The sequence below is a fragment of the Streptomyces sp. NPDC059256 genome (genome assembly GCF_042753785.1).
Taxonomy (GTDB): Bacteria; Actinomycetota; Actinomycetes; order Streptomycetales; family Streptomycetaceae; genus Streptomyces.
Genome location: NZ_JBHYZO010000013.1, coordinates 105482 through 162736, shown reverse-complemented (window position 1 = coordinate 162736; position 57255 = coordinate 105482). Strand labels below are relative to the sequence as shown.

50 protein-coding genes and 1 riboswitch are annotated in these 57255 nt (G+C 68.2%); of the genes, 26 read left to right on the top strand and 24 right to left on the bottom strand.

The window, feature by feature from the left end:
• Positions 1-258 precede the first annotated feature (258 nt).
• The 8 genes from ACFXJL_RS25135 (at position 259) to ACFXJL_RS25100 (ending at position 7226) form a co-directional block, all read left to right on the top strand.
• Complete coding sequence (locus tag ACFXJL_RS25135; RefSeq protein ID WP_384695844.1) at positions 259-1890, top strand: ABC transporter substrate-binding protein; 1632 nt, start codon at positions 259-261, stop codon at positions 1888-1890.
• Between the two features lie 62 nt (positions 1891-1952).
• Positions 1953-2918 (top strand): ABC transporter permease, encoded by a 966-nt coding sequence (locus ACFXJL_RS25130; RefSeq protein WP_384695885.1) that lies wholly within the window; start codon positions 1953-1955, stop codon positions 2916-2918.
• Positions 2911-3789, top strand: a complete 879-nt coding sequence (locus ACFXJL_RS25125) for an ABC transporter permease (protein ID WP_358879916.1) — start codon at positions 2911-2913, stop codon at positions 3787-3789. Before ACFXJL_RS25130 ends, ACFXJL_RS25125 begins: the two co-directional genes overlap by 8 nt.
• A 41-nt stretch (positions 3790-3830) precedes the next feature.
• Positions 3831-4748: an ABC transporter ATP-binding protein gene (locus ACFXJL_RS25120; protein WP_358879986.1), complete on the top strand. Its 918-nt coding sequence runs from the start codon at positions 3831-3833 to the stop codon at positions 4746-4748.
• Complete coding sequence (locus ACFXJL_RS25115; RefSeq protein WP_384695841.1) at positions 4741-5001, top strand: hypothetical protein; 261 nt, start codon at positions 4741-4743, stop codon at positions 4999-5001. The genes ACFXJL_RS25120 and ACFXJL_RS25115 overlap by 8 nt, the downstream gene beginning before the upstream one ends.
• Positions 4994-5656: an ABC transporter ATP-binding protein gene (locus tag ACFXJL_RS25110; protein WP_384695838.1), complete on the top strand. Its 663-nt coding sequence runs from the start codon at positions 4994-4996 to the stop codon at positions 5654-5656. Before ACFXJL_RS25115 ends, ACFXJL_RS25110 begins: the two co-directional genes overlap by 8 nt.
• Before the next feature lie 287 nt (positions 5657-5943).
• Positions 5944-6687 carry a class I SAM-dependent DNA methyltransferase gene (locus ACFXJL_RS25105; protein ID WP_384642187.1) on the top strand — a complete coding sequence of 248 codons (744 nt, stop codon included), beginning with the start codon at positions 5944-5946 and terminating at the stop codon, positions 6685-6687.
• Positions 6688-7031: 344 nt separating this feature from the next.
• Positions 7032-7226 carry a hypothetical protein gene (locus tag ACFXJL_RS25100; RefSeq protein ID WP_329026797.1) on the top strand — a complete coding sequence of 65 codons (195 nt, stop codon included), beginning with the start codon at positions 7032-7034 and terminating at the stop codon, positions 7224-7226.
• Between the two features lie 72 nt (positions 7227-7298).
• On the opposite strand, the gene ACFXJL_RS25095 is transcribed toward ACFXJL_RS25100, so the two are convergent.
• Entirely contained in the window at positions 7299-7664 is a 366-nt protein-coding gene (locus tag ACFXJL_RS25095; RefSeq protein WP_384695835.1) for a DUF779 domain-containing protein, read from the bottom strand.
• 306 nt (positions 7665-7970) lie between these two features.
• On the opposite strand from ACFXJL_RS25095, the gene ACFXJL_RS25090 reads away from it, so the two are divergent.
• Positions 7971-8417, top strand: a complete 447-nt coding sequence (locus ACFXJL_RS25090) for a nitroreductase family deazaflavin-dependent oxidoreductase (RefSeq protein WP_358879987.1) — start codon at positions 7971-7973, stop codon at positions 8415-8417.
• 446 nt (positions 8418-8863) lie between these two features.
• Here the strand turns inward: ACFXJL_RS25090 and ACFXJL_RS25085 are convergent, their stop codons facing one another.
• Both ACFXJL_RS25085 and ACFXJL_RS25080 read right to left on the bottom strand, forming a co-directional pair.
• A complete protein-coding gene (locus tag ACFXJL_RS25085) occupies positions 8864-10240 on the bottom strand; it encodes a PAS domain-containing protein (RefSeq protein ID WP_384695832.1) in 1377 nt (458 codons plus the stop codon).
• Between the two features lie 220 nt (positions 10241-10460).
• The gene (locus ACFXJL_RS25080; protein ID WP_384695829.1) at positions 10461-11090 is read right to left on the bottom strand and encodes a class I SAM-dependent methyltransferase; all 630 of its coding nucleotides are present in this window, start codon (positions 11088-11090) and stop codon (positions 10461-10463) included.
• Positions 11091-11400: 310 nt separating this feature from the next.
• On the opposite strand from ACFXJL_RS25080, the gene ACFXJL_RS25075 reads away from it, so the two are divergent.
• Together ACFXJL_RS25075 and ACFXJL_RS25070 are read left to right on the top strand one after the other, a co-directional pair.
• Positions 11401-12030, top strand: a complete 630-nt coding sequence (locus ACFXJL_RS25075) for an ATP-binding protein (protein ID WP_384642198.1) — start codon at positions 11401-11403, stop codon at positions 12028-12030.
• A 161-nt stretch (positions 12031-12191) separates the two neighbouring features.
• Complete coding sequence (locus ACFXJL_RS25070) at positions 12192-12560, top strand: hypothetical protein (protein ID WP_358879922.1); 369 nt, start codon at positions 12192-12194, stop codon at positions 12558-12560.
• Between the two features lie 43 nt (positions 12561-12603).
• On the opposite strand, the gene ACFXJL_RS25065 is transcribed toward ACFXJL_RS25070, so the two are convergent.
• Complete coding sequence (locus ACFXJL_RS25065) at positions 12604-13845, bottom strand: cytochrome P450 (protein WP_384695826.1); 1242 nt, start codon at positions 13843-13845, stop codon at positions 12604-12606.
• A 747-nt stretch (positions 13846-14592) separates the two neighbouring features.
• Here ACFXJL_RS25065 and ACFXJL_RS25060 point away from each other — a divergent pair.
• The 4 genes from ACFXJL_RS25060 to ACFXJL_RS25045 all read left to right on the top strand — a co-directional run bounded on the left by ACFXJL_RS25060 (position 14593) and on the right by ACFXJL_RS25045 (position 20276).
• Entirely contained in the window at positions 14593-15798 is a 1206-nt protein-coding gene (locus ACFXJL_RS25060) for a hypothetical protein (protein ID WP_384695823.1), read from the top strand.
• A 141-nt stretch (positions 15799-15939) separates the two neighbouring features.
• A complete protein-coding gene (locus tag ACFXJL_RS25055; RefSeq protein ID WP_384695820.1) occupies positions 15940-16776 on the top strand; it encodes a hypothetical protein in 837 nt (278 codons plus the stop codon).
• The gene (locus ACFXJL_RS25050; protein WP_358879926.1) at positions 16773-17846 is read left to right on the top strand and encodes a P-loop NTPase fold protein; all 1074 of its coding nucleotides are present in this window, start codon (positions 16773-16775) and stop codon (positions 17844-17846) included. The genes ACFXJL_RS25055 and ACFXJL_RS25050 overlap by 4 nt, the downstream gene beginning before the upstream one ends.
• Before the next feature lie 36 nt (positions 17847-17882).
• Positions 17883-20276, top strand: a complete 2394-nt coding sequence (locus ACFXJL_RS25045) for a hypothetical protein (RefSeq protein ID WP_358879927.1) — start codon at positions 17883-17885, stop codon at positions 20274-20276.
• On the opposite strand, the gene ACFXJL_RS25040 is transcribed toward ACFXJL_RS25045, so the two are convergent.
• The 3 genes from ACFXJL_RS25040 to ACFXJL_RS25030 all read right to left on the bottom strand — a co-directional run bounded on the left by ACFXJL_RS25040 (position 20233) and on the right by ACFXJL_RS25030 (position 25258).
• A complete protein-coding gene (locus ACFXJL_RS25040; protein WP_384695817.1) occupies positions 20233-21237 on the bottom strand; it encodes a hypothetical protein in 1005 nt (334 codons plus the stop codon). The two genes, ACFXJL_RS25045 and ACFXJL_RS25040, sit on opposite strands and share 44 nt — an antisense overlap.
• A gap of 47 nt (positions 21238-21284) precedes the next feature.
• Complete coding sequence (gene fxsT / locus ACFXJL_RS25035) at positions 21285-25013, bottom strand: FxSxx-COOH system tetratricopeptide repeat protein (protein ID WP_384695814.1); 3729 nt, start codon at positions 25011-25013, stop codon at positions 21285-21287.
• A gap of 62 nt (positions 25014-25075) precedes the next feature.
• On the bottom strand, positions 25076-25258 hold the full coding sequence (locus ACFXJL_RS25030; RefSeq protein ID WP_329026820.1) for a hypothetical protein: 183 nt from the start codon (positions 25256-25258) through the stop codon (positions 25076-25078).
• Between the two features lie 357 nt (positions 25259-25615).
• On the opposite strand from ACFXJL_RS25030, the gene ACFXJL_RS25025 reads away from it, so the two are divergent.
• Together ACFXJL_RS25025 and ACFXJL_RS25020 are read left to right on the top strand one after the other, a co-directional pair.
• Positions 25616-26716: an FxsB family cyclophane-forming radical SAM/SPASM peptide maturase gene (locus tag ACFXJL_RS25025; protein ID WP_384642217.1), complete on the top strand. Its 1101-nt coding sequence runs from the start codon at positions 25616-25618 to the stop codon at positions 26714-26716.
• The gene (locus ACFXJL_RS25020; protein ID WP_384695809.1) at positions 26713-28089 is read left to right on the top strand and encodes an HEXXH motif domain-containing protein; all 1377 of its coding nucleotides are present in this window, start codon (positions 26713-26715) and stop codon (positions 28087-28089) included. The genes ACFXJL_RS25025 and ACFXJL_RS25020 overlap by 4 nt, the downstream gene beginning before the upstream one ends.
• A 183-nt stretch (positions 28090-28272) precedes the next feature.
• On the opposite strand, the gene ACFXJL_RS25015 is transcribed toward ACFXJL_RS25020, so the two are convergent.
• On the bottom strand, positions 28273-29037 hold the full coding sequence (locus ACFXJL_RS25015) for a transglycosylase SLT domain-containing protein (protein WP_384695806.1): 765 nt from the start codon (positions 29035-29037) through the stop codon (positions 28273-28275).
• A 3-nt stretch (positions 29038-29040) separates the two neighbouring features.
• A riboswitch (cyclic di-AMP (ydaO/yuaA leader) is annotated at positions 29041-29197 on the bottom strand.
• Between the two features lie 632 nt (positions 29198-29829).
• On the bottom strand, positions 29830-30321 hold the full coding sequence (locus ACFXJL_RS25010) for a MarR family transcriptional regulator (RefSeq protein WP_358879932.1): 492 nt from the start codon (positions 30319-30321) through the stop codon (positions 29830-29832).
• A gap of 110 nt (positions 30322-30431) precedes the next feature.
• Here ACFXJL_RS25010 and ACFXJL_RS25005 point away from each other — a divergent pair, with 110 nt between their 5' ends.
• A complete protein-coding gene (locus ACFXJL_RS25005) occupies positions 30432-32045 on the top strand; it encodes a DHA2 family efflux MFS transporter permease subunit (RefSeq protein WP_384642226.1) in 1614 nt (537 codons plus the stop codon).
• A gap of 72 nt (positions 32046-32117) precedes the next feature.
• Here the strand turns inward: ACFXJL_RS25005 and ACFXJL_RS25000 are convergent, their stop codons facing one another.
• Together ACFXJL_RS25000 and ACFXJL_RS24995 are read right to left on the bottom strand one after the other, a co-directional pair.
• Entirely contained in the window at positions 32118-32798 is a 681-nt protein-coding gene (locus ACFXJL_RS25000) for a pyridoxamine 5'-phosphate oxidase family protein (protein ID WP_384695803.1), read from the bottom strand.
• A gap of 251 nt (positions 32799-33049) precedes the next feature.
• Positions 33050-35200, bottom strand: a complete 2151-nt coding sequence (locus ACFXJL_RS24995; RefSeq protein WP_384695800.1) for a M4 family metallopeptidase — start codon at positions 35198-35200, stop codon at positions 33050-33052.
• A 767-nt stretch (positions 35201-35967) separates the two neighbouring features.
• Between ACFXJL_RS24995 and ACFXJL_RS24990 the strand changes: the two genes are divergently transcribed.
• Positions 35968-37401, top strand: a complete 1434-nt coding sequence (locus ACFXJL_RS24990; protein ID WP_384695881.1) for a S41 family peptidase — start codon at positions 35968-35970, stop codon at positions 37399-37401.
• 470 nt (positions 37402-37871) lie between these two features.
• Here the strand turns inward: ACFXJL_RS24990 and ACFXJL_RS24985 are convergent, their stop codons facing one another.
• From ACFXJL_RS24985 to ACFXJL_RS24950, 8 genes are all read right to left on the bottom strand, one after another.
• Positions 37872-39272 (bottom strand): FAD-dependent oxidoreductase, encoded by a 1401-nt coding sequence (locus ACFXJL_RS24985; RefSeq protein ID WP_358879936.1) that lies wholly within the window; start codon positions 39270-39272, stop codon positions 37872-37874.
• 103 nt (positions 39273-39375) lie between these two features.
• The gene (locus ACFXJL_RS24980; protein ID WP_358879937.1) at positions 39376-40527 is read right to left on the bottom strand and encodes a Xaa-Pro peptidase family protein; all 1152 of its coding nucleotides are present in this window, start codon (positions 40525-40527) and stop codon (positions 39376-39378) included.
• Positions 40528-40565: 38 nt separating this feature from the next.
• Positions 40566-41681, bottom strand: a complete 1116-nt coding sequence (locus ACFXJL_RS24975; RefSeq protein ID WP_358879938.1) for a hypothetical protein — start codon at positions 41679-41681, stop codon at positions 40566-40568.
• Between the two features lie 4 nt (positions 41682-41685).
• On the bottom strand, positions 41686-42114 hold the full coding sequence (locus ACFXJL_RS24970) for a cupin domain-containing protein (protein WP_358879939.1): 429 nt from the start codon (positions 42112-42114) through the stop codon (positions 41686-41688).
• Between the two features lie 25 nt (positions 42115-42139).
• Complete coding sequence (locus ACFXJL_RS24965; RefSeq protein WP_358879940.1) at positions 42140-43309, bottom strand: ABC transporter ATP-binding protein; 1170 nt, start codon at positions 43307-43309, stop codon at positions 42140-42142.
• A gap of 1 nt (position 43310) precedes the next feature.
• On the bottom strand, positions 43311-44111 hold the full coding sequence (locus ACFXJL_RS24960; protein WP_358879941.1) for an ABC transporter permease: 801 nt from the start codon (positions 44109-44111) through the stop codon (positions 43311-43313).
• A 3-nt stretch (positions 44112-44114) separates the two neighbouring features.
• Positions 44115-45041 carry an ABC transporter permease gene (locus ACFXJL_RS24955; protein ID WP_358879942.1) on the bottom strand — a complete coding sequence of 309 codons (927 nt, stop codon included), beginning with the start codon at positions 45039-45041 and terminating at the stop codon, positions 44115-44117.
• Between the two features lie 3 nt (positions 45042-45044).
• Positions 45045-46097, bottom strand: coding sequence for an ABC transporter substrate-binding protein (locus tag ACFXJL_RS24950; protein WP_384642242.1), 1053 nt, complete (start codon positions 46095-46097; stop codon positions 45045-45047).
• Between the two features lie 102 nt (positions 46098-46199).
• Between ACFXJL_RS24950 and ACFXJL_RS24945 the strand changes: the two genes are divergently transcribed.
• Positions 46200-46979 carry a TetR/AcrR family transcriptional regulator gene (locus tag ACFXJL_RS24945; RefSeq protein ID WP_358879944.1) on the top strand — a complete coding sequence of 260 codons (780 nt, stop codon included), beginning with the start codon at positions 46200-46202 and terminating at the stop codon, positions 46977-46979.
• A 209-nt stretch (positions 46980-47188) separates the two neighbouring features.
• Positions 47189-48154 (top strand): serine hydrolase domain-containing protein, encoded by a 966-nt coding sequence (locus tag ACFXJL_RS24940; protein WP_384695792.1) that lies wholly within the window; start codon positions 47189-47191, stop codon positions 48152-48154.
• Positions 48155-48158: 4 nt separating this feature from the next.
• Here the strand turns inward: ACFXJL_RS24940 and ACFXJL_RS24935 are convergent, their stop codons facing one another.
• A complete protein-coding gene (locus ACFXJL_RS24935) occupies positions 48159-48527 on the bottom strand; it encodes an STAS domain-containing protein (RefSeq protein ID WP_384695878.1) in 369 nt (122 codons plus the stop codon).
• A gap of 200 nt (positions 48528-48727) precedes the next feature.
• Positions 48728-49246, bottom strand: a complete 519-nt coding sequence (locus ACFXJL_RS24930; RefSeq protein ID WP_358879947.1) for a MarR family transcriptional regulator — start codon at positions 49244-49246, stop codon at positions 48728-48730.
• 80 nt (positions 49247-49326) lie between these two features.
• Here ACFXJL_RS24930 and ACFXJL_RS24925 point away from each other — a divergent pair, with 80 nt between their 5' ends.
• Positions 49327-50514: a PP2C family protein-serine/threonine phosphatase gene (locus ACFXJL_RS24925; protein ID WP_358879948.1), complete on the top strand. Its 1188-nt coding sequence runs from the start codon at positions 49327-49329 to the stop codon at positions 50512-50514.
• Between the two features lie 155 nt (positions 50515-50669).
• Here the strand turns inward: ACFXJL_RS24925 and ACFXJL_RS24920 are convergent, their stop codons facing one another.
• Both ACFXJL_RS24920 and ACFXJL_RS24915 read right to left on the bottom strand, forming a co-directional pair.
• The gene (locus tag ACFXJL_RS24920) at positions 50670-51284 is read right to left on the bottom strand and encodes a hypothetical protein (RefSeq protein WP_384695789.1); all 615 of its coding nucleotides are present in this window, start codon (positions 51282-51284) and stop codon (positions 50670-50672) included.
• Between the two features lie 215 nt (positions 51285-51499).
• Positions 51500-51823, bottom strand: coding sequence for a hypothetical protein (locus ACFXJL_RS24915; RefSeq protein ID WP_384642256.1), 324 nt, complete (start codon positions 51821-51823; stop codon positions 51500-51502).
• A 310-nt stretch (positions 51824-52133) separates the two neighbouring features.
• Between ACFXJL_RS24915 and ACFXJL_RS24910 the strand changes: the two genes are divergently transcribed.
• From ACFXJL_RS24910 to ACFXJL_RS24895, 4 genes are read left to right on the top strand one after another with little or no spacing between them, the layout of a single operon-like run.
• Positions 52134-52421 (top strand): chaplin family protein, encoded by a 288-nt coding sequence (locus ACFXJL_RS24910; RefSeq protein WP_384695786.1) that lies wholly within the window; start codon positions 52134-52136, stop codon positions 52419-52421.
• A 10-nt stretch (positions 52422-52431) separates the two neighbouring features.
• Complete coding sequence (locus ACFXJL_RS24905) at positions 52432-53688, top strand: hypothetical protein (protein WP_384695783.1); 1257 nt, start codon at positions 52432-52434, stop codon at positions 53686-53688.
• Positions 53689-53747: 59 nt separating this feature from the next.
• Positions 53748-54812, top strand: a complete 1065-nt coding sequence (locus ACFXJL_RS24900) for a hypothetical protein (protein WP_384642265.1) — start codon at positions 53748-53750, stop codon at positions 54810-54812.
• Positions 54813-54868: 56 nt separating this feature from the next.
• A complete protein-coding gene (locus tag ACFXJL_RS24895; protein ID WP_384695780.1) occupies positions 54869-56080 on the top strand; it encodes an MFS transporter in 1212 nt (403 codons plus the stop codon).
• Between the two features lie 75 nt (positions 56081-56155).
• Here the strand turns inward: ACFXJL_RS24895 and ACFXJL_RS24890 are convergent, their stop codons facing one another.
• Positions 56156-56809 (bottom strand): formylglycine-generating enzyme family protein, encoded by a 654-nt coding sequence (locus ACFXJL_RS24890; RefSeq protein WP_384695777.1) that lies wholly within the window; start codon positions 56807-56809, stop codon positions 56156-56158.
• Between the last annotated feature and the right edge of the window lie 446 nt (positions 56810-57255).

Here is a 57255-nt window from a genome sequence, read left to right as displayed (position 1 = left end):
CCCGCTCGGCGCTGCGGCCCCGCTCGGCGCGGCGACACCGGGCGGAACGGCAGTCAGGATCGGGCTGTGGGTGACTGGATTCCGGCTCTGTGGCACCCCGAGGACGGCGTCTTCCCGCTGCGGTGCTGGTCCATGGGAAGCCCTCGACCAGCCCTTGAGCAGCCTCCGACCGGATCCGATGTACCTGCCACACTTTTGTGTGCTGTTTAATTGCGAGCGCTTTGTAATAACAGCTGATCTTCAGTAGGGGTGGGAGTCATGTTCGCCCGACCGACGCGAGCGACCGGTCCAGTCAGGTCGACCCGACCGATACGCGGCCTGGCGGCCGTAGCCGCCGCCACCGCACTGACCGCCGTCGCAGCCTGCTCCAACCCGAGCAGCGGCACCGCAGGAGCCAAGGGAGCCGGAGAGTCGGCGGTCGTCGGCATCGCTTACGAACCCGAGAGCCTCAGCCCCCTCCTCGGCTTCGGCAAGGACGGCAACTCCAAGATCTTCGACGGGTTGCTCAGCTTCGACGCGGAGATGAAGCTCAAGCCGGCGCTGGCCTCGGCCCTCCCCACGATCAGCGCGGACGGACTGACCTACACCTACCCCCTGCGCAAGGGCGTGAAGTTCAGCGACGGCAAGCCCTTCACCGCCAAGGACGTCGTCTTCACCTACCGCACGATCCTCGACGCCAAGACCAACAACGCCTCCCGTTCGGAACTGGACGCGATCAAGGACGTCAAGGCGGTCGGCGACGACACCGTGGTCTTCACCCTGAAGTACCCCTATGCGCCGTTCGCCCAGCGCACCGTGCTCCCCATCGCACCCGAGCACATAGCCGGCCGTCAGGACGTCAACACCGGCCCCTTCACCACCAGGCCGATCGGAACCGGACCCTATGTCCTGACCAACTGGTCCAAGGGCGAGAAGATCCAGTTCAAGGCCAACCCCGGCTACTGGGGCGGCGCACCCAAGGTGAAGAAGTTCACCATGGCGATCATCAAGGACGACGACGTCCGCGCCACCCGACTCCGTGCCGGAGACCTCGACGGAGCCATCCTGCCGCCCAACCTCGCGGCCGGCTTCAAGGGCGACAAGGCGAAGAAGACCCACGCGGCCACCACGTACGACTACCGGACCGTCACCCTCCCCACGGGTAACAAGGTCGCCGGTGACACCGCGGTCCGACAGGCACTCGACATCGCTGTCGACCGTCAGACCATGGTCGACAAGATTCTCGAAGGCGCAGGAAAGCCCGCCTACGGCCCGGTGCCGACCGGTAGCGAGTGGTTCGCCCAGGGCACCGAACGCACCCATGACCTGACCCGTGCGAAGAAGATCCTCGACGACGCGGGCTGGAAGCCGGGCGGCGACGGCGTCCGCGTCAAGAACGGGGTACGGGCGGAGTTCCCGCTCTGGTACGTCTCCGGTGACAAGCTCCGCCAGGACCACGCCCTCGCCTACGCCTCCGACGCCAAGAAGGCAGGCATCTCGATCAAGACCCAGGCAGGCACCTGGGAGGTGATCGAGCCGAGGATGAAGCAGGACGCCGTGCTCGCGGGCGGTGGAGCCCCCGGTGACCCCGACTTCGACCAGTACCTGCTGCTCACCTCGTCACTCGCCGGCGATGGCTTCAACAACATGGCCTGGTACGACAACCCCGTCGTCGACAAGGCCCTCCAGGACGGCCGCAAGAGCGCGGACAAGTCCGTTCGGAAGGCCGCGTACGACACGGTCCAGCGGGAACTGGTGAAGAACCCCGGCTACACCTTCCTCACCCACATCGACCACCTCTACGTCGTCGACGACCAGTGGGAGGGGCTGACCAACCAGATCGAGCCCCACGACCACGGCCTCGCCTCCGGCCCCTGGTGGAACGTCGAGGACTGGACCCCGAAGAAGTGAAGTCCGCGCTCGTCGAGCAGGAGGCGGTGCCCGCGTCGGGACGCCGCCTCCCGTGGCTGGCGATGGCTCGGATGGCAGGGCGGCGCGCGCTCTTCGCCCTGCCCATCCTGATGGCGGTGACCTTCGGTGTGTTCGCGGTGGCCGCGGCCTCCCCGTTCGACCCGGTCAAGGCGTACACCGGCACCGCCGGACTCACCGCGAGCGAGCAGACGCTCGCCGAGATCCGGGCGAACCTCGGCGCGGACGAGCCCTTCGTCAACCGCTGGTGGAACTGGCTCATCAACGCGCTCCAAGGTGAGCTCGGAGACTCCAGCGTGATGCGTCAACCCGTCGTCGACGTCATCAGCGAACGCATCGGCTGGTCCGTGCTGCTGGCCGTCACCGCCTTCGCGATCGCCATCCTGCTCGGGACCACGCTCGGTGTCCTGGCCGGACGTCGCCCGGGAGGCTGGCTCGACCGCGGCGTCAGCTCGGCCGCCTACACCCTCGAAGCCGCGCCCGCCTTCTGGCTCGGGCTGCTGGCCATCTGGTTCTTCGCCCTCGAACTCGGCGTGCTACCGGCCGGCGGGCTCACCGACACCGCCAGCGACGTCGTCACCTTCGACCAGGTCGCCACCCATCTGGTGCTGCCGTCGGCCGTCCTCGGCGTGTCCCAGATGCCCTGGTTCTACCTCTACGTACGCCAAGGAGTCTCGGACGCGCTGGACGAGGACCCCGTCCGCGGCGCCCGCGCCCGTGGACTGAGCGAACGGACCGTGCTCCTCGGCCATGCCCTGCGCTCCGGCATGCTGCCCATGCTCACCCTCATCGGGTCCCGAGTGCCGGAGCTGATCACCGGGGCACTCCTGGTCGAGACGGTATTCAGCTGGCCCGGCATCGCCGCGGCCACCGTCACCGCCGCCACCTCCGTGGACTTCCCCCTGTTGGCCGCACTCACCGTACTGGCGACCACCGCGGTGCTCCTCGGCAACCTCCTGTCCGATCTGCTCTACGGACTAGCCGACCCGAGAGTGGGCTTCGATGGCTGACACCCTGCCCACCACCGCGTGGCGCTCACACGGTCGCACCCGCCGCTCCACCCGAACCGTTCGGCTCTGGTCCTCCGCGGTGATCGTCGCGCTGGTGACCCTCGCCGTGCTCCTGGTGCCGCCCATCGTCCAGCTCGACGAACAAGCGGTCGATTTGTCGATGAAGCTTCAGCCGCCATCCTGGGAGCATCCCTTCGGCACCGATGACGTGGGCCGCGACCTGCTCCTCCGCTGTATCTACGGACTGCGGATCTCCCTCCTCGTGGGTCTCGTCGCCGCCCTCGTCGCCACGGTCATCGGCACCCTCGTCGGCGCGGCGGCAGCAGCCTTCGGCGGTTGGACCGACCGTGTGGTGATGCGCCTGGTCGACACGTTCGCATCCGTACCGCACCTGCTCCTCGGCATCTTCATCGTGGCGATGTTCCGCCCCGGGGTGTGGCCAGTCGTCATCTCCGTCGCCCTCACCCACTGGCTCTCCACCGCCCGGATCGTGCGTTCCGAAGTGCTCTCACTGCGCTCCCGACCCCACATCGACGCGGCGATCTCCGGCGGCGCATCCCGACGCCGGGTGACCGTCCGCCATCTGCTCCCCAGCGTGCTGCCCCAAGCCGGACTCGCGGCCGTGCTGATGGTGCCCCACGCCATGTGGCACGAATCCGCGCTCTCCTTCCTCGGGCTCGGCCTCCCCACCCACCAAGCCAGCCTCGGCAATCTGGTGCAAACCGCGCGCAGTTCACTGCTGGCCGGCGACTGGTGGCCCACGCTCTTCCCCGGACTCTTCCTGATCGTTCCCACCCTCGCCATCGCCGGGCTCGCCGGCATCTGGCGGGACCGCATCAACCCACGTCGCCGATCGGAGCTGATGCTGTGAGCGCCGTACTGTCGGTACGTGACCTCTCCGTACGCTTCCGGATGCGCGGCGGCCGTCACATAGCCGCCGTCACCTCCGCCTCCTTCGACCTGGCACCGGGACAGTGTCTGGTCCTCGTCGGAGAGAGCGGCTGCGGAAAGTCCGTCCTGGCGTCCGCACTGCTCGGCCTGCTGCCCGGCAACGCCCAGACCGCAGGCACCGCGACCGTCGGTGGCATCGAACTGCTGGGCGCGGACGAACGAACCCTCGCCCGACGAGTACGCGGACGGCTCATCGGTCTCGTGCCGCAGAGCCCGGCCGCCCATCTCACCCCCGTACGGACCGTCGGCGCGCAGCTCGAAGAAACCCTGCGCGCCCTCACTGACACCCCTCGACGCGACCTGCGCTCCGCCGCCGTCACAGCCGCCGGACGCGCCGCTTTTCCGGTGAGCCACCTCGACCGGTACCCGCACGAACTCTCCGGAGGGCTGGCGCAACGCGCCGCCACCGCGCTCGCCCTCATCGGCGACGCGCCGCTCCTGCTCGCCGACGAACCGACGACCGGACTCGACCGGGACCTGGTGAACCGCACGGCGGACGAGCTGCGTCGCCACACCGACGACGGCCGCGCCCTCCTCATGATCACGCACGACCTTGCGGCGGCCGAACGCATCGCCGACCGGATCGCCGTCATGTACGCCGGAAGGATCGTCGAACTCGCCGACGCCACGACGTTCTTCGGGGCCCCGGGACCTCGTCACCCCTATGCGCGCGGGCTGCTCGCAGCCCTCCCGGAGCGGGACTTCACCGCGATCCCCGGAATGCCACCGGAACTCGGGGACCTCCCGGACGGCTGCGCATTCGCGGCACGCTGCGACCGTGCAACGGAACTCTGCGGAACACGCCCTGCGCTGACCGAACAGGTGGCCTGCCATCACCCCGTGATGTCGACGACGGAGCAGGAGTCGGCACATGCCTAGGGCGGTCGGTGGAAGTGGCGCTGTCCACCTGGTGGGCGGGGAGCAATTCTGGCGTGTCGTCGGCGTGACGCCCAACGGAGATGTGCGGCGTGTTGGCGGTCCGGCCCTGTCCCTGTCGAGCGTTCCTCGGGCGCGCCGTCCCGCCGAGGGAGCCGAACACGCCCTGCCCCAGGGCATCGGCCGCAGGGCCGCACACGACCCGGCCGCCCATGTACACCTCTCGTTCGCCGGTCAGGAGCCCCGCCGTGCTTGAACTCCACGAGATCACCGCTGGGTACGACCGCCGGGCACCCGCGGTACGGGGTGCGTCCCTCACCCTCGATCAGGGCGAGTCCATCGGACTGCTCGGTCCGAGCGGGTGCGGCAAATCGACCCTGGCGAAGGTCGCCGCGCTCCTTCACCGCCCGTACCAGGGCCACGTCCGCATCGACGGTCGACCGGTCCACGGCTGGCGACACTCCGCGCCTCAGGCGCAGCGCACCGCAATCGGCGTCGTGTTCCAACAACCGAGGCTCTCCGCAGACCCCCGACTCGCGCTCAAGGACCTCATGGCGGAACCCCTGCGGGCAACCGGCCGGCGCGCTGAGATCGTGCCGCGCATCAAGGAACTGTCCGCAGCGGTCGGGCTTACCGAGGAACTGCTCAACCGGCGCCCCCATGAGGTGAGCGACGGCCAACTGCAACGCGCCTGCCTCGCCCGCGCCCTGGTCCTGCGGCCACGATGGCTGGTGTGTGACGAGATGACCGCGATGCTGGATGCCTCGACCACGGCCGCGCTGGTCGCCGTTGTCGAGGAGTTCCGTCGCGAGAGCGGCGCCGGACTTCTCGCCGTCGGCCACGACCGGGTGTTGTTGGAACGCTGGTGTGATCGAACGATCCAATGGCCCGACATCGTCGACGGCGGCTGAACCGCTCCCGAGCAGTGGTGGATCCGGGCGGTCCAGTGGGTGCCACCGGCGGTGATTGCCGTGTTCCGGAAGATGACACCCCACCGGCAGTCCCGGTCGGTCGGTCCCTCTCGCGGCAGCCGTTCGTTCCACCGGCCTCGCAGGTGGGCGGCACGGGCCGTGGATCCGGGGGGACGACCTTGCTCACGGTACTGGTGTCCGACGGTGTGCTCTCGGCGGTGAAGCGGACCATCCGCCCCACGAAAATCCAGAGGCCGCACGACGACCGCAATCGATAGCTTCGTCCCATGCATGAAGACGACGGATACTTCGGAGAGTCGATCGCCGCCACCTACGACGATGCGCATACAAGCATGTTCGATTCGGTTGCCGTGGGCCCGACGGTCGACCTATTGGCCGAACTCGCCGGCGAAGGCCCGGCCCTGGAGTTCGGCATCGGTACCGGTCGGGTCGCACTTCCCTTGGCCGCCCGCGGGGTGACGGTCCATGGCATCGACCTTTCCCGGGCGATGGTCGACAGATTGAGTGCCAAACCGGGCGGGGACGCCATCGACATCACGCTGGGGGACTTCGCGACGACGCGGGTGGCGGGCGACTTCACCCTCGCCTACCTCGTCTTCAACACGATCAACAATCTGACCACCCAGGAAGCACAGGTGGCCTGCTTCCGCAATGCCGCCGCCCATCTGCGGCCGGGTGGCCGGTTCGTCATCGAAGTGGGGGTGCCGGCCCTACGCCTCCTACCGCCAGGACAGAGCGCCGTGCCGTTCCACATCAGCGCCACACGGTGGGCGTTCGACACGTACGACGTCGCCACCCAGGCGATGAGCTCCAACTACGTCACCGTGGGCGAGGGAGGGCAGGCCAAGCACACGTCCATCCCGTTCCGCTATGTATGGCCGGCAGAGTTGGACCTCATGGCCCAACTCGCCGGGCTGCGGCTGTGCGGCCGATGGGAGGGATGGTCACGGGAGCCGTTCACGAACGAGAGCCACCAGCACATCTCCGTCTGGGAGAAGCCGTCCATCTGAACAGGACGAGCGAGCGACCCCCATGGGCGAAAATCTGACGGATCATCGGATGAGTGTGAGAGGTGGGCCACGGCCGTGGCGGGGTGGTCCACCTCTGCGGCGATCCGACTCTCCGCCGTCGCCCGCACGACTCGGTCCGTCTCTCTGCTGCACCAGGGGCCGTCTTCCCAACACCTCGCAGGGCGTGGGTCGATCGCTTTCCCGGTACCCCGCCGTCCATCAGTTACCCGAGCGCGTTTGCCAACCACCCGTACGGCCGACACGCCACGGCCGCCCCAAGGCCACCTGCTACGCCAGACTGACGGCCGAATGCCGCAATTCCGGCACGGTACAGGAGGTTGGCGATGGCCATTTCGATCTCGGTAGTGCTGCTCTTGGTGGTGCTCGCGGCGGTCTTTCTCCGCAGCGGCGGGCTGAAGTTCTCCCACGCACTGGTCTGCGCGCTGCTCGGCTTCTTCCTCGCCAGCACCAGCATGGCCCCGACCATCTACGAAGGTGTCGCGGCCACCGCCGAGGTCGTGAGCAGCCTGCACCCTTAGGTCGTGCCTTCGAAGTGGCGTCGTACCGTGATGTAGTCCGTGCGCCAGGGCCGGGTGTCGCCCTGGAGGCCGTCAGGCTTCGTCGGTGTTGACCAGACGGGAGCGGATCAAGAACCTCACTCCCTCAGGTGCCTCCAGCGAGAACCCACTACCGCGACCTTCCACCACGTCGACGATGAGTCGAGTGTGGCTCCACAACTCGTACTGACTGCGTGACATCCAGAAGGGGACCGTTTCCGCCAATCCTTCTACCCGGAGGTCCTCCAGAAGGATGTCAGAGGCGCCGGTACGAAACTCTCCGCGCGGGAAGCACATGGGAGCGCTTCCGTCACAGCAGCCACCTGACTGATGGAACATCAAAGGACCGTGCGTCAGACTCAGCCGTCGCAGCAACGAGGCGGCGGACCCGGTCAGCTCCACGCGTGGACGTTTCGTCATCCCTCCAGCAGACCACTGCGGCGGTTGCAACACCGTTGCCGATCGCATCGATTGCCCACGGATCCCCATGCCTGGCCGGCGCGTCCGGGGCGGGCAAGACCAGCCCCTTCGTCTCCCGCTCCGGACCCTCGGGGCGGTCGGCTCATCGGACCTGATGATGATCGGCCGAACTCGGCCATCGGTGGGATTCCGCAGGGGAGGTGGAGCCGGGCGCACCTCGGCGCCGCGGAACCAACGCACCTCTCTGGCACGTTGGTTCCTTGACCGAGGCCCCCGGGCCGAGCACACGAGGACGGGATGGAAGACATGCCACTGGAGGGCGAGTACGAGCCGAGCCCGGAGAAGTGGGTCCGCGACCAGGTCGAGTTGTACGAGAGCTCCGGAGGCACCAAGGGGACGTCGATCCAGGGCATGGCGGTGGTCGTGCTCACTCATCGCGGAGCCAAGAGCGGAAAGCTCCGCAAGTCACCCGTGATGAGGGTCGAGCACGACGGCCGGTATGCGGCGGTCGCCTCCATCGGTGGCGCCCCCAAGAATCCGCTCTGGTACCACAATCTGCGCGTGAATCCGTTCCTGGAGCTCCAGGACGGACCGGTGCGACGGGACATGGTCGCTCGGGAGGTCACCGGTGCGGAAAAGGCCGAGTGGTGGGATCGCGCGGTGGCGGTGTTCCCGCACTACGCCCAGTATCAGGAGAAGACGGACCGGGAGATCCCCGTCTTCGTTCTGGAAGCGGTCTCGACGAGCGAATGATGTGGGTGGGCGCCGCTCGACGGCCGGCCTGGTGCGGGCCGGGACCCCGGAGCGGCGCCGACTCCGCTCCGAGGTCCTGGTCCGCCCACCCATGGGCATCCAGCCATCCACTGCCCATCGGTGGTCCCACCACTGTTCTCTGTGGTGGGTGGTTCACCTCAGCCGAACGCGCCGCACCTTAGGCCGTGATCACCCCCGCCATGCTGCTGACCGGCCAGGATGAGACGACAGCCCCTACGGTGGCGACGCTGTCCGACTGCTTGTGGATCATGATCGGCACACTACCGACGCAGGAATTCAGTCAACACCGCGGCACGTTGCGAGGAGGTTGCAAGGTCATTGGGGACGGCGGGGGACACGCTGATTTCGGCCCTCTTGCCCATGGTGGCGTCGACCCGGGAGTGCGCAGTCCGTGTTCGGGGCCGTTCACGTCCGTTCAGGTCCGTTCAGGTCTCTGTGGTTGTGAGGACACCGGTCTGATAGGCGCGTGCAACGAGGTGTGCCCGGTTTCTGGCATCGAGTCGGCGTTTGAGGGCCCCGAGCCGCAGTCGTACCGTCGACTCGCCCATGGCCAACTCCCGTGCCACCTGGGCGTCGGAGGCTCCGGCCGCCACCAGTTGGAGGATGGTCACCTCGTCTTCCGGCCAGCGTGAGGCATCGGCGGACTGGGAGGCGGGGCGTCGGGAGATCATCGCGATGAACTCCTGAGGATCTCCTGCGGAATCATGGGCCAGCGTGAGCAGGAGGGACACCGGCACGGGTGAGCCGTCCTGGGGGCGGATGAGTTCGGTGTCGACACGGTGCTGGGCGCGTCTACCGTCCAGCAGTTCCTGCAACACGGGCCGCACCCATGAGTCCGGCCCGTCCGCCGCGATGTCGATCAGGGTCATGCGTTGGAGTTCGGCCGCACCGGATTCCAGGAGGGCCGCGAACGCCGGATTGACCTCCGCCAGTGCACCCTCCAGGTCGATGACGGCGATGCCGACGGGCGAGCGCTCGAAGAGGGTCGCGAGTCGGGTCTCACGCTCCACCATCCGGTCCCGGACCGCCATCTCCTCCGTGAGGTCGACGAAGACGCCACCGACGGTGTCATCGCCCTGCTCCGACAGGGGGAACCGATAGCCGAACGCATGGCCGAGCGTTCCGTCGGCCCGGGTGAACCTGGCGCGGAAGGAACGGGGTCGGCCATCCGCGATGACGGCCGTTTCCTCGCCCTCCTCGTCGCTCTGAGGTGGTCCGGCGGACCGGAAGTCCTCGGTCCGACGTCCGATGATCTCGGAGAGTTCCCTGCCGGCGGCACGGAGGAAAGCGGGGTTGGCCCAGGTGTAACGGAGTTGGGAGTCCTTGGTGTAGGCCAGGGCGGGCAGGAGTTGCATAAAGGTGCGGAAGCGTTCCTCGGCTTCGGTCCAGGCGCGCTCGGCCTTCACCCGGGCTGTCATGTCGACGAACGTGCCGCCCACCAGGACGGTGCCGTCCGGTTGCGGTACGGGGAACTTGTGGCCGACGAGGAACATGGTGGAACCGTCGGCGAGCCGAACCGTCTGTTCCATGCTCAGCGCCTCGCCGGTGGCGATGACCTGCTCGGTGGAGGGGGAGAACTGCTCGGCCGTACCCGGGCCGTGCAGTTCGTCGGGATGGACGCCGAGCACCTCTTCGCGGGGTCGGTCCAGCCAGCGCAGGAAGGTCTCGTTGACCCACACGAGCCGGTCCTCGCGGTCCGCGAGGAAGGAGAAGGCGGGGCTGTAGTCCATGAAGAGGACGAACCGGCCGTCCGCGGCGGGTGCCTCGCCCCCGGCATGAGCACCGCCCTTGGATTCGTCCATGCGTGCCTTCCCGCGCCAGTCGGTCGCCGGGCGGCCAGACGTCCCGGTCTGGAGTGCGAAGCTTCACTCCATGGCGTTCATACACGTGGATTCTACTGCGAAGCTGTTGAAATCAGCCGAAACAGCCATTTCGCAGCGATAGGCGAACGCGTCCGAGTGGGGCCAGGTCTCGGTGGTGCGGGTGGCAACGGGCGCGATCAGACGGCTCCGGTCGCCGCGCTCACCGCCGCCTTGCGTACACGAAGACCTGCGGCTCGGTGATCGCTCCATCCGTCTCCGGAGTGAAGTCCAACTCTTCGGTGCGCAGGACCTGAAGGTCGGCAGCCTTCAGTAGTGCGGTGAATGCCTCCGCGGCGAAGCTCGTCACCTCGACCTCGTGTCCCATCCACTGCCCGGCAACGCCCTCCACGTCCAGGGGCACGGTCGCGGCCAGCAGATGACCGCCCGGGCGAAGCCAGCGGGCGATCTTGCGGATGAGGTCCTTCTGGTCGGACCGGGGCATCTGCAGGAACGGGTAGAAGGCGCAGACGGCATCCACGCTCGCGTCCGGCAGCTCCAGGGTTCGGGCGTCCTGGTGGCGGAAGGATGCATTCGGCACCTGTCGGCGGGCGATCTCCACCATGCCGGGGGAGATGTCCACGCCGAGGACGCGATGGCCCGCGTCGGCGAGTGTCTGTGCGGTGGGTCGCCCGGTTCCGCTCCCGATGTCGAGCACCTCGCTGGCCGGAGCGAGCTGCTCGGTCAGCCAGGTCAGCGCCGTTCGATGCGCTGGAGCGTTACCGAACGCCTGTTCGTACTTCAGTCCCAGTGCATCGAAGAGTTCTGCCGCGGGAGTCGGTCGCTGGGTCATCTCTACCTCCGGTGTTGATCGCCGCTGGGGTCCTTTCCCTGATTCGCCCCCGGAATGCCTGTCGACGGGGAACGGCTACCCGGGTGCCCTGCCGAGTGGACCACTGATGACCCCGCTGAGGCACCTAAAAATCCGGCAATGGGCCTTTTTGGTTCTTGTCAAGAGGAATCGCACTCTTTGCTTGGCGGATGCGCCATGAAGAGCGCTCCCGCGCCCTGTGATCGGCGTCGCTCTCCGGGGAGCCTGGCAGAAGCGGACCTCTCAGGTTCGTACCGACCCGGCCGACGGCCCCGGAGGGAGAGGAACCACCATGCTCGACGCCCACTTGGATCTCACTCCCCTCGACCGGGCTCCGCGCCACTCGAAGGGTGAGGCCGGTACGGCCCCGGGTGCCGTGATGACCTGCTTCCGTCGGAGGCCCTCACCCACCGTGCACATCGATGCACTGTGGGAGCCGAGCCCCGCCCGTCGGGCCGCCGTCGGTGCGGTCGACGTGCCGACGCCCCCCTCCGCCGTGGCCGTGTTCTCCTGGCACCTCGCCCCGGACCTCACGGCCGTCGCAACGGCCCGTCGACTCGTGCGGCTCCAGTTGACCAGCTGGAACCTGGACGACATGGACGAGGACGCCTGCCTGATCACCTCGGAACTGGTGACCAACGCCCTGTTGCACGCCCAGGGAACCGTCGTCCTCACCGTCAGGCTCGTCCAGGGGCACGGCCCCGAGGGAGCCGTCGTGCGGATCGAGGTCCAGGACCAGGGGCCGTGCGACGAGGCGAAGCAGAGCATGCCGTTGCCTCCCGCAACGCCGTCCGCCGACATGGACACGGGCGGCCGGGGACTGCATCTGGTGGCCCATCTGGCCGAGATCTGGGGGGAGTCCGGTACCCCGGAGGGCCATGTCGTCTGGGCCGACCTCCGTGGTTCCGGGCAGACCTGCTAGGACACGGCCGCCCGGAGTTCCCTTGGCGCCCTGCCGCTCATTCCTGAGACGAGATGAGACTCGATGAACGCAGCAGCCCCCTGTGCCCTGAGCCACAGGGGGCCGGTGCCCATGTCCTCGCTGCCGAGGGCGAGTCGCCGGGCGCCACGTAGGATCGCTGCGTGTTCGAAGCCCCACGGAAACCCACCAGTGCGATCCGAGCCTTCGTGGTCCTCGCCCTGATCGCGATCCTGCCCTTCGTCCTCGCCATCACCTCTCAGTCGTCGACCGTCGTCAACGGTGAACTGACCGACTACAGCTACCTCAATCTGACCGCACTGCTCGGCGGTGTCGCGGCTCTCTGGTACGCGATCAAGACCTTTGCCGCGGCGCGAACGGCCTCGACCCTGACCGTGACGCTCTCGGTGGCACTGGTTCTCGTCACCGTGGTGGCCCTGTTCCAGGTGGTGCGTGGCAGTGGGATGGTCCCGCGTGCCACCGAGTGCACGGCCTCACCCAGCTTCGACCTCTGTCGACCGAAGGCTTCCTGAGCGCCACTCGTCCTGGACTTCCGCGGGGCTCGCCTTCGTCGGGCTATGCGGCACGCGCTGAACGGCCGAGGAGGACCGGCAGGGTGGTGATGTCGTTGCCGATGAAGGAGTGGAGGTGCTCCAACTCCCGGGGAGGCGTCGCGAGCGTCAGTCCGGGGAACCGGGCGAAGAGCGCCGGGAGGGCCACGGAGGCTTCGAGGCGTGCCAACGGCGCGCCCAGACAGTAGTGAATGCCATGGCCGAAGGCGAGATGGGACTTCTCCTTCCGGCGGATGTCGAAGGTTTCGGGGTCGTCGTGGACCGAAGGGTCGCGACCATGGGCACCGAACCCGATGATCATGGGGTCCCCGGCCCGTATCACGACCCCTTCGCCCAGATCGATGTCCTCGGTCGCCCAGCGCATCGGCATGTGCATCACGGAGGGATGCAGTCGCAGGGTCTCTTCGATGACATCGGCCCAGGCGGACGCGTCGTTCAGCGCGATATCGAGCTGGCCCCGGTGGAGGAGGAGTTCCGTGACCGCGTGCCCGATGAGCGCGATGGCCGTGCCGCTGCCCGCCCCCAGCATCAGGATCAGCATGTCGATGAGTTCCTGCTCGCTCAGTCGGTCACCGCTCTCCTCGTGTGTGGCCAGGAGCAGACTCGTCATGTCCTCCCCGGGATGCCTGCGCTTGGTCTCGATGAGTTCGCGGATCGCGACTTCCAGAGCGCTGCTGACGGCGGCGGCTTCCTCCGCGGCCACCCCGGTGGACAGGACCGCGTTGAACAACTCCAACATCGCCGGGCGTTGGGGGCCGGGTACACCGAAGAGGTCGCATATCACCCGGGTGGGCAGGGCGTAGGCGAACGCGGCCCGCAGATCCACTGGCTCGTCACCGTCGTACGCCGCCAGGGCGTCGAGGAGATCGTGGACGACGGCCTCCACCCGAGGGCGCATCGCGTCGATGCGCCGGGGGGCGAAAACAGGCCCGACGAGCCGTCTGAGCCTGGTGTGGTCCCGGCCCTCGGCATTGAACATGCTCTCGGCGTCCACCCAGGGCACCAGCCAGGCCACGGCGCCCGGTTGATATCCGGGCTTGGACTGCTGCGCGTCCCGGGAGACCGCCGGGTGGGAGAGCAGCTTCTTGATCACGTCGCCACGGGTCACCGACCAGGCCACCACGTCCTCGGGCAGTCTGACGGGCACGGCGGGGCCGGCCTGGCGCAGAATTTCCGCCTGCTCGTGTAATGGGGGCCCGCCAGCGCTTTCCAAGGTGATGCCGGGACAGGGGTCGAGGTCGGTCATGGGGTGGTACCTCCCGGGCTGCGAAGAGAGACCTGCGGGGTCATGGCGCACCGGGGCATTGCCTCGCCCCGATGTGTACCGCTTTCCATCAAAGGGGACCGGCTGAGCTGGCGCCAGACCGCGCGAGTCCATGAGGCGGGACACCGCCGCCTCTCCCTTCTCACCTGTCCATCCCGCGCCAAGGAACCAGCCCTCCGACCGGCCGACGGGAACCGCGCTCCCACCTTCCTTGCGCCGTGCCGCGACGCCCTGCGCCCCGTCCCCCGTCTCGCGGGCGAATCTGTCGGGCCCGGTCATCCCGGTGTTCGGCCCAGGGGCTGACTCCGGAGCGGAGGTCGGCGGGCACCGGTCCTTTTGAGGCGCTGGTCGTACGCCCGAACCCCCCCTCAGCGCCACCCGACGGCCGATTGATCCCCGGACGCAAGGGAATGAATCAGGAAGGCTGAGGATTTCCGATGTCAGCCGTCTATTGGAGCCGGGGGTTCCGATAGAAAGGGGGGTGGCAACGGTGGATATTTCGGGGAAGCCGAGTGGCTCTGTTGCCTGTTGCGGCATGATGGGCGGGACTGGCAGAAGGTGGTCAAGTCCTTCTGGCCAATGGTTGCTATTTTCTGTGCTGTTCTGCGGTTTCTGGTGCGGGAATGAAACCGCTCACTCATATTCGATCACTGATCCTGTGCGGGGAGATCGAGGTACGGGAACGGAGGGTCGCCGGTGAGTGTGCGTGTGTTACGCCAGGCCAGGGGAGTGGCTGGAGGGATTGCCCTGCCCAGAGTCGTCCTGGCTGCTCTGGGTGCCGTCGTGGTCGGAGTCGCCGTTGGCCAGGGGCTCAGCGCGGAACGACTGGTCGAAGCCCCCTGGTATTTGTATCTGGCCGGCTTCCTGCTCGCGGTGGGGTTGTACGGAAGCACGCACGACATCGCTCTCGGGGAAATGCGCCGTGATCTTCGTGTCCTCGTTCTGGCGGTAACCCTGGGGGTCCTTCTCAAGGCCCTCTTGATCGCCGGAGTGATGGTCCTGGTCTTCGGGAAACCGGAGTATCTCGTTCTTGGTATTGCGGTCGCCCAGATCGACCCATTGTCCGTGGCGGCGATGAATAAGAGCCGGCGGATGTCTCCTCGGGCCAAGTCCCTGCTGGCAGCCTGGGCTTCATTCGACGATCCGATGACCGTGCTCCTCACGTTGTACTTCTCCGTGCTCGCCTTCCAGTTGTCGGACCGCTCGGGAGGACCGGCAGCCGGCACGGTCGGCGAAGGCTCCTCGGCCTTTCTGGCCGGCCTGGGCTGGAACCTCGTCCTGCTCCTCGCCGTCGCGGTGCTGTGGGGCGTACCCCGCTGGTGGCTGCGCAGGTCACGGCTCCGCCCGGGACCGCGGCCGACCGCTCGTACGGGGTCCGCACTGGCGGACGGCCTCAGCCTGGTGCTGGCCCTGGTGCTGATCGCCGTTGCGGCGGGTTGGATGTTGATGGCTGCGGTGGCCGTTGCCGGGCTCTTCCTCCGGGTGGGCCGGTACGGCCCCCTCGTCCAACGAGCCGTGTCCGTCGCCTTTGTGCTGGCTGCCGCGATCCTCGGCTTGCTACTCGCAGAGGGGATCGCTCCCTGGCGGGGCTTCGTGCTGGGTCTTGCTGCGTTCGGTGCTCAAGTGGTCATCGGCTTGTGGGTTGCGCCACGGCTGATCTCGGGCCTTGGGCGGAGCGATCGGGTCCAGTTGGGTCTCGGTCAGCAGAACGGCATCACGGCCATCATCTTGGCGCTCGCCCTGGAGCCCGACTTCCCCGGCACGGTGGCCATCGTCGGACCCGCGATCCTCACGGTCAACGCGCTGTACTACTTCACCAACGGAGCCTGGGCGGCATGGGAGGACCGTACTGGAGGTCGATACCACCAGGATCAGGAAGGCCCTTGCGGGCTGCTGCAGGAGCCGATGGAGAGTGCCGATACAGCCAAGCCCTAGGGCGAACGGGGGATACGGGTGAGATGCGGCATGTGGTTAAGGGGTTGGGCGCTTCTGTGGTGCCTCGGCGTACTTCTGTTGCTGTCGGCCTCCCGTTCGGTGGGGGACACCCTCGCGGTAGGGGAACGGGATGTCACGGCCGTGCCCGGTCCGACGGCTGCCACCCCCGCGGGGAACGCGGATACGGGCAAGGGAGCCGGTGTCGACGATGTCCACACGGTGTACTGCCTGGCCAAGGAGCGGCGCAAGGCCGTTGTGGACGCCGCGGTTCGACTCGGAGTCGCCACTGAGGCGAAGGGGAAGCCCGAACGGCTCCTTCCATCGCCACCGGGCCCCTCCCCGAAGGCCAGCGGGTCAAGGACGGTTCAGGAGTGGGCCGAGGACCGTCGGGATTCCTTTCGGCGGGTGTGCGCCGCGGTGATGGAGGCCGATGCCAACGCCTCGTCCGAACCGGGCTCATCGGGGCCGAGCCTGCTGGAGACGCTGGTGGCAGGTGCGCTGTTGGCCGTGCTCGGCGCGGGGCTCACCCTCCTGGGCGGAGCCAGCGAACGCTCCTCCGCTCGGCGCAGGGCACAGGCCGACGAGTTGGACGGGGCGACGATCCGTTTCGCGCTCGCAGCTGAAGGCTATCTGTCCGTGTGGGAGGGGGAGCGCGATGCCTCCTATACCGAACTCGACTCCACGCGGGGTGAGTTGGTGGTGGCCCTGCGGAGATTCGGAGTCGTGGGCTCCCGGCGTGTTGAGGCCCTCGCCCTCGCCGGTTCCCTTCCGTTCGGCGAGCCGCTGTCGGACCAGACCGCGGGCGGGCCGCAGGGAAACCGGCTCCTCAAGGAACACGAGAAGCAGGCGGAGGCGAATCGACAGCGGACCCTCCTCCAGTCCACGTTGTCGGATGTTGAACGACTCGTCTCGACCTCCCTGCTGAGGCATGTGCGGCGGGTGCTCCCGGGCCGGGCCCCGAGGGGCGGGCGCGTATGACCCCGGATGAGCCCGTCAACCCGTTCGGAATCCCGGCCCCCTTCGATGTCTTCGGATCCGGCGAGATCGTCAAGCCGATGGAGGACTGCCCGCTGGCCCCCTGGCGCATTCCCGGGCATCTCAACCTCTGGGTTCCGGTGGATCACACGGACGAATTGATCAGCTCATTCGCAGCCCGGGGCCCTCAGCCCATGAGAATCGTCTCCAGCGATCCGGGCACGGGATACGTCGTCGTCGTGAGCGGGTCGACCGGTTCCGGGAAGACGTCTCTGATCAATTGGTGTATTGACGATCTATCGCGCCGGGTTAATGACTACCTGGGGCGCTCCAGCGTGTTGGAGGGCGGACTGTGGGAGCCGCACAGTGGATATGAGGGGGTCCACGTCGTCACCATGCGAGGATTCCGCAACCAGGACAACGGATTCAGCCATGAGGACGGCATCACCCTCAGCGTCTCGGATCTGAACCGCAAGATCGCCCAAGAGGTGCTCCGCAAGTTGGTGCGGGCGAAGGTGCTGACGAAGGAGACGGAGAAGACCGCGCTGAGCTTTCGGTTCGTGTCCGACATATATGCCTTGATCAGCGAGGAACTCGGCATCAGGGACCATGTCCTCATGATCGTGGTGCCGCATGTGAACTGGCGAAACCCAAAAGCCAGTCAACAATTCCTGGGTAGCTGTCACAGTCATGCTAAAGCCGGTATCGTCTTCTTTTTGGAGAGTTCTGGAAGCAGCATCGGTCAGGATGTCGAAGTGGCCTTTCATCAGTATCAGTCGACGCATCTGATGCATCTGGAGATGGGGCAGATCAAGGCCGATGACTGGGCCAGCTTCATACGCCAACGGACGGCAGACGGCGGCCTTCCCGGTAAGGCCGTGAAAATTGCCGACGAAGTCATCTCCACTAGTCCAGAAGAGCATTTGTACAGCAATGTCAGAGAACTTCAGACATTTCTCTATGCGATCTCCCAGGAGGTCATCGCAGACGGACAAGAGGAGATCGACATGGACCGACTCAGCGCGTTCGCCCTCAACTTCGGTCCGCCTGACCTCGGCGACCTTGGATACTGACCGGCTCGACCTGCAACGCGAGGAGGGATCACCTCAGTGAGTCGTACGGATGACATCTTCCAGGCAGGCAATCCCTTTCCGTTCAGCCCCGTGGTGCAGCTGGGCGCGTTCACCGACGACGTACGGACCGGCTCGGAACCTGCGACCCGGCCCGAAACCGTGGCCACCGCGGCGCTCACCCGTGTGCAGGAACAGCTCGCCGATTACTTCGCCAGGCGCGAACTGGGAGGTGGGCGCGGGCGAGCGATAGCACTTGTCGGTGAGCTAGGGATGGGCAAGAGCCATCTGGCGCGTGAGGTCGCGGCGGAAGTCCGCTCCCGCAGTACGGTCGAGCCGTTCCCGCCGCCGCTCTGGGTGATCAATGAACCGAGCATCGCCATGGGCTCGATCTACCGCAACAGGATGATGAGCCTCCGGGACGACCGCAACCGTCGTACCGCCTTCGAACAGGTCGTCAGCCACTACCGTGCCGACGTCGCGGCGAACCTGGTGGAAGCGGACGAGTCGCGTCGCTTCGGCCATGCGCGGGAGCAACTCGTCACCGGGTTGCGTGACCGGTCGTTCGACCCGCAGAAGGTCGAGCAGGCCATCGACCTCGACCGCGAGCTGATCCACCGCAACCTCGTCGAGCACCTTCGGCTCGTCACCGACCACCGGGGTTTCGCCTCGGCCCTCGCACTGCTGCTGGAAGGGCCCTACAACCGGGAGGTGTGGGACTGGCTGACCGGCGACCCGCCCTCCCGGTCGCTGATCGAGCGCGGTGTGTTCTCGTCGATCGACGCCATCGAAGGGATCTTCGACGCGCTTGCGGTCTTCGGCTTCCTGCACGGTCGGGTGGGCAAGCCGTACGTCCTCGTCCTCGACGCACTGGAGTACGTCCTGGACTGGCCCCCCGACTCCTACAACGCCTTCATCAACGGCTTCGAGATGTTGGTCAACACCTATGTCAATCAGGGCGGTCTGCTGGTCTTCTGCATCCGCCCCGAGCCGTGGAGCAGGCTCCCGCGCAGTCTTCACGAGCGCGTGCTCCAGATCTGGCCCACCCGTTTGGAGCGGGCGGAATGCGGTCGGCTCGTTCGCGCCCACGTCCGTACGCTGCCCTCCGCCGCGCTCCGGGGCGCGGGACTGGACGAGGAGCAGCGCGCGACGTACGCACCCTTCGCCACCGGGGCGATCGACGCAGTGGCGGAGCTGTCCGACGGGGTGCCCCGGCAGGCGTTGCGTGTGTGTCACCAGTCCTGGAAGATCGCGGCGGCGTCCGATGAACGCATCGCCCACATCGACGCCGATCTGATCCGGGTGGCCGTTCGCCAACTGCATGAACACCGTGACATCGGGGAGGTCCTCCACTCCGTGGAGAAGACCCTCACGGACGGTCAGTGGCGCCGAGAGCTCCACCCGCCCGAACTGGCGGCCGTCACGGGCGACGAGGTGAACGCGATCGCCTACTGGCTGCGGGTCGACGTGACCTCCGCCATCGGCATCCTCCTGGTGTCGTCCGTACTGGCGGAAGCCGATGTCACCCGCATCACCCGGGTGACGCGCACGGTGAGACGCGCCTTCGGAGCGGGCAGTTGCGAAGTGCTGGTCATCTCCAACGGCCATGTACCCCGCACCATGCGCAACCGGGTCGCACAGGCCATCGGGACCTCGCCACTGGCGGTCGGCGACGCCAGTTTCAGCGAGCAGCTGGCGCGTGCCCTGGACGTTCTGGCCGCTCGGATGGCGACGGCACGGCAGCAGACCGCGTTGGACACCCTGCGGACCCGGCTGGGCACCATGGCGGTCCAACAGGGCGAGGTGCTGCAACGCATGGACCGGTTGGACGGCCAGGTGGAGCGATGGGGAGCAACGGCACAGCCCGTGGCCGTGTCGACTGCGTCCGGCGTCTCGGGGACAGCGGCCGTTTCACTGCCCGCATCGGTGGACCGGCTGTTCACCGTCGCGAGGGAGGCCCTCGATCTGCTGACCGGCGGTGAGAGCACCACCAGCCTGCGTCAGTCGCTCGGTGTCGACACGAGCGGGATGGCCACACCCGACGGCCGACCCCACCGTATGGCCTTCACCATGGAACAGTTCCAGACATTGGGCATCACCGCGCTGCTCAGACAGCTGCTGGACGGCTTCCGCGACGGCATTGCGGGCTGGCTGCGCACCGTGGCGGCCACGGCCGGTCCCGTGCCCACCGCCGCTCAGGAGAACAGCCTCTTCATCGTGTGCAGGAGCTTCGAGATCACCTTCGAAGTGCTGCCGCCGATTCGGGCCGAACTCCTTCCCGGTGCGCGCCCCACCCAGGAACAGGGCACCCGTGCCGTGCGGCGCACCCAGGTCGGCGATGTCTTCGGACGACTCGCCGAAGAGGTTCAGCGGGCCGTCCTACGTGAAGTCAGCGGCGAAGGCGGCGGGGCGAGGGGGGAGGCAGTTCGCTGAGCACCTCGCGCAACCGCCGCTCGGCATTGCCGACCTGGTGCTGGTCGAGGGTGACACCGAGCAGGAAGTCGCCGCTGCGCCCCCCGGGCACCCAGTGGATGTAGATGGCCCCCTCCTGGACATCGAGCACGAGACGATTGATCGGGTCCCGGGTGATGGACTGGAGGGCGTCCCGCAGCCGTGCGATGTCCGTACGGAGACCTCCCGCGATGTCGCGGTACCTCCGGCGCCGGGCGTCCGGCTCGATGGCGAGGAACCGCAGGCCCAGGCGCGGACTGTCGAACGCGTCCCCCACGCATATGAGGTCCCAGCCCCGGTAGTACGCGAGGTACTGGAGGTCGGTGTGGTTGAGGAAGCGGTGCCAGATTCCCCGCAGCCGTGCCTCCATCTGCTCGTCGACCGCATGGCCGGTGAGGAACTTGAGGCCCTCCGTCCCGTCCGGGACGACGTACGGCACGTTCACGCCGCCCAGGTACTCGTTCGGGAGGTTCATCATGGCGCGCAGCTTGGTCACCAGATGGTTGAGCTGGTCGTCCATCGCGTCGACCCGACCACCGTCCACGGTGATCCCGACGATGTGCTGATCCGCCTTCACCCGGCCGCAGTACAGTGCGCCCGTCGGGGTCGCCACGACCGTGCGCATCAGCTCGCCGGTCCGCAGGGGCGCGAGTGAGCGGTCGATGTCCTGCACACAGCGGACCAGCTGGTGTCCGGGCCGGCCCTCGGCGTCGATGCGGTGGTCGACCAGCGGGCCGCTGGGCAGCGGTTCCGCGTCGGGAGCGTGCACAACGAAGTCCAGGATGCCGTTGCTGTAGTGGGCGACCGACCGTATGGCCGGGCACTGGGCGACGTGTCGCTGACAGAGTTCGCTGATGTCCTCCTGGACCTTGGTGTTCCAGTGCTCCGCGTGCAACGCCACCGGGGCATCGGGTGGTCGTCGTTCCGCAGGGGTGTCGGTCATCTCCAGTGCACTCCTTCTCGCTGCCCTCGGCCCGCTCTCCGGCTGTCTCACACGGCCCCGGGCAGTTCCAGATCGATGTCCCCGCGGAGCGCGTCGCCTGCCCGGCTGTCCCCGCTCACCACCGCCAACAGATCCGACAGATTGCGGGCGACGAGCTCACGGTACGGATGCTGGGTCAGACCGAGTTCGTCGAACCCCTCCAAGGTGGACTCCTCCAGGTCCGCGGCCTCCTCGAACTCTCCGCGCGCCGCGAGGGTGCCCGCGAGGCTGGACGCGGCGGCCAGCTTCCACGGGTGGGCGAAACCGAGCCGGGCCTCCAACTGCTCCAGTGCGGTGCGCCCTTCGTCCAGGGCTTCGTCCGGTCGACCGCTTCCGCGCAGATGTACGCCATGGCGCACCCGGCACAGCTGGGTGTAGGGATGATCGGTGCCCAAGGTGTCGCCGAGTGCCTGTAGACAGATCGCGGACTCCTGGAGTGCCGCCTCGTGCTTGCCCAACTCATAGAGGTCGATCGCGAGGCTGTAGCGGGTGCGCAGAGTGACGATGTGCCGCTCGCCGAGGTACCGCAGACAGTCCGCCAGCACCCGGCCGTCACGCTCATGGGCCCGTCCGATCCGCCCGAAGCGCCGCTCGCCCACCGCGAGCCCGTTCTCGGCGCGCAACTCATCGGCGTCCGGAGCCGACGAAGGGGACATCGCACTGCGGTACGCCAGGAACCCCCGCAGCAGAGTGGACGACTCCCGGTTCTGCCCGAGCGCTCGGTGGGTGCCCGCGAGGGTGTTGGCGATCTGCCAGGCGCGCGGGTCGTCCGGTCCTCCGATGGCCCGCCGGCGGTTGAACTGGTCCTGGAGCAACTGGAGGGCGGTCGGCGCATCGCCCGCCAATGCCTCGCTGAGCGCCAGATTGTGTTCGACCTGGTCCGTCGCACGGTGCTGGGGCCCCAACAGCGCCAAGAGGCCCCGGTGGACGTGGCGCCCTTCGAAGAGGGCGTCGGTGAAGTGTCCGTCCGCCCGCAGGATCGCACCGTACGCATCGGCACAGAGCAGGGTCCGCGGGTGGTGGGTGCCGAACGAGGCCCGGTATCCGCGGAGGGCGACCCGTGCGTGTCGGCTGGCCTCGGGATACTCCGAACTGTTGCGCAACGCACGGGCGAGCAGCGTCTGGAGCCTCAAGTACTCGGCGGAGTTGGGAGAGTCGGCCCAGGCCGACTCGGCCCGACGTCCCAACTCCAGCGCCTCGGCCAGCCGCAGTACGTCGTCGGAGCGAGTGAGCACCCCGAGGTGGTCGAGGAGCCAGCGCTGTACCGGCGGTCGCTGGTCCTCCCAGATCCTCAGCGCGGTCAGCTGTCCCGTCTGCGAGGCGCTCAGCTGTCGCTCGCCGCCCTGCCCTCCGCTGGTCGCCACGGCAGGGCCGCCGTCCTGCGCCGCGGTGGCGCCGGGGGAGTACCCGCCGACCACGGCCCGTAGCTCGCGCTCTCGGACCTTGCGCTCCGTGTCGCCCATGCGGGTCAACACCGCCTCGCGCAGTACCTGGTGCATCCGCACCGGGCGCCCCGGGCGGGCGAAGTCGACCTCGATCAGACCGAGGCCCGACAGCGCCCACAGTGCCACGTCCACCATGAGCTCATCGCTGACCATGGCGGCGGGCTCCGGTGGACCCAAGGCTCCTCCGGTGCGGTGCGCGAGTGCCCACAGCATTTGTGGGGAGCGCAGCAGGGCAAGATCGGCGCCGGCACCGGTCAGCAGGGCGCAGCACTCCAACACCCACCCCAGGGCTGTGGCGCCACCGTGCTCCTGCGCCCATGCCTGGGCTGCTTCGGTCAGTCCGATGGAGCGGATGGCCACCTCCAGCACCACCCGTGGCAGCGGCACCTTCCTCTCGTGCGCCAAGAGATCCGTCTGGGCGGTCGTGAACGCCTGGTCGAAGCGTTCGGCAGCCCGCAGGACGGCTTCGCTCCGCGAACGGTTCTCCGCCTCGTGACGGGCGGCGTCCATGTCGAGCCAGGCGGCGGCCAGCGCGACCGTCAGCGGTAGATGACCGACTGTCTGGCCGATCCGCTCGCACAGGTGGCTGGGTAGTTGGTCCACCGCCGACGTCAGCAGTGCACGGCTCTCCTCCGCGGAGAAGGGTGCCACCTCCACCACGTGCCCGGACGCGTCCTGATCACCGAGCCTGGCGGTGATCAGGACATGGCCCCCGCCCCGGCTGGTCGGGAGCAGGTTCTGCGCCGAAAGGGCCGCTGCGTCGCGCACGTCGTCGTACACCAGGAGCCAATCCCCGCTGCCCGGACTGCCGAGATGGGCCAGGACCCGGGGCACGGGGTCCCCGACCGTGGGCAGGCCCAGGCGTTCGGCCAGGGAGGTGAGCCCTCGGCGAACCGAAGCCGGGCCGTCGCCCGGCACCCACCACACCAGGTCGTAGTCGCCCCGGAAGCGATGGCAGAACTCCAGGGCGATCTGGCTCTTGCCGATGCCCGGCTGCCCGAGCAGCAGACCGCAACTGCGCGAGACGGCGGCTGCGGCCAAGGTCTCCCGCACTTCCTCGAAGAGGGCGTCCCGGCCGATAAAGGCGTTGTTGCGGGGCCACAGATTGTTGTCACGCGGCATCCGGGGAAAGCGGTGAACGGATTCGGACAGTGCGGGACCGGGCAGATGCAGACTCTCCCGGAGCGCGATCACGGCCTCCGCCTCCGAGACGTGCCGCAGCACGATCTGCTCGTGGTGAGAGAGCTCTCGCGGCAGGACTTCCTCATCGACGAGCACCATCCGTACATCCGGATGCGAGAGATCGGCCAACAACTCGGCCTTCGAGCTGGCCACCCCCAGTGGCGAGACGACGAGCAGCATCGACCCGGGCAGCGGAGGCTCTCCGATGAAGGGGGCGAACCCGCTCCGCGAAACCTCGACCCCGCACGACTCCAGCTGGCCGGCGATCCACTCCGCCCAGGCGATGTGTCGAGGTGTGTGGAGCAGCGTGACCCGGCTCAACTCCACCGGTTGGGTGCGGGCGAGTTCGTCGGCGAGCTGGACGAAGCGGGGTCGCAGCCCGCTGTCGGAGCCCGGGTCCTCCTCCTGTACGGCCAGTCGATCCAGTTGGGCGTAGAGCGACTCGTACGGGAACTCGACGTAGTGGGCACCCGCTCCGTCGCTCAGCTCCTCGAAGTTCTCCCGCACCAGCGCCCGGGCGGTACGCAGTTGGTCGTACATCCGGCTGTCCGCGCGCAGACCGATGGCGAGCACGCCGATCTGCCCCACCGCTCGTTGTCTGACCCTGCGGGCGAGTGCCGCCGCGTTCTCCACCCGCCAGGAGTTGAGGGGGAAGCACGTGGCGAGGACGTGGGGCAGGCCGGCCAGGACGGTGTACTCCTCGTCATGGCGCGGCACGGGCGCGTCGATGAGGACCTCGTCGTAGCGCAGGAGGAGCAACGGGTCGAGCCGGGAGAGGCCGGGCACGTCGTCGAGCGTCAGGAGGTCGACGCGCAGGGGGCGGCCGTGGAGGGAGACGTCCCATATCGAAGGCGGCGGAAGCGCGGCCCCCGACGATCTGGTCGAATCCGGGTCGCTGTTGGGCGTGCCCGCGGAGAGTGAACCGAGATAGTGAAAGGCCCTGATGTCCGACTGCCGGGTGTCCACGATCAGCACACGACGCCCCGATTCGGCCATGACCAGGGCGACATTGACCACCGTCGTGGTCTGCCCGATGTTCTCGGCGGTAGAGCAGAAGAGGGTCACCCGGGTACGGCCGTTGTCACGGCCGGCATCGGACAAGATCGACATCGTCGTTGGCTCCATGGTCGGGATCACCGGGGCCGGGGATCTCTGCGGGATCTGTGAAGGCGTCAGATGAGGTCCTGATAGTCCGCGGTGAAGATGCGGTCCGGCCGTTCGGCCACTTCATGGAGTCTGCGCAGGGTGAAACCCAACGCGGATTGGGGAAGTTGTGCGATCTTTTCAAATGGCAGTCCAGAAAGATCGACCAATGGGGAATCGAGATCATTCGGTGCCTCGGCCGGCTCCGTCATCGGGAGATCGACCACCCTTCTCGCGAGATTCACAGAAACCGGTCACAAGGCGGGGGCAACACGCGCGTACATTGTAACGCTGAGTCAGCTCACTCCGCCAGGTTCCAGGAGAACCGACGGACGCCCCACGGAAGCTGGCATTCCTGTACGACGGCCGATTCCTGACCTTGACGGGCCAATCAGCCGCTGAAAATACTGAATCCACGCCATCCGTCGGACTGGGCGGGCCAGAGCTCCTTCACGAGAGGTGCACGCACCGTGCAGTACGTGAATCCAGCCCGACCAGAAGAGATTCCGTTCCGCAATTTCGTGATCAAAATCCATGGCAGATGTGATCTCGCCTGTGACTATTGCTATATGTACCGCAGTGTCGATCAGGTCTGGCGCACACAACCGCGCACGATGTCACCCGCGGTGATGGAGTCCACGGCGCGGCGCATCGGCGAACACGCCCGCACCCATGGACTTGGCGCCCTGGGAATCGTTCTGCACGGCGGTGAACCGCTGCTGGCGGGCAGGGAATTCATCAGCAGTGCGGTGAGAGCGATTCGCCGCGAAGTGGATGAGACGGTTCAGCTCACCTATGCGATTCAGACCAATGGGGTCCGGCTCGACGAGGAATACCTCGCACTCTTCGCCGAACTCGACGTCAGGGTCGGCATCAGCATGGACGGCGACCGCACCGCGCACGACCGCCACCGTCGACGAGCCGACGGCCGCGGTAGTCACGCCCAGGTGGCCGCGGCGGTGCACCGAATCGCCGAAGGCCCCTACCGTCCCCTGTTCAGCGGGCTCTTGTGCACCATCGACCTCGACAACGACCCGGTGCGCACCTATCGCGCGCTCCTGCGCCACCGCCCGCCCATGGTGGATTTCCTGCTTCCGCACGGCAACTGGTCCACGCCGCCACCGGGGCGGAATCCAGCCAGCGCCGATACGCCATACGCCGACTGGCTGATCGAGGTGTTCGAACAGTGGTACGGCGCACCGGTCCAGGAGACCCGGGTGAGAATCCTGGAACAGATCGTCGCGCTGCTCCTCGGTGGACGCGCCGTCGTGGAGGGACTCGGTCTGGAGCCCTTGGGCTACGTCGTCATCGAGACCGACGGCTCCATCAGCCAGGACGACACCCTGCGCACGACCTATCCGGGCGCCGCCGCCACCGCGCTGCACGTACTGAGGGACCCCTTCGACCGGGCACTGAACCACTCCGCACTGGTGGCGAGGCGCTCAGGACTCGCCGCACTCGCGACCGGTTGCCAAAGCTGCCGGCTACGACGGGTCTGCGGCGGTGGACACTACGCCCACCGGTATCGAGCGGACGGCACCGGCTTCGTCAATCCCAGCGTCTACTGCCCCGATCTGACCGCGCTCATCGACCATGTGCGGCGACGGGTGGCGCAGGATGTCGACCGACTCCGCGCGGCCCCTGCACCCACCGAAACGCCGTCACGATGAACCCTCCGCATACCCCGCACGAGCCCGCCCCTCCTCACCACCGGCTCGACGGCGCTGTGTTCCACGAGATCGCATCCGGAAACGGTGGCCCCCGGGCACTCTCCCTGCTGCGCAATGCCGAGTACAGCCGGCGGGTCGTCCTCGCCCGGGCCGTGGTCGAACAGGCCGAACTGCGAGGCGGGACGCTCGCCGCACAGGCGCGCGACGCATGGTCACTGCTGGGTGCGGCGCACCGCCGGGCCCCTGCCGTGGTCCATGAGGTGTTGACGTACCCCTCCGTCGGGCCCGCCCAACTCTGGGCCCTCAACCAACTGATGACCGATCGATCCACGGCGGGTCCACCGCCCTCGCTCGATGCCCTGACCGCAGTGGCGGCGGCGGCAGCCGTGCGTACCGGGCTGCCGGCCGCCGTCCGGTTGACGGTCCACAGCGGGGGGCTGCTCCTGCCGTCGTTGGGGCGTGCCCGCTTCCCCCTGGCATCCGACGGCGAACCGGCCCTGGTGTCGACCACAGGCGGTTCGCCGACCGTTCAGTGCGGCGCCACGATGGTGCGGATCCCCAGGGAACGGTCCGACCACGCCCTCTCACACGAGGATGCCGGCACGCCCTGGCTGGCCCTGCGCGCACTTCTCGCTCCAACCGACGGCCCGGCACTCCTGCTGGATGACCTCGATCCGCACCTCCTCCCCGGCGGTGGGCATCCAGGGAGGTTGACCGCGTGTCAGTGGCAGCGGTGGCGGTGTGTCTTCGAAGAGGCGTGGCAACTCCTGCACACCGTTCATCCGGGGCAGGCGGTCGAGGCCCGATCCGCGTACCGTGCGATCGTGCCGACCGGTGCGCCCACCGACCGCAACATCTCCAGCAGTTCGGACGAGGCGTTCGGTTGCTCGGTTCTCTCGGTCCCGCGTTCCCCCCTCGATCTGGCCCTGGCGCTGGTGCACGAACTCCAGCACAACAAGCTCAGCGCACTCACCCACCTCGTCGACCTCGTCGTACGAGAATCGGGCGTACTCTTCTACGCGCCCTGGCGCGAGGACCCCCGCCCCCCGGGCGGGCTGCTGCACGGTGTGTACGCACACATGGGAGTGGCTCAGTTCTGGCGACGGCAGCGCCGGGCGTCGTTGGACAGAGCAACCGCCTGGCGGGCTGTGGTGGAGTTCGCGCGGTGGCGGGACGCCGCCAAGGAGGCCAACGAGACGCTGTTGGCGGGCGGATGTCTCACCGAAGCCGGGCGGAGGTTCGCCGAGCAGATGCGCAGCACACTCGCGGAACTGGCCCGGGAGCCGGTACCTCGTGCGGCGATGGCACGGGCGAGGGAACTCGGTGATGAGCACCGCGATCGCTGGCTCCTCGACCACGGTGCGCGGTGGTGAGGACTGCGGACTCCACTGCCCGGCGGCCAACTCGTCCTGCCTGCACCGGCAGGTGACTGCGCATGCGTGTCCTGTGGGTGTCGGCGTGGGAAACGCAGCGAGGCCCTGGAACCCGTGACAAGACGGATTCCAGGGCCTCAGCTGAGCAGTCTTCAATGAGCTGATGAAGCCTCAATAGGCGACCTAGTAGGCCCCGAAGACATTGTCGATCGAACCGTATCGGTCAGCTGCGTAGTTGCATGCGGCCGTGATGTTGGCGACCGGGTCATAGCTGTTTGTCGAAGTTCCGGGAACGTGGTAGGCGCGGAACGTCGGGTCAATGACCTGGAGGAGACCCTTGGAAGGGGTTCCGGCTATCGCGTTGGAGTCCCAGTTGTTGATCGCCAGAGGGTTGCCCGACGATTCACGAATGATGTTCCGGTGAATTCCCTCGTAGGTTCCCGGAATGCCGTGCTCGGCCATGACGGCAAGGGATTCCTTGATCCAGCCGTCGAGGTTGTTGGCGTAGGTCACAGCCGCGGCCGGGGCGCTGTACGCCACGGGCTCGGCAGCGATCGTGGCCGTCTTGGCAGTGCTTTCCGGGGCCTTGCTGCCGACCTTGCCAAGAGAGAGCTTGAGACCGGGGTGGATCAGCGAGGGATCGTCGCCGACGGCCTCGCGGTTCTGCTCGTACAGGCTCTCCCAGCCGCCGCTCAGCTGGTGGTCCGCCGCGATCTGGGAGAGGGAGTCACCCGCGACCACGGAGTACGTCTTGGCGGTGACCTGCTTGCTGACCTGCTGCTGGGCGATGACTGCCGGGGCGGCCTTGGTGCTGGTCGGCTGAGCCGCGTGGGCGGTGGCCGTGCCCAGGGCGGGGATGGCGAGCAGGGCCCCGCTTGCCCCGAGGACCATGAGGCCCTTGGCGATTGAACTGTTCTGCGGGCGGCGGTGCTTACCGAATGCAGGCATGGCGAATTTCCTCTCCGTCGCCTGCGAGGTGAGCTGTCGGATTCGGGCTGGAGATGCCCGGTCGCACACTGCGCGACTTCACCCCAAGCCGTTCCATTGCTGGACGGCGACTTACCTGGTTCCCCCGCTCCTGCCATACGTGAGTGAGTGGGATTTATTGGACGGTGGCAGGATTCGGCGGTCCGTCCGGATTCGAGGATGACCGTAGACGAGAGAACGGGAATGGAACAAGACTCGAATTCCGTTCGGATGGCTATTGGATCATTTCCTGCCTCGGAGCTCTCCCTTTTGGGATTTCGCCCGGATGCTCAACTTTCCTTCTGTGAAGGCGTTGTGGGGTTGCTAGGAAAGATCAATTCTTTGCCCTGCGTGACCCAAGTCACGCAATTTCTCGTTACCTGATAGAGATGATCCTTTGCGGGGCTTGCCCATTCAGTGTGGCGAGAGCCCTTAAGAGGGCAATTCAGACTTAATGGGGCAGATTCTTCGCGTCGTACGGGTGTGGCGTCGTGGCGGCGGGGGCTGGCGAGCAGGTGCGTGTCAGTGGCCCGACTCGATCCGGCAGGAAGTCTCGACGTCGCTCTGCGGGCGTCGGTCAGTCGCCTGTCGGCGGGGAGGGGCGGCGGCTCGTGGGGGTGTCCCGCCCGTCGCGCGGTGTGGGAACGGGTATGGGCGGGCAGCGCCGGCAGGTGGTCTGAATCCCGGACGGTCGAGCGGGCCGATGGGTCGGTGGCGGGAGTGGGCCGCGCCGGTGGTGGGGGCGTTGAAGTGCCGGCAGCCCCTCGTGGGCTGCTAACCCTCCGGGTGCTCGGTTCGAGGGTCGGCGTCCATGGTGGCCCTCAGCTGGGCGAGGATGCCTTGGAGTCGGTCGAGTAGCTCGGGTGGGTGCTCGGCCAGGATGGCGTCCTGTCGTGCGTTCACGGACTCGAAGAAGGACCGGGCGAGCTCTTTCGACTGGACGCTGGCGCGCAGGGTGACGATGCGGCGGTCGCTGTGCTCGCGGGAACGCGAGATGTAGCCCGCGCGTTCCAGGCGGTTCAGCAGGGTGGTCATGGCGCCCGATGTCAGGGAGATACGCCTGCTGAGCAGGGCGGGAGACAGCGGTGTGCCGGACTCCTCGGCCGAGGCGATCTCCAGCAGGGCGAAGGCGTCCGTGGAGTGCACGCCCAACGTCACGGCGAAGCGCCGGCCGAGTTCGGTGAAGCTCGCGCCGTAGGCGCGGAGCTCCTCCGCCAGTCGTTCCCGCTGGGCCGCGACACCGTCGGGCGTCATCGACTCCTCCATCGAGGCGCCTCCTCTGCTTCCTCGCGCCGACGAGCCATGACGACGCATTGACAACCTATCGTCGATCACATTACCTTCACCGCGAAGTTACTTTACGGTGGAGGTATCTAGTGGTTGCTCCTTCTTCCCCCGCCCGGCGTTGGCTCGGTCTGATCGCCATCGCGGCCGGTGTGGCCCTCATCGTGGTCGACACCACGATCGTCAATGTGATCGTCCCGCCGATGATCGAGGACATCGGCATCAGCTCGGTCCAGGTGCAGTGGATCCAGGAGTCCTACGCCATCGTCCTCGCGGCGCTGCTCCTGCTGGCGGGACGGTTCGCCGACCTCCTGGGTGCGCGTCGCGTCTTCATCGCGGGTGTGGTGGTGTTCGGCGCCACCAGCGTGGTGGCGGGGCTGGCGCCCACCGGTGAATGGTTGATCCTGGCCCGATTCCTCCAAGGGGTCGGCGCGGCCATGATCCTGCCCACCTCCCTGGCCCTACTGAACGCCACCTTCACGGGCAAGGAACGTGGGCAGGCGTTCGCCGTCTGGGGGTCGACCATCGGCGCCGCCGCCGCACTCGGCCCGCTGTTGGGCGGATGGCTCGCCGAGCACGCTTCGTGGCGGTGGGCCTTCGGCATCAACGTCCCCCTCTCGGCACTGATCGTGGCGGGTGCCTTCGCCTGGCTCGCCCCCTCGCCGCGCAGCCGTGGCCGGGTGGACGCGCTGAGTGGAGCGCTGTCCGTACTCGGGGTCGGGCTGTTGGCCTTCGGGCTCGTCGAAGGACGGACCTACGGCTGGATTACCGTCATTCGACCGCTGGAGATGTGGGGTTTCTCGTGGTCGAGTGGCCCCTCGCCCGCGCTGCTGGCGCTGGTGCTCTCGGTTCTGGTGCTCCAGGTCTTCTTCCGCAGGCAGAAGGCGCTCACTCGGGGCGACGGTGCGGGCGCCCTGATGGACGTCCGACTGTTCTCGATCGCCTCGTTCCGCAACGGCAATGTCGTCACCGTGATCATCGGGCTCGGTGAGTTCGGCATCATCGCGGTGCTCCCGCTCTGGCTCCAGTTCACCCTGGGGTACAGCGCGCTCCAAGCGGGGCTCGCCCTGGTCCCCCTTGCGGTGGGCAGTTTTGTGGCGAGCGGGGCGAGCTTCGGTATGACTGCCAAGGTCTCGCCGCTGGACCAGGTGCGCATCGGTCTGGTGTTGGAGGTGGTCGCGCTGGCTTGGCTCGGGCTGATGGCCGCCACGGATAGCTCATGGTGGTCCATCGCGCTGGTCCTCTTCCTGTACGGCATCGGCGTGGGCTTCGCCACGGCCCAGGTCACCCATGTCGTACTTGCCGAGGTTCCCGAGCGCAGTGCCGGACAGGCATCGGGTATGCAGAGCGCCTTCCGCGAACTCGGGGCGGCCCTGGGCATCGCCGTGCTCACCACGGTCTTCTTCACCACACTCAGTGCAGATCTACGGGCCAGTCTCACGCGCATCGAGGTGCCTGCCGCGCAGGCCGAGGAGTTCACCCGGGCCGTCACCGACAGTGCGGGAGCGGCGATCGGGCCCCTCGCGGCGGATCCGCGGACCGCTGCGGTCGCCGACGCGGCCGATGCCGCGATGACCTTGAGCATCTCCATCGGCAGCTATGTCGCGGCCGGATTGATTGCGCTCGGGTTGGTGGCGACCGTGCTCATCTCCCCTGCGCGACCGACGCGGGCCGTCCGGGAGCGCGCGGACACGGTGCGGAGCTGACTCCCGGCTCCCGTGTGTGGGGCGGGACCTCCGTGGTGGAACGGCGCCCCCTCGGGCTCTGCGCAGTGGGCGTCAGCCCAGGCGGGTGCCCGTACGCCCGAGGATGTGGGGCGGCGCGGAGATACCCGCATTGAGTGTGGAATCCGGCTGCGGCTCGCCGAAGGTGGTCACCAACGGCAGGGTGCCCGCCCACAGGCCGAGTGCGGCGTCCGGCCCGTCCCCGTCGTCCGGGTCTCCGGTACGGATCTTCACGGAGGCTTCCGCCAGGGAGAGGGCGAGGAGCGTGGTGGCGGCGAGCTCCTTCTTGTTGGGGCGGCGGGCGTAGTCCCACTGGCCGGGAGTGGCCTGCTCCGTCAGACATCGCAGGCCGGCCAGCTTCTCCTCGGGATCCACGACCACACGCGGTACGCCGTAGATCATGGCGCTGCGGTAGTTCACACCGTGCTCGAACACCGACCGGGCCAGTACCAGACCGTCCACCTGGGTGACCGTGACGCAGACGCTCGCATCCGGCGCGGCTATGAGGCTCCGGCTGGCGACGGAGCCGTGGAAGTACAGATGGAGGCCGTCAGCTCCGTACACGGTCGGCACGACCATCGTCTGACCGTCGAGGACCACACCGAAGTGGCACATGAAGCCCGAGCTCAACAGGGAGTCCAGAGCCTGGCGGTCGTTGCTCCCCTGGTCCCGCAGTCGGCGATGGCGGGTGCGTTCGGTCGTGGGCAGCTCGGGCGGCAGCGGGCTCTGCGTCACATCGGCTCTTTCATCGGACCGGATGGGCGGGCTCCTTGGCGGAGCCCGAAGGGTAGGGGCGACCTCTACTCTTTCGGTCAGATGCTAACGATATCGCTTGAGAATTTTCTAGATACAGTGGTAAATCGAAGCCAAGAATCGCTGAAACAACGAAATCCGTTGTCCCTGAGGTGGTCGCGAAGCTGCCGGGGAAGCCCGACGGTGGCCGGAGAGTAGATGCCTCCGGCCACCGTCGGTGTGCGGGTGATGCCTCAGAAGTACAACTTCCAGCTGTCGATGTACCCTGCCGCTCCCTCGTAGGGCCCCTGGGTCGCCCGGAGTTTCCAGACGCCGTTGGCGACCTCCGCGGAGGCGTCGACGGCGACCGTGCCCTGGTAGAGGTTCGGTCCTTCGATCCCGCCGTACGCACCCGCGATGGGGTAGACGGTCCCGTCGGGGGCGATCAGTTCCAGACTCGCCGAGTTGGCCAGCATGAGGTTCGTGTCGATCGTCAGGATGTTGGGGGCGTTGCCCGGTACCCCGCTGACCGTGATGGAGGAGGCAGCCTGGGCAGGGGTGCCGGTGAGGGGGTGGTCGGTGATGTTCTCGAACTCGGGCCCGGGGGGCCTCGGGGTCGGGTTCCCCGAGCGCTGGCCCACGTTCACCGCTCCCCAGGCATCCGTCACCCGCTGGTGGACCGTGGAGCCTGCTCCGTACAGATCGGCGGCGGCGGCGAGGGTCGCGGTACGTGCCCCCGCGTAGTTGGTGGTCGAGGTCATATAGACGGTGAGCGCCCGGTACCAGATCCGTTCGGCCGCGGCCCGGCCGATCCGGGCGACCGGCAGTCCGTCGTGCGTGGGGCTGTCGTACTGGACCCCGTTGACGGTCTTTGCGCCGCTGCCCTCGGACAGCAGGTAGAACCAGTGATTGGCCGGACCCGCCGTGTACCAGTCACGCCGGCCCGAGTCGATGCGGGGGTGCCAGTAGTCCGTGTGCATCGCGGTCTTGGACGGCCGGTCCATGTTGCGGACCATCCAGGGCCAACCCGTCGTGTCGACCTTCTCCTTGATGATGTAGTCGCCCGGGTCATGGTCGTTGTCCGCGTGGAACTCCACCGCGGTGGCGAAGATGTCACTGCTCGCCTCCGCCAGGCCGCCCGCCTCGCCGAAGTAGTACAGCTTCGCGGTCTGGGCGGTGAGGCCGTGTGCCCACTCGTGTGCGGTCACGTCGAGGGAGGTGTGCGGCGCGGTGCCGCCGTCGCCGTGGGTCACACAGAAACAGGAGTCCTGCCAGAACGCGCTGCGGTAGTCGGTTCCGTAGTGGATCCGGGAGGTTCCGCCGTCCCCGTCGTTTCGCAGCCCGTAGCGGTTGTGCTTCTCGGCGAAGTAGTCCCAGGTCACCTGAGCGCCATAGGCGGCGTCCACACCATCCGTCTGGCGGTTCGCGGCGGTTCCATCGCCCCAGACGTCGTCGGTGTCGGTCAGGACGGTACCGACCGCGTCCCACCCCCACTTTCCGTTGAGGTCGAGCGTACGGTGGCTGCCGCGCTCGGTGTCGGTGAGGTTGAAGAACGATCCGAAGCGGGAGCTGCCCACGGTGACCGGTCCACTGTGCTGACTGTGGCCGCTGCCCTTTCTCACCCCGTCGTAGCGGTGGAGCTCGGCGCCCGTCGTGCCATGGGTGATCACATGGAGTTCGCTGGGAGCCCCGTCGTCCTGGATGCCGTTGATCACGGTCTCCCAGGCCAGGACGGGCCGACCGGTGGCCGCCCACACCACCGCTCTCGGTGCGCCCGCGGGTGCCGTCTTCGCGATGCCGAACCCCTTGGCGCGGGCGAGCGAGGAACGGGTGGCGGAGGCAGCGGACCGTACGGGAGTGGTGCTCGGGACCGCGATCCGGGCCTGGGTCGCCCTGGTCACGCTCTTCACGGTGCCCGATGCAGTGGTGTGGACCACGAGGTCGCCACCGAGCACGGGAATGCCGTTGAAGGTGCGCTCGTAGCGGGTGTGGACGGTGCCGTCGGCGTCCCTGAGCACACTGCGCGGCACCAGCCGCTCCTTGCTACCCAGCCCGATGGCCCGTTCGGTTGCTGCTCGGTCGGCTCCGGCCCTCGCCAGGAGGCCCTTCTGCTGCGCCGGGGTGAGTTGGGCGGGTAAGGCGCCGGCCCGGGGCGACGGTGCGGGCTGCCCGGGCGCCGCCGCTGACGAGGGGGACGCCCCCGCCGTGGTGGTCGGCAGGGCTACGACGAGCAGACTCGCGGCGGCGACGAGGGCGCCGATGGCCGATGTCTGGAGGGAAGACCGTCTCAACGGAAACTCCTTCTGTGGCGGCCGTGTGGTGGCCGTGTGGCGACCGGAACAGGACTGGCCGGCGCGGGGCGCCGATGGAGAACGGGCGAAAGCGCAGTTCTTCGACGAAGTCATACGGGCGCCGACGCTCATGGCTGCGCCAGGGCCTCTGGGCGGCCAGGACCGGGCCGCCCTTGTAAGCCCTGAGGAATGGTGGCATCAGTGGGGAGGGTTGGGCGGTTGTGACCAACGAGGTTGGCCGTATCCTTTCGGCCTCGCCTGCACCGAACTCTGTGCGAGGGTGATCCGAAGGGAACGCCGGTGCCGGAGCAGGCGCCCGAGGCGGGGTTGTCCACGGGGATCTCCACCGGGCGATGACCCGCTCCCACCTCGCGGTTGACCGGTTGAGGATGCTCCACCGTCCATGGCGATGAGTGCGGGCCATCAGGGGGCAGCGCTGCGACGAGCCGCCCGTGCAAGCCCCGCCCCCTGCTCCGTTATCACCGCGGGTGGGGCCGAACTCGCTCCCTCGGCGCCCGGACGAACAAGGTGGACCGCCGTCAGGAGCACGGAAGCAACCCCTACACAACCTCGCCGTCCACAACGCCCGCGCTGCACGACGGCGACGCCACGACGAGGCACGGTGATCCGGCCACGTCAGGGGCACCCCCTACGGGTAGCCAACCCCACGCGTACAGCACCTGGTTGATACCTGAGGGGCATACGGGTCCCTGTGAACGACGCGGTCCGGGAAGTCACCAACGGACGATGGAGACATCCCAACGATGGAAGGAAACATCGTGACCTCAGAGATGTCCTCAGGTGTGACCGAGGACTCCGACAGACCCCGAAGGCACCGCAGCAGACGGGCCTCGGGCCACCCCGCCAGGCGTGGCGTACTCATGGCCGCGGGCACCGTGCTCGCCCTCGTCGGCTCGCTCGGCGCGGCGGTTGCCGCCCCCGCCGTCGGTCAGCGCTCCGCCCCGGCCGACACCACCTCGAACCGGGGCGCCGCCCTGACGCCGAACGGATTCTGGCGCATGGACGGCTACGGCATGATCGTCGGAGTCCGCGACGGAGTGCTGCGTGCCTGGGAGACCACGGCGATCAGCTGCCAGAGCTCCCTCACCGCACAGCAACAAGGCACCCCCGGCGCCAACGGCTCGGTTCGATACGGGACCGACGGTCTGATCCTGACGGTACGGCCCAAGGCCGCCCAGCACGCGACCCTCAGCATCGACGGTTCCGTGGGAACCCGTGGACTCCGTCGGATCACCGCACTGCCCGCGCTCTGCGGCCAGCCGCAGCAATCCGGCCCGGTGGCGACGTTCGATGTGTTCTGGCAGACGTTCAAGGAGAACTACGCGTTCTTCCACCGCCGCGGTGTGGACTGGGACGCGGTCCGCACCCAGTACCGGCCCAAGGTCCACGCCGGGACCACACCCAATGAACTCTTCGACATCCTCAGCGCCATGACCGCGCCGTTGCAGGACGCCCATGTGTCCCTCGCCGCGGACACCCCCGAACTCACCCGTGAGTCCCGGACGATCAAGGACGGAACCGTCGGCCCCACCCAGGAGTACGACGACCAGATCCGTGCCTTCATCGAGCGCCGTGACCTCGGTGGAACGCCCCTCCAGGACTATGCACAGGGCGCCATCGGCTATGCGGACCTTCCCGGTGGCATCGGGTATCTGCGGATCAACCGGTTCGTCGCCTACTCGCCCGACGGCGGTTACGACAACGACAGCGCAGAACTCGACCGCGCGCTGGACCAGATCATCACCCAGGCGCGTACCACCGGACGGACCGCGTGGCGCGGCCTGATCGTCGACGTGCGGGTCAACGCCGGCGGCTCGGACGGACTCGGTCAGCAGATCGCGGCCCGACTGACCGACCGGGCCTACACCGCCTACGCCAAGCAGGCGCGCAACGATCCCCAGGACGACACCCGGTTCACCCCGCGGCAAAAGCTCCGTGTCGTGCCGGCGGCGGGCTCGCCCCGCTACACCGGACCTGTCGCGCTCCTGATCAGCGGGTCGACGGTGAGTGCCGGTGAGACCTTCACCATGGCACTGGCCGAACGTCCCGCGGCCACCACTTTGATCGGCGAGAACACCCAGGGCATCCTCTCCGACGTACACGGACGCACGCTGCCCAACGGCTGGCAACTCGGTCTGTCCAACGAGAAGTACACGACCCCCGGGGGAGTCTCCTACGAGGGCCCGGGAGTCTCTCCGGACCTGCGCACACCGGTCTTCACCGACGAGGAGTTGGCCGCTGACCGCGATGCGGCGTTCGACCTCGCCAAGGCGGTGCTCACCCGACGACGCTGACCCTGCGCCCGGTGGCAGGTCCGCGTCGTTGCACCCACCGATGACGCGCAAGTTCGGGGAAGCCCGGGACGACAGCGGACAAAGAGGCAGGGCGCGGAAGGCTGGGAATCCCGCCTCGCGTCCGGCTGAGCCGCCCCACTCGCTGACGGCCTCGTGCCTGATCGACTCCAATGTCCCGGGAGCCCCGCCGGATCTGCCTGACCACCACCCCGGTGGCCTACGGCGGCCCTGATCGCGCAGCTCGTCCGGCGCGAGGGTGAACCACCGGCGCGGACACCGTCCACCACCAGCAGTCGGGCCACTGCCCCTCGTCCGACCCCTCAAGCGGTCGCCAGCGAGAGGCGGTGGCCCGACCATGTGTCACACGCCCATGGCGGCCCCGACCATGCGTCATACGCCCATGGCAGCACGGATCTCGACCGGCTCCGGTGCCGGGTCCGCGAACCCGGCAAGGGCGCCGGTCAGGCGCCTCAGGAGTCGAATCCCAACCCGAACCGGTCCAGCGTCCGCAGCCACAGATCCCGCCGGCCGCCGTTGCGGTCCGATCGGTCCAGGGACCGTCGGGTGAGTTCGACCCCGACGTAGCGCACCGGCTCCGGGGGGAACGGCAGCGGCTTGCTGCGCACCATCTCCAGACGGGTGCGTGCAGTCTCCTCGCCGGAGAGCAGATCCAGCATCACCTGTGCCCCGAACCGGCTGGCCGCCACCCCGAGGCCCGTGTAGCCGAGCGCGTAGGCCACCCGGCCGCTCATGGCCTTTCCGTAGAACGCGGTGAACCGCGTACATGTATCGATCGCACCGCCCCAGGCATGGCTGAACTTCACGCCCGCCAACTGCGGGAAGGTGGTGAAGAAGTGTTCCGCGAGTTTGGCGAACGTCTCCGGCCGCTGGTCGAGTTCGTCGCGGAGCCCGTTGCCGTAGTGGTAGATCGCGTCGTAGCCGCCCCACAGGATCCGCTGGTCGTCGGTGAGCCGGTAGTAGTGGAACTGGTTGCCCATGTCCGACATCCCCTGCCGGCCCTTCCACCCCACGGAGGCCAACTGCCCGTCGGTGAGGGGTTCCGTGGTCAGGACGTAGTCGTACACGGGCACCGTGTAGAGGCGCAGCCTACGCAGCAAGGAGGGGAAGACATTGGTGGCCAGCGCCACGCTGCGGGCTCCGATCCGCCCGTACGGTGTGTCGAGGAGAACGCTGAACGAACCCTCGCGCATCGACTGGACCGGTGTGTTCTCGTAGATCCGCACCCCGAGGCGCAGACAGACCTCGCGCAGCCCCCAGACGAGCTTGGCCGGGTCGGTCAGTGCGTAGCCCTCACCGTCGAAGGCGCCCGCGAGGAAGGTGGGGGAGTCCACCTCGGCCCGGATCTCCTCCTGGGACAGGAAGTCGATCCGGCGACCGTGCGCTGCGGCGAGGTCGCACATCGCCCGGATCTCATGGACCTGGTGCGGCTCGGTCGCCGCCCACAGCTTGCCGTCACGGCGAAAGCCGCAGTCGATGCCGTAGCGCCGCAGGGTGTCCTCGATCTCATCGAGGTTGTCCAGCCCCATCCGCTCCAACTCCGCCAACTCGCGCGGCCAGCGTTCGGCGCCGTTGCCGATGCCGTGGGTGAGGCTGGAGGAGACGAAGCCTCCGTTGCGACCCGACGCGGCCCAGCCAGCCGTGCGCGCTTCGACCAGGACGACGTCCGACGACGGGTCTCGCTCCTTGGCGAGCAGTGCGGTCCACAACCCGCTGAAACCACCGCCCACCACCGCGAGATCGCAGGTGGTGTCCTCGGCGAGCGCCGGGGAGGCGTCGGGCGCCTCCTCGCTGTCCAGCCAGTGGCTTCGGGGTGTGGCCTCGGCGAGTGCGCTCGCGTACGGGACGCTCACGGGAATGCCTCCATTCAAGGGCGGTGCTGGGGCTGAAGGGTGTGTGGGGCGGGGTATCGGGCATCGGGGGCTCCGACACCCCGCCCCGGACGTGGGCCGGTGGTCAGTCGGCGATGTACAGGGAGTGCGGGAGCCTCGACATGCTCCGCGCGCCGGATTCGGTGCACAGCACCGTGTCGCCCATCTTGATGCCGAAGCCCTCGTCGGGCAGATGCAGATTGGGTTCGATGGTGAAGGACATGCCCGGGGCCAGGATGTGGTCGTCGCCTTCGACGAGGGTCATCGGCTCCAACCAGCCGGGCGGGTAGGCCACGCCGAGGCTGTAGCCGATGCGGTGACAGCGGCGGCGGACCAGATCCAGTTCACTCAGGACCGCGTTGCAGGCGTCGTCCGGTGCGGGAGCGGGCGCGCCCGGGGCCGAAGCGGTGATCGCCGCCTCCGTCGCCCGTCCCACGCACTCCGCGACCTCCCGCACCCGCTGCGTCGGCTGACCGACCACCGCCGTGCGCATCAGCACCGCGTGATAACGGTGCACCACCCCCGCGAACTCGATGCACACCACGTCGCCGCGGGACAGGGTCCGCCGGGAAGCCATGCCGTGGACCATCGCACTGCGCTCACCGGAGACGACCATCGGCGGGATCGCCGCGTACTCGCTGCCCGCCTCGCCGAGCGCCCTGCTGGCGATGCCGGCGAGTTCGGTCTCGGAGACACCGGGGCGAATCGCGGCGAAGACCTGCTCCATCGCGTAGTCGGCCATCTCGGCGGCCTGCGACTGGTAGGCGATCTCGGCCGGCGACTTGATGAGCCGCTCCTCCGGTACGAGATTGGTCGCATCCACCCAGCGGACGTTCGGCAGCAGGGCGCGCAGCCGGTCCCAGTTGCCGGGCAGGAGGGTGAAGGCGCCCAACTCGATGCCGAGCGTGCCCTGATCGAGACCGCGCTTGCGCACGCTGTCCGCCATCACCTCGATCGAGTCCTCGGTGGCGATGTCGTACACCCGGGGGGAGCGCAGCCAGGACAGCATGTGCACCCCCGGCTCCTCGGTGGTGCGCGTGATGTACTCCGGCTCGGAGTCACTGGAGTCGATGACGAGGACCTGGGGCCACAGGTATCCCACGGAGCTGACGCCGGTCAGCCAGTGGACGACGTCCGGCATGCTGACGAGGAGGCCGTCGAGCCCCTGTTCGGTCATCCGGGAACGCACCCGACGCAGGCGGTCGTCGTACGTGGGCAGGCTGAAGGGGAGTTCCATGGTGGACCTCTCTGTTGTGCGGTGGGGGAGGGACTTCTCTACAGCGCCCAGTGCGGTGCGAGTGCCGCGCGGACCCGGGCGATCGCGGCGTCACCGCGGGTGATGTCGTCGGGTACGTAGGCGATCGGATCGGCGAGCGTGGCTTCCTGGCCGAGGAGTCCTTCCAGGGTGGCGTGCAGGCAGTACGCCGCGTAGCTGCGCGCGTAGCCGCCCTCCTGGGTGAGGACGAGGCGCCCGCCCGTCAACTCCCGGCTGATCTCGCCGAGCAGGGTACCGATGCGGTGGAACCCGGCCATGGTGACGTTGTGTTGGCCGTTGGCGTCGAAGGTGGCGGCGTCCTGGCCCGAGGCCGCGATGATCAGATCCGGCTGGAACTGCCGGAGGACCGGCAGGACGACACGTTCCATGGCGTCGGCGTACGCCCGGTCCCCGGCACCGACGGGCAGTTCGACGTTGACGTTGTATCCGACGCCCGCGTCCCGGCCGAGCTCATCGGGCGAGCCCGTCTGCGGATGGGACGCCCCCCAGGCGCCGTGCGCCATGTGGAGGGAGAACGTGAGGACGTCGGACCGACCGTAGAAGCACTCCTGGGTGCCGTTGCCGTGGTGGACGTCCCAGTCGACGACGGCGACGCGTTCGACGCCGCGTTCACGCGCCCGCTGGGCCGCCAGTGCGGCATGTCCGAAGACGCAGTACCCGTCGGCCTGGGACGGTTGGGCGTGGTGGCCCGGCGGCCGGATCAGTGCGTACGCCACATCACAGGTGCCGTCGAGTACGGCGTCGGTGGCGGCGAGCGCGGTTCCGGCTGCGGCGAGCAGCGGTTCCCAGGAACCACCGGTGACGGTGGTGGTGGACGTCAGCCAGGACCGGGTGCCCGACTCGGCGGCGCAGAACTCGCGCACCCGGTCCACGTACGCCCGGTCGTGGACGCTGGTGAGCTCTGCCTCGGTGGCGAGCCGGCCGGGGTGCCAGACGATCCGGTCCGCGATCGGTCCGCGCTCCAGGACCGACTTCATGTTGCGGATGCGGGGTGCGCTCTCGGGATGCAACTCGGATTCGGCGAGCAGCGCGGAGGGGGCGGCTTCCCAGAACCCCGCGCCTGTGTCGTGGTCGAGGACGCGGGCGTCCCAGAACACATGAACGGTGTCACTCACGGGACTACTCCTGGGAAGGGGTCATCGAGTAGGTGAAGAAGGCCGGCTCGCTGCCGGTGTTCTCCAGGTGGTAGGTCCAGCCGGGTGCGAGATAGACGCAGTCGTCGGGACCGAGGTCGAAGTGGCCCTCGTCCCAGGTCAGACGGAGTTGCCCACGGATGATGAAGTACGTCTCCTCGACCGGCCCGTACCAGTGGTCGCCGTCGGAAACATCGTTGTCACCGCGCGACGACCAGACGTTGGTGCGCTCGCCCGGGTCCATCCAGGCCGCGCCGAGCATCAGATTGGAGCCGTTGCGCTGCTTGGTGATGAGACGGGCGATCCGCACCTTCGTGACGGCCTCGGCCGCCGGTGTCACGGGGACCTCGGAGAGTGCGACGACACTGGGCGGGACCCGGCCGGGCACGTCGGTGGCGGTGGGGGAGATGCTCATATCGAATTCCTCGTGCGTGTGGGTTCTACTGGGTGGGTCGTGCCGGCGAGGTGACCGGTACGAGGGCCGCGTGGTCCACGGGCCAGACGATCCGCGCCGCCGCTCCGGGCGCCGCGGCTCCTTCCTGTCCTGCCGGTTCGCGCAGTTGTGCGCGCACGTTGCATTCCAGCTCGACGGAGATGCGTCGGTGGGCCCCGAAGTAGACGACCTCCGTGACCGTGCCGGCCAGGGCGTTGTGTCCGGGGGGTACGGGTTCGCCGGAGGCCAGCAGTCGCATCCGCTCCGGCCGTACGACGAGTGCGACGTCCTCGGCGGAGCTGGCCGGCGCACCGGCCTTCGGCAGCGTGAGTTCGTATCCCTCGCCGGTGAGCACCCCCGGTGTGGTGCAGCGGCCGGGGAAGACATTGGACTCACCGAGGAACTGGGCCACGAACAGCGTCGCCGGCCGTTCGTACAGCTCCTCGGGGGTGCCGACCTGCTCGATCCGGCCGTCGTTGAACACGGCGATCCGATCCGAGAGGGCGAGCGCCTCCTCCTGGTCGTGGGTGACGAAGACGAAGGTGATGCCCAACTCGCGGTGCATCCGGGAGATCTCCGTCTGGAGCTGCTCGCGCAGCTTCTTGTCCAGGGCGCCCAGCGGCTCGTCCATCAGCAGGACGCGCGGATTGAAGACGACGGCCCGGGCGAGGGCGACCCGCTGCTGCTGACCACCGGACAGCCCGCTCGGCAGCCGGTCCGCCATCGACTCCAACTGCACCATGTGCAGGGCCTCGGTGACCCGGCGCGCGATCTCCGGCTTCGACACCTTGCGCTGTTCCAGGGGGAACGCGACGTTCTTCGCCACGCTCATGTGCGGGAACAGCGCATAGTGCTGGAAGACCATCCCGAGGTCACGCCGGTGTGGCGGCAGATCCGCGACATTCGTGTCGTCGACCGTGATGGATCCCTCGGTCGCCTTGGTGAAACCGGCGATCATGTTGAGCGTGGTGGTCTTGCCCGAACCGGACGGGCCGAGGAAGGTCATGAACTCGCCCACCTCGATGTCCAGCGAGACCTCGTCCACGGCGGCACGCCCCGCGTACCGCTTGGTGAGCCCGCGCAACCGGACCGCGGCGCCGGTACGGGACGAGGCGACCGCGCCGGACCCGGCGGGGGCGTCGGACGAAGTGGCGGTCGTGCCGGCGGTGTCGGCCATGTCAGCTCTTCCCCTCGCGCTTGCTGCGCCGCAGCAGTTGCGGTAGCAGGATCAGCGCGGTCGTGGCGACGAGCACGATGCTCGACGCGGCGGCGATCGTCGGGTCGGTCTCCACGGTGACGCTGCTGAACATCGTCACCGGGAGCGTGTGCAGGGTGGGGCTCTGGAGGTAGAAGGCGATGACGACCTCGTCGAGCGAGGTGACGAAGGCGAAGACCGCCCCCGAGAGCACACCGGGTGCGATGAGCGGTGCGGTGACCCTTCTGAAGGTGGTGAAGGGTCCGGCACCCAGCATCGCGGCGGCCCGGTCGAGCCCCCGGTCGTAGCCGCGCAGACTGGTGGAGACGGCGACCACCACGAACGGCACGGCCAGCGCGGTGTGCGCCACCACGAAGCCCACGAGCGTGCCCGACAGGCCCCAGTTCAAGAAGGCCGCGTACACGGCGATGGCGGCGACGATCTGCGGTACCACCATCGGGGCCATCAGGAGTCCCTGGATCAGACCCTTGCCGGGGATGCGACCACGGTCCAGGGCCATCGCCGCCAGCGTCCCGAGCACGGTGGCCAGTACGGCCACCGCCAGGGCGATCTGGAGCGAGGTCAGCAGGGAGTCACGCCACAGGGGATTGGAGAAGAAGTTCCGGTACCACTGGAGCGACCACTCCTCGGGCGGAAAGGTGAAGCTGCGCTTTCCGGTGAAGGACAACGGAATGACGATGAGCGTGGGGGCGACCAGGATGGCTCCCACCATCGCGGCCCACAGCCGCAGCCCTATTCCACCGCGGAACTGGTGGTTCTCCATCGGTCAGTCCTCCTTCGCGGACAGGCCGAGCGCGGCCCCGGCACGGCTGACCCGGGAGACCAGCACCAGCAGCAGCGCGGTCAGGGCGAGCAGGATCACCGAGAACGCTCCTGCGCCCCCGAAGTCGAGCAGCTTCTCGACCTTGGTACCGATCACCTGCGCCACCATGGACTCCTTCGGCGAACCGAGGAGCTTGGGGGTGACGTAGAAACCGAGCGCCAGGACGAACACCAGCGTCGTACCGGAGATCACACCGGGCATGGACAGCGGCAGGTAGACGCGTCGGAAGCAGGTGAAGCGTCCCGCGCCGAGACCGGACGCGGCACTCATCAGGCGCCGGTCGATTCCGCTCATCACGCTGTACAGGGGCAGCACCATGTAGGGCAGCAGCACCTGAATCATGCCGATGGCCACGCCCGGTGCGGTACCCAGCAGTCCGCCGTCCCGTCCGAAGAGCGATCCGAGCATCCCGAGCGGGCCGCCGTCCTGGAGCAGCACGATCCACGCGAAGTTGCGCGCCATCAGACTGGTCCAGAACGGCAGCAGCACCAGAGCCATCAACACCGCACGCGTCCGCGGTCCCGTCACCGTCATCAGATAGGCGTAGGGGTAGGCGAGCAGCAGTGTGGTCACCGCCACCACCAGGGAGGTGAGGAGCGTACGCCCCATCACCCGACCGGTGGTCGGATCGGCCAGCAGGTCGGAGAAGTTGCCCACGCCCGGCTCCGGGTCGGTGAACGCCCGCCACACGATGTCCGCCAGTGGATAGGCGAAGAAGACCAGCAGCATCAGCACGGCCGGAGCCAGCAGCAGCCACTGTCTGCCCTGTCCGCCGAGCGCCCGTTGCAGCGGGCTCTTGGCGGGGCGCTTGGCGCGGTGCGCGTCCGGGCCCGGTGCCCGGGCCGCGGTACCGCTCAGGAGGTCGGTCATGGCTCAGCCCGTCGCCCAGCCGGTCCACCGCTTGGTGGCCTCGTCCTGGTTCTTGGCCCACCAGGCGACGTCCTGGTAGAAGCCCTTCTCCTGGATGTCGTCCCGAGCGGTGTTCCACTCCTCGGCGAGCGGCTCCAGCTGCGGTTTGGCGTCCGAGTTGACGGCCGCGTACGGCTGGTCCTCGGCGAACGCGGCCTGGGACTTCGCGTTGGTGGCGTAGGCGATGAAGTCCATCGCGAGGTCCTTGTTCGGTGCGCCCTTGGGCACCATGAGCACCGCGTAGGCGAGCATGTTGTCCTGCCAGATCGGTACGTACTCGGTGCCGTTCTTGGCGGCCATGTAGGCGCGGCCCGACCAGACCAGCGCCATGTCGGCCTGCTGGGACTCCAGGGCCTGCTGGCTCTGCGCCGACGTCTCCCAGAAGCTGAGGTTCTTGCCGAGGGTGTCGAGCTTCTTGAAGGCCCGGTCGTAGTCCAGCGGGTAGAGCGCGCTTGAGGCCACCCCGTCACCGAGCAGTGCGGCTTCGATGGCACCTCCGGTGGCGAAGCCGGGGGCGAGGCGCTTGCCGGGGAACTTCTTGGTGTCGAAGAAGTCCGCGATCGAGGCCGGCTTGGCGTTCGGGTACTTCTTGGGGTTGTAGACCAGGACGAGCGAGTACATCGCATCCGGTACGGCGCAGTCGGAGACGGTGCCCTCGGGGAACTTCGACTTGTCGATCTTCTTGAAGTCGAGCTTCTCGGCGTACTTGTCGCAGGCCCCGACCGGGAAGAACGGCTCGGTGTCCACGACGTCCCAGGTGACGCGCTTCGACTCGACCATCGTCTTTATCTTGGCGTAGTCGGTCGGCTGGTCCTGGACGGCTTTGACCTTGGCTTCCTTGGCCCAGGGGGTGAGCCATGCCTTGGCCTGGGCCTCCTGGTAGCCGCTGCCGTAGGAGGTGAAGGTGAGTTCCTTGCCCCCGCTGTCGGAGCCGGAGCCACTGGAACAGCCCGCGGTGATCATGGTGAGGGCGATGGCGACAGTCGCCGCGCCTAGGCGTCGCGATGGGAAGTGCACGTCCGGTCCTCCATCGAAGTGGCAATAAGCGCTTATTATTGCGATCGAGTTCGGGTTGGCAATACCCTCCACCCAACAAGTGAGATCCAGGAGGGCACACAGATGGCTCCACAGAGCGCGCACGTCGAGGGCCGAGGAAGCTCCGTACGCGCCGGCGACGCAGCGACCGAGGTCGACCTCACCGCGCTGCGCAGACTCCAACTCATCGGCGCGGCAAGCGAAGTGATCTGCCGCAACGGTGTGGACGGGGCCAGGCTGAAGGACATCGCCCAGGAGGCGGGCGTCTCCCTCGGCATGGTCCAGCACTACTTCCGGCGTCGGGAGGAACTGATCAGCGAGACGATCAGCGCGATGCTGGAGCTGACGTTGGCCACCTGGCGCTCGGTGTCGGAGCGGGAGCCCGATCCGGTGCGGAGGCTGTTCGCCCTGCTGAGGTTCCAGGTCGCCGGCTGGGCCCCCTTCCCCAAGCGCTGGTCCTTCTGGATCGAGTTCTGGTCAGCAGCCAACCGCGACGACACCCTGCGGACCTATGCGCAGAATGTCTACCAACGGTGGGAATTTCCCTTCCGTTCGGCTGTTGACGCCGGACTGGCCAGCGGCGACTTCACCCCCTCGGTGCCCGTCGACCGGGTCAGCGTCATCCTGATGTCCCTCGCCGACGGCGCGGCGGTGCACGTGCTGATGGCGGGTGACACGCTCGACGACGAGGGCATGTTCGACCTGCTCATCGACATGGCCTGCCGCATCCTCGGCATCAGCGACCAGGCCCGTGACCAGGCACTGAGGGACCTGCCGCGGATCATCAGCCCGCACTATCCCGAAGAGCCCGAACCGAGCGACGGCATCGACTGGAGCCCGCTGATCGGGGAACTTCCCGCATGACGTCCCGGCTGTCGATGCGGCACCGCCGAGTCGAGGGGGCCGAACGGCCACCCGCCGGCGACAAGGACTGAGGGGGACGCGGCCCGGCCGTCCTGAGCCGGGCACGCGAGCGGACCGGTGGAGGTCGCCGGACCGCTCCGGGCAACACCGGGGCGCTGTCCCTGGACAAGTGGCAACCTCGCTGACTCCTCCGTGGTTGGCTGCCGGGCATGCGACCGATCGGTGCGGCACTGATGACCCACGGCGGCCATGCCGTGTACGAGACGTACGAAGGCGTGGCGGACGAGGACACGGGGGCGGTCTGCGGCCCCGACACCCGCTTCCAGATCGCCTCGCTCAGCAAACAGTTCGCCGCTGCTGCCGCCCTACTCCTCGTCGAGGACGGCGTTCTCGCGCTGACCGACCGGGTGTCCACCTGGTTGGCCGACGCTCCGGAGCAGTGGGCGGACATCACCCTGCACCGACTCCTGACCCACACCTCGGGTCTGCCGCACTGGCACGCGCTCCCCGCGCTCGACCGCGAGGAGTCACCGACACGCGAAGAGGTCGCGGCCGACGTCATGGGCCTGCTGCCGCTGCCCGGGCGCCGAGCCTGGCACTACAGCAGCCCGGGGTATGTCCTGGTCGCCCTGATGATCGAGCGGGCCAGTGGGTCCGACTACGGCGACTTCCTGCGGACACGGATTTTCTCGCCACTGGACCTGGCGGCCACGACCATCGGGACCGCGCCGCCCGCGGTCGCCGCCCTTGGCCACCGGGGCCCAGCGGTCCGCGGCAGTGGGGACGTCTCCTGGATGCCCGGCAGCGGAGACCTGTGGTCGACCGCGCGTGATCTAGCCCGCTGGGCGCGCGCCGTGGAGCGTGGGGAGCTGTTGTCCGATGGCTCCTTGCGGGCCATGTTCACCCAGCACTGCGGAGTGGAGATGCGCGAAAATCCGCTCACCGTCACCGGCTACGGCTACGGAGTGTTCCTCGGGGAGTTGGCCGGGCGGGCGGCCCGTTTCCACCACGGTGACAACCAGGGGTACCGGTCGTTGCTCGTGCGACTCCCGGAGTCGGACACCGGGATCGTGGTGCTCACCCACGACGAGTGCGTCGATCCGTACGCCTGGCTGTCGGAGCTCGTCCAACTGCCGGCCTTCCCTCGCCGTGGCGCCGCGGGTCGCTGCTCGTGAGCCGTCAGCCACTGCCCGACGGAGCCGATGGGCCGGCGGCAAGGGCCTCGTCGACCGAGGCGTGGAGATGCAGTACGCGATCCAGACCGAGGAGGTCGATCAAGCGTCGCACCGACGGCGAAGGCGCGGCCAGACGGAACCTGGTGTCGAGCGCCCGGTGCACTTGGAGGAGGAGGTTCACCATGGTGGAGTCGGCGAAGGAGACCCCTGCCAGATCGACCACCACTGGTTCCGGGCCCGTCATGGCCTGGTCAAAGGCGGCGGTGACCGGAGCGATGGTGTCGACGTCGAACTCTCCGCTCAAGGTAACAATCACGGCTCCGCGGTCCCGTCGGGCAACGACGGGCGGTCTCTGCTCAGCGCTTTGGGTCACGTACACCTTTCAGGTGGTATGGAGCGCCATAGGGCACTTTGGGCGGCGCCTCGCGTGACTCCTGGAGCTGGCGACGTCCACGCTAAAAGTAACAGTTGCCATTTGACAACATTATCCGCGAGGCAACAATCTGCTGTCATGAGTCACCTGATGACCGACCGCGGCGCGCCGAGCGCACGCGGACACCAACGCGCGTGCGGCTACGCGCTGTCCGCGATGGGATGAGGGTCATGTTCCAGAAGTGGACGCCCGTCACTGCCCCGAAGCTCAGAGGCCGCAGCCTCATGGAAAGCGGCGAGCCCCTCCGCGAGTGCCTTCAGGGACACCGGTTCCATGACCGCGAGGACCGCTGCGACCTCATCCATCCGGATCGCACGGTGCTCCGCCAAGAGCGCCCGCCCGCGCGGGCTCAAGCGCAACTCGACCTCGCGCCGACTGGTCGGGCTGGGACATCGTTCGACGAGGCCCATCGCCTCCATGCGGTCACAGAGCCGGCTCACCGAGGGAGGACGCGATCCGATCGCCTCGCCGAGCGCACGCAGGTTCGTCCCCTCATGCTTTTCGATGACCAACAGGGCACGCAGCTGGGAGGGCGAGACCGTTCCCGAGGGCGCGGCGTCCTGGCCGCGTCCCCACAGGACCTCAAGCAGCTCGGAGGCGGCGCAGACTGCCTCGGACAGCTGCTCGCGTGGACGGGACGGACCGGTGAAACGGGACACCCGCCCACTGTGTCACCCGACAGCCGAATCTGTCAGCCCAGGATCGCTCCCAACCAAGAACGAAGGACTCCCGAGAGACCGTGACCGAAAGCTCAGAGATCGAGAGAGCGGTGCGCACCGCAGCGCCGTACGCCCTGGTGGAGACGGTTCGTGCCCAGCTCGCTGCATCCCACGGAGCCACCTCCGTGCGGCTGTTTCTAGCGGACTACGGGCTCACCGTGCTCAATCCGCTGGAAGCTCTCGACCAGGTCGCCGACCCGCCGCAGCCGCTGTCGATCCACAACAGTCCCGAAGGTCGGGCCTTCGGGAGCCAAGAACCACGCGAACACCAGATCCGTCACGGGGACGCCGTCGACCACCATCTACCGGTCACCGTCCGTGGCGAACGCCTCGGCATCCTGACGGTACGACTGCCCGGCGACCGCTCCACCCGGCAAACCGTCGACGAGCTGACCCAGGTGGCCGACCTCCTCGGCCATGAGATCCTCGTCGCCGAACGCGACACCGACCTCTACCGACGCGCTCGACGCACCAGCCGGCTCACACTGGCCGCCGAGATGCAGTGGCAACTACTGCCCGCCCGCGCGTGCAGTGCGCAGGAGTACGCGATCGGAGCACAGCTCGAACCTGCCTACGCCATCCACGGCGACAACTACGACTGGGCGGCCGACCGGGACGAACTCACCCTGGCGCTCACCAACGGGATGGGTGACGGCATCCAGGCGTCGCTCCTGACCAATCTCGCCGTCAACGCGCTCCGCAACGCACGACGTGCCGGCATCCCCATCGCCGACCAGGCGGCGCTGGCCGACCAGGCGCTCTACGAGCAGTACCGAGGGGCGTCCTACGTCTCCACACTGCTGCTGCGCTTCGAGTTGGCGACCGGCCGAGTCGAGATCGTGGACGCCGGCTCCCCCCAGCTCTGGCGCCGCCGCGGTAGGACGGTCGAGCGGATCGATCTTGAGCCCCAACTTCCGCTCGGCATGTTCGAGGAGACGCAGTACGTCACTCAGGACCTACGGGTCCTGCCCGGCGACCGATTGCTCATCGTGAGCGACGGTGTTTTCGACGCGGCCTCGCCGACCGGTGAGTTCTACGGGGAACGGGCCTTGGCCCTCGCCATCCACGCCACGAGTCTGCTGCCGGCTGCCAACGTTCCGCGAGCCGTGTTGCGCGAGTTGGCGGAGTATCGCGAGACGGACACCACCGACGACGCTCTGGTGTTGTGCCTCGACTGGTTCGGCCGGGAGGGCGCCGTAGAAGACTGACGGACGCGAGCAACGGCGAACGACGTGTCCCCGGGGGTGAGGGCGTGGCGCACGGCTGCTCCGGGGGATGCACCCGAGGGCGTCGCACGGGACGGGCGAGCAGCGTCCGGGGGCACGGCCGGCCCGTCGGTGCGTTCGCCCGTGGTGCCTTGCGATCACATCAGACCGATGCGCTCCAGCAGGGGTTCGCGATTGCTCCGCCGATTCGCATGGCCACGCCACCCGGCCAGCAGCGCCATGGCGGTCCAACCGGATGCGCCCCACACCAGCATGGTGAGCCGCCCCGCGGAATCCACCTTGGACGCGTCCTTCAAGGGGGCCGCACCCTCAGGGTCATAGACCACCTCGATGCGGTCACCGACCGCATAGCTGGGGGACTGCCCGCGGTACAACAGCTTCTCCTGCAACTCCCCGTCCTCGCCGACAAGGGTGAACTCATGGCGATTACTCGTCGTGCCGGCCGCACTGTCCGCGGTGATCGTCACCTGCTCATGGACGCCACGCACTTCCAAGGCGCTGTACGGGGCATAGTCGACGGAGCCCACCAGCACCATCAACGCTGGCGCGAGGGAGAGCGCCGCGAGCCACCACGCTTCGTGGACTATGCGCATGGCCACGGCGAAGGCACACCCGAAGAGGACGCCGGTGAAGATGGGTATGGCGTCGGTCGTCCCCAATGACGCATAGGCGATCAGGGTGTTGGTTCCGGCGAAGGCCCAGGCGAGCCCCACCAGCAACACGGTACGGCGCAGGGACTTCCATGGGCTCACGCGCGCACCGCCGCAGCAGTCCGCAGGGTGGGGAACGGCTCGCTCACGCCGAGGGTGTCGCTGCTCACATCACACATCCGACCAGCATAGACCGCGGTGAACAGCCTCTTTCGGGATGGTCCATGACGGGCAGTCCGGGGGAGAGCGCCGGGACGTTGGTGGATGAAGCGCGGTCCGGTGGTGCGGCCCGGAGCGGGGTGGGTGCACGGGTGCATTCACATCGACGGTTCGTTCAGGGCGACGGCGCCCCCTTGGACAGCAGGGGCTCGGTACGGCTTCGGTCGGGGTGCGGCCCGTCCGGTCGTTGTGGCTGACCTTCTCTTCGCCGAACTGGCCGACCGGACGGTCGCAGGCCGGGTCTTCGACGTCGTGGCGGAAGCGCCGCCGTCGTCGCCGTATCGGATCTCGATCTCGCCCGGGGGTCCGGCGTACGGATGGCCCATGACCCGGCCTGCACCGTGCGGGTCACCGAAGGACAGCTCAATCTGCGGTGCGTCGCCAGCGGTCGGCAGGGCGCTCGTGAACTCGATCAGGGTCACGGAGTGTCCCGACCTCACCGGCTGACCTCGGGCACAGAGTCGAAGGGGCCTGTCCGACAGCCGTCGGACAGGCCCTGGCCCGCATGGGCCGGCCGGTCCCCGGAACTCCCGATGCCCCCGCATGCAGTCGCTTGACCGAGCACCGCTGAGCGTCACCCGCGGGAGCGACGCGCGTGTCCGCACGGCATGTCTCGTCGTTGGTCGCTTGGACTCCGGGGTCATCTCCTCTGAGTCGAACCGACGATCGGGACCTCCGGCTGCGGCCGGGTGACGGAAGGCGGACACGGTGGCTGGTGCAGGGCGGCAGACGATGGAGAGCAGTACCGCGAGGGTGAGCAAGCGCGTGGCGGTGGTGGGCACGGCGCTCGGGGCGGCATTGGTGCCCGCCGGCGCGGCACAGGCGAACATCATCGCCATCGGGAACCCGGCGTTCGGCAACAGTTGCGCCAACCAGGCAGGGGCGCAGACGTCCGGAGCCACCGTCGCGGCCAGTGGGGCGGCCAGCGGAAACCAGGCCGGCCTGCCCCTGAGCCTGCCGAGGAACCACTGCGGCAACAGCGGGATCATCTGCACCGCGTTGATCCGGGCAGCCTACTAGCGCCGCACCGATGTCAACGGTTCCCGGAACGGAAAGTACCGCCCTGATGGCCGTCACCGGACAGCAACCACCAGTGCGGGAGCTCTTGGCCCTGAGCGGGCGGGCGCTGCCACTCCTGCGCGCCTGGGTCGCCGAGAACCCCCGACTGGGCGTGGCGCGCGCACTGCTGACGTTGGCGACCAGCGAGTCCTTCAGCGATGCGGCACTGCGCGAAGAGCTGGTGATCGCCCATCGTGACGCCCAGGAGGTGGACGAGCGATCGGCCAGCTTGGTGTACGGGGTCTTCCTCCACACCCACCGCCAGTACCGGCTGACCGCCGATCACCTCATCGAGCACTTCGCGTGCTGGCCCGGCGACGAGCTGGCCTCCCTGATGCTCGACGCGTTCGCCGCGTGCGGAGACGACTCCTACCGGGTGCAGGGCGATGAACTGATCGAACGCCAGTGCGCGCATGTGGGGCCCGACAGTTGGCCGTGGCTCGGGCGACTGGCCTGGACCCGGGCGGAACAGGGCCGCCCGGAGGAAGCCTTCGAACTGGCGACCCTCGCCCTGGACCGCTTTCCCCGTGCCGGTCTCGCCGCCCATGCCCGGGCGCACGCCGAACAGGAATCGGGGGCGGGACCGGCCTCCACGGCCTTCCTCGACGGCTGGTTGGCCGCCGACCCCCAGGCGATCCAGTTCAAACACCTGAACTGGCACGCGGCCTTGCAGTCGATCGCGTGCGGGGACTTCGCCGATGCCCGGCGTCGGGCGGACGAAGTACTGGGGCGCGGCGATGTGGGCATGCGGTCGGCAACGAACTGGCGGCTGCTCCTGGCAGGTCAGCAACCGGCCGGCCGCTGCGATCTCGACCACATCCGCGAACTGCTGGCCGCCCCGGGCGGTATGGCAGAGGTCTTCCACACCTTCAACCTGGCCCTCGCACTGGCCGTGGAGGCAGCCACGGATGACCTCTCGGCACTGGCCCATAGAGCGGAGGACGACGCCCGCACCGAGTATCGGGACGTACTGGCCCCCGTGGTGCGCTCCCTGGCCGCGGTCACGGCAGGCCACTCCCAACAGGCCGTCACCCTGCTGACGCCTCTCGGCACGGCGGTCCGGCGCATCGGGGGAGTACGGGTGGAGCGCGAAATCGTCCAGGACACCCTGGCCCGCGCCCTGGTCGACATCGGGGAACACACCCGCGCGGCCGACCTCCTCCACCATCGCATCACCGCGCGCCGGCACCACCGTTATGAGGACCTTCTGCTCTCCTCGGCGACCTGACCCAATGACCGCGCCACAGCCCCGCCGCACCACAGCCCCATAGATCCCGGAGCCAGTTCATGGTCACGCCCCAGGTCGTCGTCGTCTCCCTGCGCGGAAGCGGTACCCAACTCCTCGCCCAGGCCACCACCGCCCTCGGCTACACCCCGTACGGCACGATGGGAGGCACCCAGTCCGCACACGGCGACCGGCCCGGCCCCGGTGAGGTCCACCCCCTGCTCATGGCCGCCTACGGCCCGGACCGAACCCACCGGCTGCTCCAGGATCAGCACGTCGACCGCGCGGCACTGGAGGCCGCCTTCCAGGAGGCCGTCACCGCCCTGTGGCGGATCTGGTGGCTGCGCCTCGGGCAACCGGTCAGCCTGGGGTCGCCCGTCGATCCCCACCTGGAGGGCCGCCTGGCCCGGGTACCCGACGCGGACCTGGTCCGACTGCTCCCGGGCCGCGGCTGCTGGTACGTCAACGCCCTCGACCTCCAGCGCGCCGACGGGGGCTTCCTACGCGCCTGGCACGCGACGGGGCGACCGGCACTCGTCCTCCACCACCGCGATGTGCGCGATCGGATCATCAGTCAGATCAAGCTGCTCTCCCAGCCTTCGGACCGGGTCGGAACCCAGCCCGAACACCTCATCTACCGCGACATCGTCACCGCCCTGCCCACCTTGGAGGACAGGATCACCCTCGCCCTGACCGACCCCGATTTCCCCGGGATGCGGGAGGCACGACAGTGCCAATGGCTCCTGCACCACCCCGCCGTGCAGGTGATCGCACACGAGGACCTCGCCGGGCCCGACCACGGCGGTACCGACGAGGGGCGCACGGCCGCCCTCACCACCCTGCTGGATGCCGTCGGGCATTCCGATCACCGCGCGGCGCTCGCCGCACTGACCCCGACGCCTCCACCGTGCGACGCCGAGGACCTGCGGGTGGGCACCTGGCGCACCCGTTTCACCCCGCATCACGAACGACTCCTGCGCCAACACCATGGCGACCTGCTTCCGGCAGGACCTTCGCAGGTACCCGGTCAGGGCTCCGGTCCCGAGCCCGCTCCCGATGGGAGTGCGCCGCACGACGGACGGCTGCGTACCGGTACGTCGCATGGGGGCCGGATGGCTGGCCGCTGACCCGCACTCGTACGAGCCGCCCGCGCCGGAGCCTGCTGCTCCGTACCGTGAGTCCCATGGTCGTACAGCATCGTGGGAACAGGCGGCCCGGCTATCTCCTGGCCGCCGGGGTGTTCGCCGTGGGGATGGCCGGCACCACCTTGCCGACACCGCTCTACGGCCTCTACCAGGAAGAGATCGGCTTCTCCGAGTTGATCGTGACGGTGGTGTTCGCCGTGTACGCGGTGGGCGTCATCACCGCACTGCTCCTGGCGGGCAACCAATCCGACCAGGTGGGCCGTCGTCCCGTCATCCTCGTCGCACTGGGCCTGTCCGCCGCCAGCGACCTCTGCTTCCTGTTCCAGGACGGACTGCCGCTGCTGTTCGCGGGCCGCCTGCTGTCGGGCTTCTCGGCCGGTCTGCTCAGTGGTGCCGCGACCGCCGCCGTGTTGGAACTCGCACCGCCGAGCCGCAGGACGCGCGCAGGCTTCGCCGCCACCGCGGCGAACCTCGGCGGGGTCGGGTGCGGCCCCTTGATCGCGGGGGTGCTCGCCCAGTACGCACCCGAGCCGTTGCATCTGCCGTTCCTGGTCCATCTGGCCCTGGTGGCGTTGGCGTGCGTTCCGGCCTGGCTGCTGCCGGAGACCGTCGCACATCCACGACGGCCGCGGTGGAACCCCCAGGGGATGGCGCTGCCTCCCGAGGTCCGGGGAGTCTTCCCCTCGGCAGCCATCGCGGCGTTCGCCGGCTTCGCCCTGCTGGGGCTGTTCACGGCAGTGGCGCCGAGCTTCGTCGCCGAGACCCTCCATGTACACGATCTGGCACTGTCAGGCGCCGTGACGTTCTCCGCCTTCCTCGCCTCGACCCTGGGGCAGTCCCTGACCAGCAGGATCGGCGCTCGCCGGTCCCTGCCCGTGGGATGCCTGACCCTGGTGGTGGGACTCCTGCTGGTGGGTGCCTCCCTCCTCGTGGAGGCGCTGGCGCTGCTGTTGGCGGGTGCCCTGATCGGAGGACTCGGCCAGGGGCTCGCCTTCCGGGCCGGACTGACGGCGGTCGGCGAAGCCGCGCCGAGCAAGCACCGAGGCGGAGCTATCTCGGCCTTCTTCGTCATCGCCTACGCAGGTATCGCCCTGCCCGTCGTCGGGGTCGGAGCCCTCACCCTCGCACTCGGACTGCGCAATGCGGGGCTGGTCTTCACCGTCGTGGTGACCGTCCTCGCCCTCTGTGTCGGGCTGTACCTCCTGTACCGGCCGCCCGTCCCCACCGCGACGAGCGAGAGGGGTGAATGAACCACAACGCCCCCTGGTGTCAGGACAGAACCCGATGGCAACCACCCGATGCCACGGACCCTTCGGGGGAGCAGGTCAGGGCGACGCAATGCTGCGGGCGACCCGAAATCCCAGGTCGTCGATGGCGAAGGAGGGATGGCTGCGCCGCCGCACCGAGGCCCCACAACCCCGCGCCGACTCGGCCCAGCCACCGCCGCGGAAGATGCGGTACGACCCGTAGACCTCAAAGTCGTAGAGATCCCAGCACCACTCCCACACATTGCCCAACATGTCGTACAGACCGAAGTCGTTGGGTGCCTTGGCCCCCACCTCATGGGTGTGGCCGCCCGAGTTGTCCGCGTACCAGGCGATGTCGTCGATCTCTCCGTAGCGATAGCCGCGGGTACCGGCCTTGCAGGCGTACTGCCACTCCGCCTCCGTCGGCAGACGGTAGCCGTCGGCCGACCCGATCGCGGTGACCTCGCCGTTCGTCGGATCGCTGGAGTAGACGGGGTCCAGCCCCGAACGGATCGACAGCCGATTGCAGAACTCGATCGCGTCGAGCCAACTGACCCCGGTCACCGGGGATTGGTCGCCGGCCCCTGGCCGAAGGTCCACGTCCATCACCGCACCATGGATTGCAACCGTCATCGGATACCGGCCCAGGAGGAAAGGAGACACCTCTGACCGCCAACAGGTGCCGAGCCGGTCGTCGCGCAGTTCCACCGAGCCCCCAGGGACGGCAACCATCGAGGGGGCGGCTGGAGCGTCTGGGCCGTCTGGGCCTTCGGACGGTCGTTGCACGAGAGCCTCTCTGTCCCTGGTCCCTGAGAAGGGCGTGCCGTGCACGATACTGCCCGGCGTCCTGACCAGGGGCATCTACCGTCAGAGGAAGGACCGTTGGCGCCGGCCCGATGGCCCGATGGATCGAGCCTACGGCCGGCCCACCGGCCCACCGGCCCACCGGCGCGGAGGTGCAGAGGTGCAGAGCGCAGAGGCGCAGAGGCCAGGGGGTGACCGACGGCCGCGGCGCCCGCCCCGATCGCCACCCGGGACCAGGATCAACGGCTCACCCGCCTCGTTGATCGGTTGTTGATCGGGTACTGATCCATCTCTGGCAGCCTCAGGGGCATCCGCCTCGGTAGTCCCACTCCTCCGCCGAGTCGGTGGTGCGTGGACGGCCCCCCACCGTCCAC

Coding starts and splice junctions, on each gene's coding strand:
- ACFXJL_RS25135 (WP_384695844.1), top strand. CDS start 259: ATGTTCGCCCGACCGACGCGAGCGACCGGTCCAGTCAGGTCGACCCGA.
- ACFXJL_RS25130 (WP_384695885.1), top strand. CDS start 1,953: ATGGCTCGGATGGCAGGGCGGCGCGCGCTCTTCGCCCTGCCCATCCTG.
- ACFXJL_RS25125 (WP_358879916.1), top strand. CDS start 2,911: ATGGCTGACACCCTGCCCACCACCGCGTGGCGCTCACACGGTCGCACC.
- ACFXJL_RS25120 (WP_358879986.1), top strand. CDS start 3,831: ATGCGCGGCGGCCGTCACATAGCCGCCGTCACCTCCGCCTCCTTCGAC.
- ACFXJL_RS25115 (WP_384695841.1), top strand. CDS start 4,741: ATGCCTAGGGCGGTCGGTGGAAGTGGCGCTGTCCACCTGGTGGGCGGG.
- ACFXJL_RS25105 (WP_384642187.1), top strand. CDS start 5,944: ATGCATGAAGACGACGGATACTTCGGAGAGTCGATCGCCGCCACCTAC.
- ACFXJL_RS25100 (WP_329026797.1), top strand. CDS start 7,032: ATGGCCATTTCGATCTCGGTAGTGCTGCTCTTGGTGGTGCTCGCGGCG.
- ACFXJL_RS25095 (WP_384695835.1), bottom strand. CDS start 7,664: ATGACGAAACGTCCACGCGTGGAGCTGACCGGGTCCGCCGCCTCGTTG.
- ACFXJL_RS25090 (WP_358879987.1), top strand. CDS start 7,971: ATGCCACTGGAGGGCGAGTACGAGCCGAGCCCGGAGAAGTGGGTCCGC.
- ACFXJL_RS25085 (WP_384695832.1), bottom strand. CDS start 10,240: ATGGACGAATCCAAGGGCGGTGCTCATGCCGGGGGCGAGGCACCCGCC.
- ACFXJL_RS25080 (WP_384695829.1), bottom strand. CDS start 11,090: ATGACCCAGCGACCGACTCCCGCGGCAGAACTCTTCGATGCACTGGGA.
- ACFXJL_RS25075 (WP_384642198.1), top strand. CDS start 11,401: ATGCTCGACGCCCACTTGGATCTCACTCCCCTCGACCGGGCTCCGCGC.
- ACFXJL_RS25065 (WP_384695826.1), bottom strand. CDS start 13,845: ATGACCGACCTCGACCCCTGTCCCGGCATCACCTTGGAAAGCGCTGGC.
- ACFXJL_RS25050 (WP_358879926.1), top strand. CDS start 16,773: ATGACCCCGGATGAGCCCGTCAACCCGTTCGGAATCCCGGCCCCCTTC.
- ACFXJL_RS25040 (WP_384695817.1), bottom strand. CDS start 21,237: ATGACCGACACCCCTGCGGAACGACGACCACCCGATGCCCCGGTGGCG.
- fxsT (WP_384695814.1), bottom strand. CDS start 25,013: ATGTCGATCTTGTCCGATGCCGGCCGTGACAACGGCCGTACCCGGGTG.
- ACFXJL_RS25030 (WP_329026820.1), bottom strand. CDS start 25,258: ATGACGGAGCCGGCCGAGGCACCGAATGATCTCGATTCCCCATTGGTC.
- ACFXJL_RS25025 (WP_384642217.1), top strand. CDS start 25,616: ATGTACCGCAGTGTCGATCAGGTCTGGCGCACACAACCGCGCACGATG.
- ACFXJL_RS25020 (WP_384695809.1), top strand. CDS start 26,713: ATGAACCCTCCGCATACCCCGCACGAGCCCGCCCCTCCTCACCACCGG.
- ACFXJL_RS25015 (WP_384695806.1), bottom strand. CDS start 29,037: ATGCCTGCATTCGGTAAGCACCGCCGCCCGCAGAACAGTTCAATCGCC.
- ACFXJL_RS25010 (WP_358879932.1), bottom strand. CDS start 30,321: ATGGAGGAGTCGATGACGCCCGACGGTGTCGCGGCCCAGCGGGAACGA.
- ACFXJL_RS24995 (WP_384695800.1), bottom strand. CDS start 35,200: ATGACTTCGTCGAAGAACTGCGCTTTCGCCCGTTCTCCATCGGCGCCC.
- ACFXJL_RS24990 (WP_384695881.1), top strand. CDS start 35,968: ATGGCCGCGGGCACCGTGCTCGCCCTCGTCGGCTCGCTCGGCGCGGCG.
- ACFXJL_RS24980 (WP_358879937.1), bottom strand. CDS start 40,527: ATGGAACTCCCCTTCAGCCTGCCCACGTACGACGACCGCCTGCGTCGG.
- ACFXJL_RS24970 (WP_358879939.1), bottom strand. CDS start 42,114: ATGAGCATCTCCCCCACCGCCACCGACGTGCCCGGCCGGGTCCCGCCC.
- ACFXJL_RS24965 (WP_358879940.1), bottom strand. CDS start 43,309: ATGGCCGACACCGCCGGCACGACCGCCACTTCGTCCGACGCCCCCGCC.
- ACFXJL_RS24960 (WP_358879941.1), bottom strand. CDS start 44,111: ATGGAGAACCACCAGTTCCGCGGTGGAATAGGGCTGCGGCTGTGGGCC.
- ACFXJL_RS24955 (WP_358879942.1), bottom strand. CDS start 45,041: ATGACCGACCTCCTGAGCGGTACCGCGGCCCGGGCACCGGGCCCGGAC.
- ACFXJL_RS24945 (WP_358879944.1), top strand. CDS start 46,200: ATGGCTCCACAGAGCGCGCACGTCGAGGGCCGAGGAAGCTCCGTACGC.
- ACFXJL_RS24940 (WP_384695792.1), top strand. CDS start 47,189: ATGCGACCGATCGGTGCGGCACTGATGACCCACGGCGGCCATGCCGTG.
- ACFXJL_RS24910 (WP_384695786.1), top strand. CDS start 52,134: ATGGAGAGCAGTACCGCGAGGGTGAGCAAGCGCGTGGCGGTGGTGGGC.
- ACFXJL_RS24905 (WP_384695783.1), top strand. CDS start 52,432: ATGTCAACGGTTCCCGGAACGGAAAGTACCGCCCTGATGGCCGTCACC.
- ACFXJL_RS24900 (WP_384642265.1), top strand. CDS start 53,748: ATGGTCACGCCCCAGGTCGTCGTCGTCTCCCTGCGCGGAAGCGGTACC.
- ACFXJL_RS24895 (WP_384695780.1), top strand. CDS start 54,869: ATGGTCGTACAGCATCGTGGGAACAGGCGGCCCGGCTATCTCCTGGCC.
- ACFXJL_RS24890 (WP_384695777.1), bottom strand. CDS start 56,809: ATGGTTGCCGTCCCTGGGGGCTCGGTGGAACTGCGCGACGACCGGCTC.